The organism is Streptomyces sp. NPDC006368, assembly GCF_040612535.1.
Taxonomy (GTDB): Bacteria; Actinomycetota; Actinomycetes; order Streptomycetales; family Streptomycetaceae; genus Streptomyces.
This window is the reverse complement of the sequence record NZ_JBEXQK010000013.1, coordinates 1-57,671: the sequence shown is the minus strand read 5'-3', so window position 1 is coordinate 57,671 and position 57,671 is coordinate 1. Positions and strand designations below refer to the sequence as shown.

General features: G+C 72.8%; 45 protein-coding genes and 1 pseudogene (1 of these 46 running past the window's edge). 31 read left to right on the top strand and 15 right to left on the bottom strand.

The genetic code is table 11. The annotated features are described in order from the left end of the window. The 7 genes from ABZZ38_RS13020 to argF form a co-directional block, all read left to right on the top strand. A protein-coding gene (locus ABZZ38_RS13020) for a VWA domain-containing protein (RefSeq protein ID WP_356738798.1) crosses the window boundary here: on the top strand, positions 1–2,364 show its 3' portion. 174 nt of this gene lie to the left of the window's left edge; the window shows 2,364 of its 2,538 coding nt (coding positions 175–2,538); the start codon falls outside the window, past its left edge; the stop codon is at positions 2,362–2,364. A gap of 14 nt (positions 2,365–2,378) precedes the next feature. Then, positions 2,379–5,705, top strand: a complete 3,327-nt coding sequence (locus tag ABZZ38_RS13015; protein WP_356738796.1) for a tubulin-like doman-containing protein — start codon at positions 2,379–2,381, stop codon at positions 5,703–5,705. Continuing rightward, positions 5,702–8,428 (top strand): hypothetical protein, encoded by a 2,727-nt coding sequence (locus ABZZ38_RS13010; protein WP_356738794.1) that lies wholly within the window; start codon positions 5,702–5,704, stop codon positions 8,426–8,428. Before ABZZ38_RS13015 ends, ABZZ38_RS13010 begins: the two co-directional genes overlap by 4 nt. Beyond that, a complete protein-coding gene (locus tag ABZZ38_RS13005) occupies positions 8,425–10,488 on the top strand; it encodes a hypothetical protein (RefSeq protein ID WP_356738792.1) in 2,064 nt (687 codons plus the stop codon). The genes ABZZ38_RS13010 and ABZZ38_RS13005 overlap by 4 nt, the downstream gene beginning before the upstream one ends. Then, positions 10,488–12,458 (top strand): hypothetical protein, encoded by a 1,971-nt coding sequence (locus ABZZ38_RS13000; RefSeq protein WP_356738790.1) that lies wholly within the window; start codon positions 10,488–10,490, stop codon positions 12,456–12,458. Before ABZZ38_RS13005 ends, ABZZ38_RS13000 begins: the two co-directional genes overlap by 1 nt. A 49-nt stretch (positions 12,459–12,507) precedes the next feature. Next, a complete protein-coding gene (locus ABZZ38_RS12995) occupies positions 12,508–13,740 on the top strand; it encodes an arginine deiminase (protein WP_356738788.1) in 1,233 nt (410 codons plus the stop codon). Positions 13,741–13,855: 115 nt separating this feature from the next. Then, positions 13,856–14,854, top strand: coding sequence for an ornithine carbamoyltransferase (gene argF / locus ABZZ38_RS12990; protein ID WP_356738786.1), 999 nt, complete (start codon positions 13,856–13,858; stop codon positions 14,852–14,854). A gap of 36 nt (positions 14,855–14,890) precedes the next feature. Here the strand turns inward: argF and ABZZ38_RS12985 are convergent, their stop codons facing one another. After that, positions 14,891–15,325, bottom strand: a complete 435-nt coding sequence (locus tag ABZZ38_RS12985) for an ATP-binding protein (RefSeq protein ID WP_356738784.1) — start codon at positions 15,323–15,325, stop codon at positions 14,891–14,893. Positions 15,326–15,672: 347 nt separating this feature from the next. Between ABZZ38_RS12985 and ABZZ38_RS12980 the strand changes: the two genes are divergently transcribed. Both ABZZ38_RS12980 and ABZZ38_RS12975 read left to right on the top strand, forming a co-directional pair. Beyond that, the gene (locus tag ABZZ38_RS12980) at positions 15,673–16,500 is read left to right on the top strand and encodes an enoyl-CoA hydratase family protein (RefSeq protein WP_356738782.1); all 828 of its coding nucleotides are present in this window, start codon (positions 15,673–15,675) and stop codon (positions 16,498–16,500) included. A gap of 6 nt (positions 16,501–16,506) precedes the next feature. Next, on the top strand, positions 16,507–18,837 hold the full coding sequence (locus ABZZ38_RS12975; RefSeq protein WP_356738780.1) for a bifunctional salicylyl-CoA 5-hydroxylase/oxidoreductase: 2,331 nt from the start codon (positions 16,507–16,509) through the stop codon (positions 18,835–18,837). 8 nt (positions 18,838–18,845) lie between these two features. On the opposite strand, the gene ABZZ38_RS12970 is transcribed toward ABZZ38_RS12975, so the two are convergent. Together ABZZ38_RS12970 and ABZZ38_RS12965 are read right to left on the bottom strand one after the other, a co-directional pair. Next, on the bottom strand, positions 18,846–19,676 hold the full coding sequence (locus tag ABZZ38_RS12970) for a PaaX family transcriptional regulator C-terminal domain-containing protein (RefSeq protein WP_356738778.1): 831 nt from the start codon (positions 19,674–19,676) through the stop codon (positions 18,846–18,848). A 4-nt stretch (positions 19,677–19,680) separates the two neighbouring features. After that, positions 19,681–21,306 carry an AMP-binding protein gene (locus tag ABZZ38_RS12965; RefSeq protein WP_356738776.1) on the bottom strand — a complete coding sequence of 542 codons (1,626 nt, stop codon included), beginning with the start codon at positions 21,304–21,306 and terminating at the stop codon, positions 19,681–19,683. Between the two features lie 109 nt (positions 21,307–21,415). Between ABZZ38_RS12965 and ABZZ38_RS12960 the strand changes: the two genes are divergently transcribed. The 9 genes from ABZZ38_RS12960 (at position 21,416) to ABZZ38_RS12920 (ending at position 31,012) form a co-directional block, all read left to right on the top strand. Beyond that, on the top strand, positions 21,416–22,561 hold the full coding sequence (locus tag ABZZ38_RS12960) for an acyl-CoA dehydrogenase family protein (RefSeq protein ID WP_356738774.1): 1,146 nt from the start codon (positions 21,416–21,418) through the stop codon (positions 22,559–22,561). Continuing rightward, positions 22,558–22,956, top strand: coding sequence for a RidA family protein (locus tag ABZZ38_RS12955; RefSeq protein WP_356738771.1), 399 nt, complete (start codon positions 22,558–22,560; stop codon positions 22,954–22,956). Before ABZZ38_RS12960 ends, ABZZ38_RS12955 begins: the two co-directional genes overlap by 4 nt. Before the next feature lie 163 nt (positions 22,957–23,119). Then, the gene (locus ABZZ38_RS12950; protein WP_356738769.1) at positions 23,120–25,414 is read left to right on the top strand and encodes a collagenase; all 2,295 of its coding nucleotides are present in this window, start codon (positions 23,120–23,122) and stop codon (positions 25,412–25,414) included. Between the two features lie 80 nt (positions 25,415–25,494). After that, positions 25,495–26,700 carry an FAD-dependent oxidoreductase gene (locus ABZZ38_RS12945; RefSeq protein ID WP_356738767.1) on the top strand — a complete coding sequence of 402 codons (1,206 nt, stop codon included), beginning with the start codon at positions 25,495–25,497 and terminating at the stop codon, positions 26,698–26,700. Next, entirely contained in the window at positions 26,697–27,005 is a 309-nt protein-coding gene (locus tag ABZZ38_RS12940; RefSeq protein WP_356738765.1) for a (2Fe-2S)-binding protein, read from the top strand. Before ABZZ38_RS12945 ends, ABZZ38_RS12940 begins: the two co-directional genes overlap by 4 nt. Next, complete coding sequence (locus tag ABZZ38_RS12935; protein ID WP_356738763.1) at positions 26,995–28,326, top strand: NAD(P)/FAD-dependent oxidoreductase; 1,332 nt, start codon at positions 26,995–26,997, stop codon at positions 28,324–28,326. Before ABZZ38_RS12940 ends, ABZZ38_RS12935 begins: the two co-directional genes overlap by 11 nt. After that, a complete protein-coding gene (locus ABZZ38_RS12930; RefSeq protein WP_356738761.1) occupies positions 28,326–29,228 on the top strand; it encodes a dihydrodipicolinate synthase family protein in 903 nt (300 codons plus the stop codon). The genes ABZZ38_RS12935 and ABZZ38_RS12930 overlap by 1 nt, the downstream gene beginning before the upstream one ends. Positions 29,229–29,230: 2 nt before the next feature. Continuing rightward, entirely contained in the window at positions 29,231–30,232 is a 1,002-nt protein-coding gene (locus tag ABZZ38_RS12925) for a proline racemase family protein (protein ID WP_356738759.1), read from the top strand. A 45-nt stretch (positions 30,233–30,277) separates the two neighbouring features. Then, positions 30,278–31,012, top strand: coding sequence for a GntR family transcriptional regulator (locus ABZZ38_RS12920; RefSeq protein ID WP_356738757.1), 735 nt, complete (start codon positions 30,278–30,280; stop codon positions 31,010–31,012). Positions 31,013–31,036: 24 nt separating this feature from the next. Here ABZZ38_RS12920 and ABZZ38_RS12915 read toward each other — a convergent pair whose 3' ends face one another. Next, positions 31,037–32,248, bottom strand: a complete 1,212-nt coding sequence (locus tag ABZZ38_RS12915; protein ID WP_356738755.1) for a PP2C family protein-serine/threonine phosphatase — start codon at positions 32,246–32,248, stop codon at positions 31,037–31,039. A 348-nt stretch (positions 32,249–32,596) separates the two neighbouring features. Between ABZZ38_RS12915 and ABZZ38_RS12910 the strand changes: the two genes are divergently transcribed. The 3 genes from ABZZ38_RS12910 (at position 32,597) to ABZZ38_RS12900 (ending at position 36,477) form a co-directional block, all read left to right on the top strand. Next, positions 32,597–34,156, top strand: coding sequence for an MFS transporter (locus tag ABZZ38_RS12910; RefSeq protein ID WP_356738753.1), 1,560 nt, complete (start codon positions 32,597–32,599; stop codon positions 34,154–34,156). A 79-nt stretch (positions 34,157–34,235) separates the two neighbouring features. Further along, positions 34,236–35,570, top strand: coding sequence for an FAD-dependent monooxygenase (locus ABZZ38_RS12905; protein WP_356738751.1), 1,335 nt, complete (start codon positions 34,236–34,238; stop codon positions 35,568–35,570). Positions 35,571–35,637: 67 nt separating this feature from the next. Next, positions 35,638–36,477, top strand: coding sequence for an alpha/beta hydrolase (locus tag ABZZ38_RS12900; protein ID WP_356738749.1), 840 nt, complete (start codon positions 35,638–35,640; stop codon positions 36,475–36,477). Positions 36,478–36,520: 43 nt separating this feature from the next. On the opposite strand, the gene ABZZ38_RS12895 is transcribed toward ABZZ38_RS12900, so the two are convergent. Beyond that, the gene (locus ABZZ38_RS12895; RefSeq protein ID WP_356738747.1) at positions 36,521–39,850 is read right to left on the bottom strand and encodes a BTAD domain-containing putative transcriptional regulator; all 3,330 of its coding nucleotides are present in this window, start codon (positions 39,848–39,850) and stop codon (positions 36,521–36,523) included. A gap of 367 nt (positions 39,851–40,217) precedes the next feature. Between ABZZ38_RS12895 and ABZZ38_RS12890 the strand changes: the two genes are divergently transcribed. Further along, the gene (locus ABZZ38_RS12890; RefSeq protein ID WP_356738746.1) at positions 40,218–41,387 is read left to right on the top strand and encodes a glutamate--cysteine ligase; all 1,170 of its coding nucleotides are present in this window, start codon (positions 40,218–40,220) and stop codon (positions 41,385–41,387) included. A gap of 305 nt (positions 41,388–41,692) precedes the next feature. On the opposite strand, the gene ABZZ38_RS12885 is transcribed toward ABZZ38_RS12890, so the two are convergent. Next, positions 41,693–41,911, bottom strand: a complete 219-nt coding sequence (locus ABZZ38_RS12885; RefSeq protein ID WP_356738744.1) for a DUF3072 domain-containing protein — start codon at positions 41,909–41,911, stop codon at positions 41,693–41,695. A 366-nt stretch (positions 41,912–42,277) separates the two neighbouring features. Here ABZZ38_RS12885 and ABZZ38_RS12880 point away from each other — a divergent pair, with 366 nt between their 5' ends. The 3 genes from ABZZ38_RS12880 (at position 42,278) to ABZZ38_RS12870 (ending at position 43,631) form a co-directional block, all read left to right on the top strand. Beyond that, positions 42,278–42,505, top strand: a complete 228-nt coding sequence (locus ABZZ38_RS12880; RefSeq protein WP_356738742.1) for a DUF5133 domain-containing protein — start codon at positions 42,278–42,280, stop codon at positions 42,503–42,505. Positions 42,506–42,740: 235 nt separating this feature from the next. Beyond that, positions 42,741–43,010: a hypothetical protein gene (locus tag ABZZ38_RS12875; protein WP_356738740.1), complete on the top strand. Its 270-nt coding sequence runs from the start codon at positions 42,741–42,743 to the stop codon at positions 43,008–43,010. A 129-nt stretch (positions 43,011–43,139) separates the two neighbouring features. Continuing rightward, positions 43,140–43,631 carry a DUF5709 domain-containing protein gene (locus ABZZ38_RS12870; RefSeq protein ID WP_356738738.1) on the top strand — a complete coding sequence of 164 codons (492 nt, stop codon included), beginning with the start codon at positions 43,140–43,142 and terminating at the stop codon, positions 43,629–43,631. Positions 43,632–43,813: 182 nt separating this feature from the next. Here the strand turns inward: ABZZ38_RS12870 and ABZZ38_RS12865 are convergent, their stop codons facing one another. Next, the gene (locus ABZZ38_RS12865) at positions 43,814–44,491 is read right to left on the bottom strand and encodes a hemerythrin domain-containing protein (protein WP_356738735.1); all 678 of its coding nucleotides are present in this window, start codon (positions 44,489–44,491) and stop codon (positions 43,814–43,816) included. A 523-nt stretch (positions 44,492–45,014) separates the two neighbouring features. Continuing rightward, positions 45,015–45,341 carry a hypothetical protein gene (locus tag ABZZ38_RS12860; protein WP_356738732.1) on the bottom strand — a complete coding sequence of 109 codons (327 nt, stop codon included), beginning with the start codon at positions 45,339–45,341 and terminating at the stop codon, positions 45,015–45,017. 253 nt (positions 45,342–45,594) lie between these two features. Between ABZZ38_RS12860 and ABZZ38_RS12855 the strand changes: the two are divergent. The 5 genes and pseudogenes from ABZZ38_RS12855 to ABZZ38_RS12835 all read left to right on the top strand — a co-directional run. Beyond that, positions 45,595–45,711: pseudogene (locus ABZZ38_RS12855) on the top strand (oxidoreductase); the annotation flags it as partial. A 216-nt stretch (positions 45,712–45,927) separates the two neighbouring features. Continuing rightward, positions 45,928–46,488 carry a hypothetical protein gene (locus tag ABZZ38_RS12850; RefSeq protein WP_356738730.1) on the top strand — a complete coding sequence of 187 codons (561 nt, stop codon included), beginning with the start codon at positions 45,928–45,930 and terminating at the stop codon, positions 46,486–46,488. Positions 46,489–46,528: 40 nt separating this feature from the next. Continuing rightward, positions 46,529–46,828, top strand: a complete 300-nt coding sequence (locus tag ABZZ38_RS12845) for an RNase A-like domain-containing protein (protein ID WP_356738728.1) — start codon at positions 46,529–46,531, stop codon at positions 46,826–46,828. Between the two features lie 12 nt (positions 46,829–46,840). Then, a complete protein-coding gene (locus ABZZ38_RS12840; RefSeq protein WP_356738726.1) occupies positions 46,841–47,497 on the top strand; it encodes a contact-dependent growth inhibition system immunity protein in 657 nt (218 codons plus the stop codon). A gap of 156 nt (positions 47,498–47,653) precedes the next feature. After that, positions 47,654–48,301, top strand: coding sequence for a hypothetical protein (locus tag ABZZ38_RS12835; protein ID WP_356738724.1), 648 nt, complete (start codon positions 47,654–47,656; stop codon positions 48,299–48,301). A gap of 124 nt (positions 48,302–48,425) precedes the next feature. Here the strand turns inward: ABZZ38_RS12835 and ABZZ38_RS12830 are convergent, their stop codons facing one another. The 7 genes from ABZZ38_RS12830 to ABZZ38_RS12800 all read right to left on the bottom strand — a co-directional run bounded on the left by ABZZ38_RS12830 (position 48,426) and on the right by ABZZ38_RS12800 (position 56,710). After that, the gene (locus tag ABZZ38_RS12830; protein WP_356738723.1) at positions 48,426–49,955 is read right to left on the bottom strand and encodes a UDP-N-acetylglucosamine 1-carboxyvinyltransferase; all 1,530 of its coding nucleotides are present in this window, start codon (positions 49,953–49,955) and stop codon (positions 48,426–48,428) included. 51 nt (positions 49,956–50,006) lie between these two features. Next, positions 50,007–50,363: a VOC family protein gene (locus tag ABZZ38_RS12825; protein WP_356738721.1), complete on the bottom strand. Its 357-nt coding sequence runs from the start codon at positions 50,361–50,363 to the stop codon at positions 50,007–50,009. Positions 50,364–50,771: 408 nt separating this feature from the next. Beyond that, positions 50,772–52,271 (bottom strand): AAA family ATPase, encoded by a 1,500-nt coding sequence (locus ABZZ38_RS12820; protein ID WP_356738718.1) that lies wholly within the window; start codon positions 52,269–52,271, stop codon positions 50,772–50,774. 147 nt (positions 52,272–52,418) lie between these two features. Next, positions 52,419–53,057 carry a hypothetical protein gene (locus tag ABZZ38_RS12815; RefSeq protein ID WP_356738715.1) on the bottom strand — a complete coding sequence of 213 codons (639 nt, stop codon included), beginning with the start codon at positions 53,055–53,057 and terminating at the stop codon, positions 52,419–52,421. 1 nt (position 53,058) lies between these two features. Next, the gene (locus ABZZ38_RS12810; RefSeq protein WP_356738713.1) at positions 53,059–54,090 is read right to left on the bottom strand and encodes an ATP-binding protein; all 1,032 of its coding nucleotides are present in this window, start codon (positions 54,088–54,090) and stop codon (positions 53,059–53,061) included. Further along, a complete protein-coding gene (locus ABZZ38_RS12805) occupies positions 54,087–55,601 on the bottom strand; it encodes a Mu transposase C-terminal domain-containing protein (protein WP_356738938.1) in 1,515 nt (504 codons plus the stop codon). The genes ABZZ38_RS12810 and ABZZ38_RS12805 overlap by 4 nt, the downstream gene beginning before the upstream one ends. 356 nt (positions 55,602–55,957) lie before the next feature. Continuing rightward, complete coding sequence (locus tag ABZZ38_RS12800; protein ID WP_356738711.1) at positions 55,958–56,710, bottom strand: TnsA-like heteromeric transposase endonuclease subunit; 753 nt, start codon at positions 56,708–56,710, stop codon at positions 55,958–55,960. A 279-nt stretch (positions 56,711–56,989) separates the two neighbouring features. On the opposite strand from ABZZ38_RS12800, the gene ABZZ38_RS12795 reads away from it, so the two are divergent. Next, on the top strand, positions 56,990–57,671 hold a 682-nt coding region (locus ABZZ38_RS12795; RefSeq protein WP_356738709.1), incomplete at its 3' end, for an aconitase family protein.

Sequence of the window (57,671 nt, the reverse complement as noted above, 5' to 3'; positions counted from 1 at the left end):
GAGGTGGAGGCCGCCGCCCTGCTCAGCCAGGGTGAGATCTCCGAACGCTCCCGCGCCACCGTCATCGGCTTCGGCAGCTCGGAGAAGCCCGGCCAGTCCCCGGTGCGCGAGGTGTGCGCCCCGACGGTCGCCGACGCCGCCGGCCGCCAGCGCCTCAGCGACTGCGTCCAGCAGTTGTCCCGCCGCGACCCCGCCCGCACCGGACCCGGCACCGACTTCCCGGCCGCCATTCGCCAGGCCGTCGACCGGCTCACGGAGAAGGGCACCCCCGGGCAGTCCACCGGGACCGGGACGGACAGCGGGGCGGGGGCCGGGGCGGACACCGGCGCGGGAGCCGGGACGGGGACCCCGGGGACCACCCCCAAGGTCGTCTTCCTCCTCACCGACGGCAAGCTGGACGTCAGCGACAGCCCCGAATACGGCCCCGACGCCGCCAGCAGGCAGGCCAACGGCGCCAAGCGGCTGGCCGACGAACTGGCCCGCGCCCGCCGCGAGTCCGTACAGATCTGGCCGCTCGGCTTCGGCAGCGGCATCGACCGCAAGGCGCTCACCGCCATGGCCGAGGGCGGCTACCGCGGCGGCTGCGCCGACCTGCCCGCCGCCACACCGAAGATGCGGGTGGTGGAGAGCTCCGCCGAGATCGACACGGCCCTCCAGGAGACGTTCGCCGCCGCCCGCTGCGCCCAGTTCGTGCCGGGCACCTCCGGCAAGCCGCCCACCGACCTGACCGTGACCATCCCGCCCATCGCCACCGACGGCTCCATCACCGTCAGCAAGCACGACCCCAAGGTGACGGTCACCTACTACGACCCGCGCGGCCGCAAGGTCCCCACCCACGGCGACTTCGACGGCTCCAGTTTCGAAGTCAGCGGCCAGGACGGCCCCGTCGAGGCGCTGCGCGTCAAGAACCCGCTGCCCGGACTGTGGCGGGCCCGCGTCGAGGCCCCCGAGGGCCACCGCGACCGGGAGGTCGCCGTCCGTGCCATCTGGCAGGGCCGGCTGCGCTCCACCGTCACCCTCGACCCCGCCTCGCCGAGGGCCGGTGAGAAGGCGGTCGTGGAGGTACGGATGCAGACCCGCCGCGGCGTCGTCATCACCGACCCGCGCCTGCTCGCCGGCGTCAAGGTCTCGGCCCGGCTCGCCGGCGCCGGGTTCACCCCCGTCACCGTGCCCCTCGCCGACGACGGCCGCGCCCCGGACCGTACGGCGAGGGACGTCCGCTTCACCGGCACCGTCACCGTGCCCGCCACGGCCACCGGCGCCCTGGAGCTCACCACCATCATGTCCGCGCCCGGCGTCACCTCCGACCACCGCCCCCTGCACGCCGGCACCAGCCCCGCCGCCCCGCTGCTCACCGCCGGACTGACCGTTGAACGGGCCACCGTGCACCCCGGCGCCACCCTCCACGGCACCCTGTCCGTCACCAACAACGACAGCGGACCGCACACCCTGCGCCTCGCCCTCGACGACCAGGCGCCCGGCTCCGAACTGCGGATCAGCCCGGCGACCGTCCGGGTCGACCCGGGCAAGCGGGAGAGCGTCCCCTTCACCGTCACGCTCGGCGCGGGCACCCCGCTCGGCGAGGTCGGCGGCCGGATCACGGTCGTCGACACCGGCGACGGCGGCACCGGCGACGACGGGCTGACGCTGGACAGTTCGTTCCTGGAGGTACGGGTCGAGGCACCGCCCACCTGGTGGGACCGCTGGTGGGGCGCCGTGTACGGCGGGGCCGCCGCCGCGCTGCTCCTCGGTGCCTTCCTGGTGCTGCGGCTCGCGGCGCGCCGCAAGCGCCGCGACCTCGCCGGCGTACAGCTGGAGCTCGCCAAGGACGGGCAGCCGCTGGACGCCCTGAGCGTGCGCGCCGGCCAGAGCCCGGGCGGCGAGTACCACTTCACGGTGGAGGAGGTACGGGGCGCCGCGCCCGCCCTGCGGCGCGCCACGTCCGGGGCGTCCGGGGCACACCGGCTGCGCCGCACCGGCGGCGGGGCGCTGTACCTGCGGACGCACCGGGGCCGGGAGCACCCCGTGCGGCCCGGTGAACCGGTCGGCCTCGCCGACGGCCTCGAACTCGTCGTACGCGACCGCGGGACGGCGGGCGCGACGGCCCGGCCCCGTTCGGAGCGGGACACCACGCGGCGGGACACCACGAGCGGTGGCTGGCGGGAGCGCGTCCGCGGTGTGCGCCCCGGACAGCGCCGCACCGCGCGGTCCGACGGAGCCGGCCGGCCCGACCGCTCCGGCGCGGCCGATCGGCCCGGCCGGGGCGAGGAGGCGGAGCCGCGGCGGTCGTGGTCCAGGCCGTCCGACGACGGCGACCGCGGGGAGCGGACCGCGGGCGCCGGCCGGTGGGACCCCAACTTCTGACCCTGATCGTCCCCATGGGAGACGCAATGAAGATCTACCAGCCCATGCTCTTCGTCGGCCTGGGCGGCACCGGCGGACGGATCGGCACCGAGCTCGAACGCGGCCTGCGCCGGGAGCTGTGCGGCCCCGACGGCACCAAGCTGGTCGACGGAGGTCGCCGCGTACCCTTCCAGCTGCCCGACTGCCTGCAGTTCGTGTACGCGGACTTCAGCGAGTCCGAGCTGCTGCGCCAGCCGCAGTTCAGCGCGAAGGGCCCCGAGGCCGCCGCGTACGCCCGCACCTCCCGCATGGTGCGCGACCTGCTGCCCGGCGACTACGACAGCTCCCCGGAGGTGACCCGCATGCTGCGGGTCGCCCTGCACGAGGAGACCCACGACTGGCTGCCGCCCCAGACGCGCCAGCCCCGGGTCGCCCCCCTCCACAACGGCGCGGGCCAGCTCCCGACCGTCGGCCGCGCGGCCCTCTTCGCCACCCTGCGCAGCGGCGCGGACCCGGTGCTGCGCCAGCTGCGCGCCGCCATCGGCGCCATCGGCAACTCCGCGGGCGACCTGCAACGGGTGGGCGGCGGCCGGATCCGCGGCTGCGACGTCTTCGTCGCGTTCTCCGTGGCGGGCGGCACCGGCGCCGGCATCTTCTACGACTTCATCCACCTCATCGGGCACGAGTTCCGCAAATCCAAGGTGCCCGGGGTGAAGATCTACCCGTTGGTCGTCATGCCCTCCGCCTTCCCGCCCGAGGCGGGCGGCGGACGCGAGGCCGAACTGAACTCGGCGCGCGCCCTGGTGGACCTCTCCCGCCTGGTCGACGACCAGAACGTGCCGGACGCCCAGGACGACATGGGCGACGTCCAGCAGCGCGGCCGGATCAGCGTGCGCTACCCGGTCGACGGCGTCGTCGCGCTGCGCCCGTCCACCGTCCAGACCGCGTTCCTCTTCAGCAAGCCGTCCGTCATCCGCACCGAGGACCTGCGCCGCTCCATCACCGCCATGGTCATGTCCCTCATCGGTACGGAGCTGAGCGACGACGGCGGCCAGCACAGCGGGCGCAGCGAGGACGACTACCAGTCGTTCGCGGCCGGGTTCATCAACAAGAGCGTCGAACGCTCGACCCCGGCCCGCTCCGGCATCGGCTACCGCGGCATGTCCACGTCCCTCGCCGCCTCCCTCACCGTGCCCGTCGACGACCTCGCGGAGATCGTCGCCGCCCGGCTCCTCGCCCACGCCGTGCGCGGCATGGACGAGCGGGCCCGCCGCCCCGTGAAGGACGCCCCGGACCGGGTCCGGGAGCTCTTCGAACGCTCCGGCATCGGCCCCCTGTGGACCAGGGAGGCCCCTGACATCCCGCCGCCCGAGCAGCTGCCCAAGGGCTCCAAGGCCATCAGCCAGGCCCTCCGCGACCGCCTCGGCGACATGGACGACGGGCTGCGCCGCCTCGAACGGGAGCTGACCCGCGAGGTGCCGCGCCTCATCGACGACTTCAAACCCGGGGCGGCGGCCCGCCAACTCCTCGGCACCGTCGGCCCGTTCCAGCTCGAAGCGCTCCTCGCCGGACTGCCCGGCCACCCGCAGCGGATCGGCGAGGCCGGCTTCGCCGGCATGCTCGACAACCGCCGCAACGACCCCGAGCGCCCCGAGCACATCCAGCTCTCCCCACCCCAGGTGCCCCGCGTCAAGGGCGGCGCCGGGGGTCTCGTGCCCGCCCGCTGGACCGACCCGGACGTCCGGGACGCCCTGGCCGAACAGGACGAGTGGTACCACTGGCGTGCCAAGGCCCTGTGGCACCGCGCCTGGGCCGCCGGCGAGTCCCAGTGGCGCTCTCCCCTCAGCCGCGTCATGAAGGAGGTCGGCGAACTCGCCCGCGCCCTGCGCGCCCACGAGGAGGACGAGGGCAAGCTCTTCGCCGACCGCCGCCGCGAGCTGTACCGCGACGACCGCACCGGCGTCTCCTACCTCCTGCCCCCGCAGAACAGCCTGCGCGCCTTCTACGACGACGTCCTCGGCCGGCTCGTCCAGAGCGAGGGCCTCCCGGAGAACGCCGACCCCGCGCTCCTGCTCACCAAGCTGATCCGCGCGGAGGACTGGCGCAACGCGCTGGAAGCCGTACGCCGCTCCCCGGGCGCGGCGGTCAAGGAGATCAAGCAGGTCGTCGAGCGGCGCGTCAAGAGGCTGTTCGGCGAGGCGAACGACGTGCTCCACGAGCGGCCCCTGCTGCCGTCCATGGCGCTGCTGCTGCGGGCGGCGGCCGGCGACGAGACGGCCGCGAACAAGGTGGACGGCCGCTGGCTGGACCAGTTCCGCGCACAGCTCGCCGGACTCCTGCCGGTCGGGTTCGTCCCCGACGGCCACGGCCCGCTGAAGGTCCTCATCGCCCACCCGGAGAGCGAATCCGACGGCCGGGCCGCGAACTACCTCGCGCAGGAGCTCAACCTGCCGCCCAAGGCCGCCCAGGAGTTCCGGGCCGTCGACACCGAGTCCATCACCGTCGTCCTCTTCCGCAGCGGCATGAACCTCACCGACATCTCCGAGGTGCGCCAGGTCCTCCAGCTGTGGTCCGAGGCGCGCGACGCGGCGGGCGTGGACGACTTCCTGCACTGGCGCCAGCGGCTCGGCCACCGGGACGACTGGCTGGTCAGCACCGAGGACGACCGCCGGCGCATCCTGCACCGCATCCTGTGCGCCATGTGGAACGGCCGCGTCGACCACGAGGGCTCCGCCGCCTCGCCCGACCTGATCCGCATCCGCCTCCAGGAGGGCGAGTCGGCCACCATGACCCTGCGCCTGGAGCCCTTCGACGGCGCCCTGTCCAGCTGGGCCGGGCTGCTGCGCGCGTACGAACGCTGGGCGCTGCTCGACGAGGGCCAGATCATCGAGGACTTCTGCGAACGGCTCATGCAGACCCAGCCGACCGGGCTGTCCACCACCCCGGTCAGCCCCTCCCCGCTCTTCCTCACCTTCGTCGAGCAGGTCGCGCCCCGGCAGCTCCAGCGGCTCGACGAGCTCTCCGGCCGGTACGGGGAGGAGGACGAGGAGTGGCTGGAACCGCTGCGGCAGTTCTGGGACCGCACCCTCCCCGGCGCCCTCGACATGCGCTTCCCCGGCGCCACCCGCCCCACCCGGCCCACGCTGCGGGCCCTGCACCAGCGGTACGCGCGCGAGGCGGCCGAGCCCCGGCACGAGGCGGTACCGGAGCCGGGCCGCACCTCGGCACCCGGCCCCGTGCCGGAACCGCGCCGCGAGGCCCTCCGGGAGCCGTCCGGGTCATCCGGGTCATCCGCGTCATCTGCTTCGTCCCGGCCGTCCGGGTCCGCCTACCCGTGGGACATGGACGGTGAGGAGGCGTGAACCCCGGTGTGACCCCGCACTACCGCCTGCCCACCCACGCGGTCTGCCTCGACCTGCGCGCCGACGGCCCGCGCGGCACCGATCCGCCCGGGCGCCTGCCCGCCGCCGTGCGCGCCGCCCTGGACGAGCCGCAGGCCGGGGACGAGCGGCGGTTCCTCGTCATCGACCACGCCGACCGCCTGGTCGGCCACCAACTGCTGTACGAACAGCTATACTCCTACGGTCCGGCCCAGGTGATCTGCCTGGCGCTCGGCGGAACCGGGGCCGCTCAGGGCGACCGTACGCTGCGCCGGCCGCTCACGCTGCGCCCGCCGGCCGCCGGGGTGCTCTGGCTGCTCGACGTCCTCGGCGACCCGGACGTGGCGCTGCGCCCGCTGGTCGAACTGCTCGCCGCGCCCGATGTGTTCGACGCCGTCCTGGGCGCGCTCGCGGAGGTCGTGCACGGTGTCGCGGTACCGGCCGTACGGGTCCTGGAGCACGACCTCACCGACGAGGCCAGGACCAGGACGTGGAAGCAGGCGCTCGACAGCCTCGTCGGCCAGGAGGTCCTCGCCGCCGGCACCACGGGGCCGGGCGACGGACTGCCCGCCGAACTGGCCGTCCTGCTCGACGAGTCGGTACCGGGCGGCGTCGGCGGCCACCGCTGGCTCGTACCCGCCGGCCGGGCCGCCGCACGGCGCCGCGCGTGCGACGACGCGCTGCGCGACGCCGAAGCCGGGTACGGGGAGGTGCGCGGCGTGGCCGGGCTCCTGGGAGCCGCCGGGACCCGGCACACCGACCTGCCGGGCCGCCTCGAACACCTCGCCCGGGCGCTGGAGGGGTACCACGGCACGATCGCGGGGGCGCTCTCCGTCGTCACCGGTGTGCGGCTCACGCCCGAGCACCGTGGCCGGTTGCTGGAGCGTGGCATCGAGCTGCCGGAGCTGCCCGAGGTCTCCCGCGCCGGGGTCGTACCCGGCCTGCGGGACTTCACCGAGAGACTGATCGAGCAGCGGCTGCCGCTGCGTTCGGCGGCGGCGCGGCTCGCCGCCCTGTCCGACCGGTCCGCCCCGGCCGGCAGCGCCGCGCGGCTCGCCCGCCTCGACGAGGTCTGCGACAGCGCCTACCTGAACCATCTGGCGCGGCCGTTGTTCTTCCGCGCCGGTGGCCGGCGCGCGGTGGGCGCGGCGCTCGCGGGTGCGGCGGCGTTCGTCGCCGGGCTGTGGCCGGGGCCCGGCTGGGTGCTCGGCCCCGCGACGGGGCTCGTGGCCGCCGTGCTCGCCGCACTGATGCTGCGCCACCGCCCGAACCGGACGCCCGACGGGCGGCTCGACGGCGGTGGCGGCACGGGCGCGGCACCCCGGCTGTTCGGCGGCCTCCTGGGCGGTGTCGCGGGGGCGGCCACCGGGGCGGCGCTGTCCCTGCCCGCCTGGGCCGGGGCCGGCGCCGCGCTGCTCGCGCTCGTCGCGGTGGCCGCCGTGGCGGTACGGGACTGGCGGCGCGCCGTGGACGACTGGTGGCGGAAGACGGACGCCGCGTACGCGCTGCGGATCGTCACGGGGATGGACCGGGTCCTCGTCGAGACCGCCGTGCACGACTGGCTGTTCGCCGACGCGCGCCGCCACTGCTCGGACGGCGCACGGGCGGTGTCCCTGCTGCTGCGCGCCATGGCGTCGACCGCCGAGGCGTACGGCGACGGAGGCGGGGACAGGGAGGGTGACGGCGACGGCCGGACGACGACGGCACGGGAGACACCGGCCCCGCGGGGCCCGCGACACGACCCCCTGCGGGAGCCGTGGCCCGAGCCCTGGCAGGACCCCCGGCCGGAGCCCCGGCGGGAGGCCGAATCGCCGGCCTGGAGCTGGGACGGCTGGAGCGACAGCGCCTCCGACGACGGCTGGCTCGACGCCGTCCGGTCGACGGCCACGGACCCGGTGCCGACGGCCACCGACCCGGTGGCGCGGAGCACCGACCCGATGGCGCCGAGCACCGACCCGATGGCGACGGCCGCCGCGTCACCCACTGCCGCGTCACCCACCGCCGCGCCGTCCACAGCCTCGGAGTCCACCGCCCGGCCGCTGCCCGAGTCGTCGGCCGAAGAGCCCATCCCGGACGGCCCGCCCGGCCACGGGTACGACAAGGAGCCCGCCGACCCGCCGTGGCTGGAGCGACAGCGCGGCGACGGCGGCCCCGCCCTCGTCGACACCCTCGTCGCGGACCTGGCGGCGGGTGCCGGCCGGATCCTCGCGCGCTGCTGGGCGGGCGTCGAGCGCGACCCGGTGAGCGCGGGCCGCACCCCTCTGGACGGCCCCGTGCGCGACCTGCTCGACGAGGCCCGCACCCGCCTCCTGCGCGACGCCGCCGCATCCCCGCCGCCGTACGATCCGCGTCCGGAACTGCGGCCCGACGCGGCCCGGTTGATCGGCGTCACCCCCGACCGCGTGGTGGCGCTGCTCACCCGGGGAGGCGACACCGACCGGCCCCTACCCCTCTGCGGCCCGCAGCACCGGCGGCTGCTGTCCGGTGACCCGGCCGCCGTACGCCAGGTGCGCTTCGTCCCGGAGTCGGTCCGGCGTGGCGCCGAGCGCGACGAGCACCGCGACGGCAGGGCCGTCACCGGCGAGGACGTGGTGTGGACGCCCGTCGGACGGCACGCCGGGGTCCTGCGCCTGGTCCCGTTGCGCGCCGACATCGTCCGCACCGTCAGGGCAGAAGCAGAGGCAGAGGAGCACGGCGCCCCATGACAGCCACCAAGCCGTCCGACGTCCACGACGAGCTGGAGTTCTTCACCCACACCGAGGACCCGGTCCGCTTCGCCGCCCGCTTCGGCTCCGACCACCGGCCCCCGGGGCGGCCCGGGTTGCTGGCGCGCGGGGTCACCCTCGGCGCCGGCTGGCCCGTGCTCCAGTACCGGCTGCCCGCGTCGGGACAGCGCGACCCGCACGCGTACGCAGCGCTCGAACGGGAGGTCGCGGCGGCCGTCGCCCTGGAACGCCGGTACGGCGGCGAGCGCTTCGGCGAGGTGTTCACCCGCCTGATCGGTTTCGACCTGGAGGCGACGGAGCCGTTCATCCTCTACCGGGTGCCGGACGGCGAACCCATCGGCACCCTGAGCGGCGCGCTCGGCGTCGACGAGCAGCACCAGGTCATCGTCCAGCTCGCCCTCGCCGTACGGCTGCTGGAGGCCGCCGGGCTGGTGCACCGCGCCATCACCCCGGACACCGTCCGCTGGGACGGCACCCATGTGCGGCTGTCCGAGCCGTACGCCGCCCAGCGCCACGGCGAGCCGAGGGAGGCGTTCGGGACGGCCCCGTGGGCGTCGCCCGAGCAGCGCGAGGGCACCGGCACGGCCGATTCGCGCGACGATCTGTGGTCCGCCGCGCAACTGGTCTACTTCCTGCTCTCCGGGCGGCCGGACAAGGGCGTGGGCCCGCCCGCCGACCTGCGCGACTTCCGGCGGCTGGCCGCCCTGGACCACGGCGGCGCCTTCGCGCCCGAGGCCGGCCGGCGGCCGGCGCCGACGGAGCTGATGCGGCTGCTCAACGTGCCCGACCCGCTGGCCGGCGCCCCGACCGCCGCCGACCCACTGAGCCGGGCCCGCGCGGAGTTCGACGCCCACCTCGCGCGCAAGCGCGCCGGGTCGGCCCCGGACCGCACCCCGGTGGAGGACCCGCCGGCCCGCCCCCGGTGGCGCCGCCGCACCCCGGAGCCGGTTCCGGAGCCGCCGCCCGCGTCCGCCGTCGAACGCCTCTGCCCGCACTGCCTCCTGCCCGTCACCTTCGACGACACCCGGCTCGTCACCATCGACCCCAAGGGCGACCGCGTCCCGCTGGACCTCAGCGCCGAACACCGCCCGGCGCACCGGCAGGACGCGCTGCGCCAGGCGTTCCAGATCTGTCCGCACGCGGACGGCGAGCACACGCATGAGCTTCCCGTCCCGTACCTCACCAACGGCAGGCCGCTGTCCATCGCCCTCGTCGGCAGCTCCGCCGTCGGCAAGACGCACCTGCTCGCCGCGATGCTGGGCGAGGTGGAGCAGGGCGCCCTGGTGCCGTACGGGCTGAAGTGCCTGCCCCTCAACCCCGAGACCCACCGCACGTTCCTGCGCGAGCGGGTGCAGAGCCTGCAGCAGGGCAGGCAGCTCGGGCGCACCGGCCAGCAGACGTTCGCCCGCTTCGCCGACGGGCTGCTCGTCTCGTCCGGGTCCGGGCGCGGACAGACCCGGCCGGTGGTCTTCTTCGACCTGGCGGGCGAGGACCTGGCACAGGACGGCGAAGTGACCCGGTTCCTGATGGGCGTCGACGCCTTCATCTTCGTACTGGATCCGCTGCGCGCGCTGCGCATGCCGTCCCTCGACCCGGTGCGCGAGCGCAACCGGTTGCGCCGCCGCGACCTGGGGGACGAGGCGTTCACCACGGTGCTCAACCGGATTCCCCGCCAGGGCCCCTACATCACCGCGCCGGCGGCGGTCGCCGTCAACAAGAGCGACCTCGTGCGGTTCGAACCGGCCGTGGACCGCTGGCTGGGGAGCGCGCTGCCCCCGGTGTACGACCCGGAGGCGGTCCGCGCGGAGAGCCGTGACGTGTACGCGTTCGTGGCGCACTACGCCGGCCCGGCCTGGCTGAAGCCGTTCGACGAATGCGGGAACTGCACGCTGCACTTCGTCGCGGCGACCGGCGGCCAGGCGAAGGGCGATCACTTCCCGCACGGCGTCAGGCCGCGCCGGGTGCTGGCGCCGCTGCTGTCGATCTTCGCGATGTGCGGGCTCCTGCCGGGGGCGGAGCCGGGAGGAGTGGGAGCCTGATGAACCGGCACGAGAGCATGGACGGGCACGGCGACGCCGACCGGTACGAGGACCCGGGCCGGTACGGCAACGCCGATCCCCGCGGGCGTGACGACCGGCGCGGCGACGACGACCGGCACGGGAACACCGTGGACCAGATCGTCTTCCGCTGGGACGCCGACAACGCCTCGGGGGGCTTCGGCCCCGTGGCGTGGTCGCGCAGCGCGGAGATGGCCGACGCCGTCTTCCGCCACACGGGCGCGCTGCTGCGCCCCACCGGTCAGGACACCGAACCGGCGCTGCTGCGGCTCCAGTACGGAGACAGCGTCCTGCTGGTGCACCGGTCGCCGTGGCGTGACGCGGGCGGGCGGGCGAGCACCCTGTGCCACGCGCTCGTCGGCGCGGCGGAGCTGCTCGACCCGGTCACCTGTCTGGGGCTGCACGCCTGGTGCTGGAAGGGCAGCAAGCTGCCGCCGGACGTGCGCGGGACGCTTCCCACGGTCCCCGGGGGCGCGCTGTGGCCCACGGCGGTGGAGGGGCAACTGGTGCTGGCGCGCACCCTGCCACGGGCGCGGGACGAGCTGACCGGCGCGGTCGCCGAGTTCCTGCGCCACCCCGAGGCACGGTTCACCCTGCTCGACCCGTCGGGCGGCGAGAGGGCCCACCGGGTGCTGTGGGGCCTGCACGGCATCTTCGGCGGATACGTCGAGAAGGGCTGGACGTTCGCCACGCACGACACGGCCGAGACGGACGACGTCCGGTTCGTCTTCCTGAGCCGCTGGGCGGGCGCGCCGTACGGCAACGGCGCCCGCCGGCGCGTGAACCCGCTGGAGCGGCTCGGCGACCGGGCCGACGAGGTCGCGCACCGGCTGGTCCGGCGCCATCTGCGGGACGTCCAGGAGGACGGCGGGCAGGGGTACGAGGTGAGCACCATGCTCCAGGCGGTCGCGGCCGAGCGTCGCCCCGGAGCCCTGGTCGACGTCGCGGAGCGCGCCCTGGCCGCGCTGGAGGCCGACGCCCGCCCGGCCGTCCGGCAGGTCCGCGTCCCCGCGGAGACGGCCGATCCGCCGCCGCCCGCGAACCCCCCGGTGAGCCCGCCCCTGAGCCCACCGCTCACTCCGGCGTCCCCCGCCTCGTACGCACATCCCGCACCGGAGCACGAACCGTCCGATGCCCCGTCAGCCGCCCCCGAATGGCCCGTACCGCGCGGCCGATCGCGCGCTCTGCGGCGGCGCGTCCGGCGCCCCAGGGAGCGGCGCCCCGGCCGGCTGCTCGACGCCGTGTCCGACCCGTACGAGCCGGTGCCACGGGACGTGCTCGCGGCGGCCCCGGACGCCGACGTGCTGCGCGCGCTGCGCAAGCCGGTCCACTACGAGGTGCTCACCCAGCTGATCGAGGAGGCCGCCGAGCGGTGGCCGTCCTGGAACCGTGAGACGCGCACCCGGCTGTGCGTCGTCCTCCTCGACCGGGAACTGTTCCTCACCGACCGCTCGGTGGCCCTCGGCGACCCCGGCGGCGATGTCCGTGCCGCCAACGCGGCGTCCCTCTACCGGTGGGCGATCCGTCCGCTGCTGGGCGACCCTCGGATCGCCGACCGGCTGGCCGTGCTGCTGCCCCGGCTGAGCACCGGCCCGCTGCGGTCCGCCCGGGCGGCCGTCCGGCGCATCGTGGAGAGCGACGAGCCGCGCCTGCCCGAAGCGGCGTGGCAGGCGCTGTTGATGGCGGCGTACCGGGAGGGGCCGCCGGTGAAGGGCCGTGCGCAGCCCTCCGCCACGCCCGCACCGGCCGGATCCCCCTCCCCGGTCCGCGCCGAGCCCCGCACCGCACCTCACGCCGAGCCCCGCACCCCGGCCCGCCCCGCCGCCGGGCACGAGCCGCACCGGCCACACGAGCCGCACCAGCAGGCGCAGGACGGCCGCCTCATTCTCATCGCCCTCAGCGCCGCCTTCGTGATCCTCCTGCTGGCGCTGATCGCCCTGTTGGCGATGTGACGGCGACGGCGGGGGCGCGCGGAGCGTCCGGCTCGGCCAGGATGGGGGCATGGGATTCCATGTCGACTCCGAGACCGGGCGGCTTCGCCGCGTCATCCTGCACCGGCCCGACCTGGAGCTGAAGCGGCTGACGCCCAGCAACAAGGAAGGGCTCCTCTTCGACGACGTGCTGTGGGTGCGGCGGGCACGTCAGGAACACGACGGGTTCGCCGATGTGCTGCGGGACCGGGGCGTCCAGGTGCATCTCTTCGGCGATCTGCTGCGCGAGGCGATGGACATGCCGGCGGCCAGGAAGCTGGTCCTGGACCGGGTCTTCGACGAGAAGGAGTACGGTCCGCTCGCCACGGACCATCTGCGGGCCGTCTTCGACGCGATGGAGACGGGCCGGCTGGTCGAGGCACTGGTGGGCGGGATGACGAAGCGCGAGTTCCTGGCGGGCCACTCGGAGCCGACCTCCGTCCGCTTCCACGTGATGGACCTGGACGACTTCCTGCTCCCGCCGCTGCCCAATCACCTCTTCACCCGGGACACCTCCGCCTGGATCTACGACGGGGTGGCCATCAACGCCATGGCCTACCCCGCCCGGCAGCGCGAGACGGTCCATTTCGAGGCGATCTACAAGCACCACCCGCTGTTCACCGGCCCCGAGGCGGGGTCCTTCCACCTCTGGTCGGAGGGGCAGGACGACTATCCGTCCACCATCGAGGGCGGGGACGTGCTCGTCCTCGGCAATGGCGCGGTGCTGATCGGGATGAGCGAGCGGACCACCCCGCAGGCGGTCGAGATGCTGGCCCGGGGGATGTTCGCGGCGGGCTCGGCACGGACGATCGTGGCGCTCGACATGCCGAAGCGGCGCGCGTTCATGCACCTGGACACGGTCATGACGATGGTCGCCCCGGACACGTTCACGCAGTACGCGGGGCTCGGCATGCTGCGCTCGTACACCATCGACCCGGGGGACCGGGGCGGCACGCTGAAGGTGTCGGACCACCCGCCCGAGCAGATGCACAGCGCGATAGCGGCGGCGCTCGGCCTGACCGGTATCCGGGTCCTGACGGCGACGCAGGACGTGCACGCGGCGGAGCGTGAGCAGTGGGACGACGGCTGCAACGTCCTGGCGGTGGAGCCGGGCGTGGTCGTCGCGTACGAGCGCAACGTCACCACCAACACGCATCTGCGGCGGGAGGGCATCGAGGTGATCGAGATCCCGGGCAGCGAGCTGGGCCGGGGCCGGGGTGGCCCGCGCTGTATGAGCTGCCCGGTCGAGCGTGACGCCCTCTGAGCCGGGTGACCGTCCTCCGGGCCGGTGCGCCGCCCTCTCTGAATAGACATGCTGGCTCTCGTATAGACTTCCACGGTCCCCCGCACTCGGAACACTCGGATACCAGGAGCGACCCATGGCCACCGACCTCACCGGCCGCCACTTCCTCAAGGAGCTGGACTTCACCGCCGAGGAGTTCCGCGGCCTGATCGATCTGGCCGCGGAACTCAAGGCGGCCAAGAAGGCCGGCACCGAGGTCCAGCGGCTGCGCGGCCGGAACATCGCCCTGATCTTCGAGAAGACCTCCACCCGCACCCGCTGCGCCTTCGAGGTCGCCGCCGCCGACCAGGGCGCCTCGACGACCTACCTGGACCCGTCCGGTTCCCAGATCGGCCACAAGGAGTCCGTCAAGGACACCGCCAGGGTCCTCGGCCGCATGTTCGACGCCATCGAGTACCGGGGCGACGCCCAGGCCGCCGTCGAGGAGCTCGCCGCCCACGCCGGGGTCCCGGTCTACAACGGCCTCACCGACGACTGGCACCCCACCCAGATGCTCGCCGACGTGCTCACCATGACCGAGCACACCGACAAGCCGCTGGAGAGCGTCGCCTTCGCCTATTTGGGCGACGGCCGCTACAACATGGGCAACTCCTACCTCGTCACCGGCGCCCTGCTGGGCATGGACGTACGGATCGTGGCGCCCAGGGCGTACTGGCCGGCCGACGCCGTCGTGGCACGGGCGCGCGAGCTCGCGGAGCTGAGCGGGGCCCGTGTCACCCTCACCGAGGACGTCGCGGAGGGGGTCCGGGGCGCGGACTTCGTCGCCACCGACGTCTGGGTCTCCATGGGGGAGCCCAAGGAGGTCTGGGACGAGCGGATCGCGGCCCTCGCCCCGTACGCCGTGACCATGGACGTCCTGCGCGCCACCGGCAATCCGCGGGTCAAGTTCCTGCACTGCCTGCCCGCCTTCCACGACCTGGGCACCGTGGTCGGCCGCGAGATCCACGAGCGGCACGGGCTGACCGAGCTGGAGGTCACGGACGAGGTCTTCGAATCCGCGCACTCGGTCGTCTTCGACGAGGCCGAGAACCGGATGCACACCATCAAGGCCGTACTGGTCGCCACGCTGGGATAGTCCCGCGGCCCTGCCGCCGGGGCGCGCGGGCCGCGGTCACGCCGTCGTCCCCAGCGCCGGCAGCGTGAACCAGACCGCCTTGCCCCGCGCGGTGCGGCGGTGCCCGCACGCCGCGCTGAGCGTGCGGATCAGCAGCAGCCCGCGCCCGTGCTCCTGCCACGGGTCGGGCGGGTCGGTCCGGCCGGACGTCAGATCACCGGGCGGCGCCGGGTCGCGGTCGTGCACCTCGACCTGGCAGCCCGACTCCAGCAGCTCCACCACCAGCTCGATCGGCTGGTCCCCGGGGTCGGTGTGGTTCACGGCGTTCGCCACCAGCTCCGCCGTCAGCAGCTCGGCCGTGTCGCTGTCCGCCGACGCCGGCTCGTCCAGGTCGGCGAGCGCCGTCCGCACGAGCGCGCGGGCGATGGGCACGGCGGCCGTACTGTGCGGCAGCGCGATTCGCCAGTAGGAGGGCCCGGAGGCTTCGAGCACGGGTGCGATTCCTCTGTTCGTTGTCCGTTCAGCGGTTCGATGTCGTCCCTTCAACCTTACGGACCGCGACCGGCCGGGCGAGAGGCACCCGTCGTCCCGGGCGTGGACCTGTGCCCCACCTGCTACAGGACGATCGCCGGTTACGGACAGTGTGACGGCGGGAACCCCCCCAGGGGCTCCCTTTTATCGCGCATACGTGACGGGAGTCACGAGGCGGTGATAACTTCGAAGCGCCGGTACGCGGTGGGCCGCCGTCCCAGGGCGTCGGGCAAGGCGTGAGGCCACCGGCCACAGCGGCTCACCCGCCCACAGCTCACCCGCCCCGCCCGCCGAGGGAGGCCGCATCCATGAGCCCGTTCTCCAGCTCCGCGCCGCGCACCGAGGAGTGGCGGCATCTGCGGCTCGCCCTCGACGACGGCGTCGCCACCGTCACCCTCGCCCGCCCCGCCAAGCTCAACGCGCTCACCTTCGGCGCCTACGCCGACCTGCGCGACCTGCTCGCCGAACTCTCCCGGGAACGCGCCGCACGCGCCCTGGTCCTCGCCGGCGAGGGGCGCGGCTTCTGCTCCGGCGGCGACGTCGACGACATCATCGGCGCCACCCTCGCCATGGACACCGCCCAGCTCCTCGACTTCAACCGGATGACCGGCCAGGTCGTACGGGCGCTGCGCGAAGCGCCCTTCCCCGTGATCGCCGCCGTCCACGGGGTCGCCGCGGGGGCCGGCGCCGTGCTCGCGCTCGCGGCGGACTTCCGGATCGCCGACCCCTCCGCCCGGTTCGCGTTCCTCTTCACCAAGGTGGGCCTCTCCGGCGGCGACATGGGCGCGGCCTACCTGCTGCCGCGCGTCGTCGGCCTCGGCCACGCCACCCGGCTGCTGATGCTCGGCGAACCGGTCCGCGCCCCCGAGGCCGAGCGCATCGGCCTGATCAGCGAGCTCACCGAGGAGGGCGGCGCCGACGCCCGCGCCGCCGAACTCGCCCGCCGCCTCGCCGACGGTCCGGCCCTCGCGTACGCCCAAACCAAGGCGCTGCTCACCGCGGAACTGGACATGCCGCTCGCCGCCGCCGTCGAGCTCGACGCCGCCACCCAGGCCCTCCTGATGAACGGCGAGGACTACGCCGAGTTCCACGCCGCCTTCACCGGGAAGCGGCCCCCGAAGTGGCGGGGGAGGTGACCTGCCGTGCGCGTGGCTGTCATCGGCGGCGGGCCCGGCGGCCTGTACGCCGCCGCCCTGCTCAAGCGCCTCGGCCCCACCCGTGACATCACCGTCTGGGAGCGCAATGCCCCGGACGACACGTTCGGCTTCGGCGTCGTCCTGTCCGACGAGACCCTCGGCGGCATCGAGCACGCCGACCCCGCCGTTCACGCCGCCCTCCAGGCCGAGTTCGTCCGCTGGGACGACATCGACATCGTTCACCGCGGCCGGACCCTCACCTCCGGCGGCCACGGCTTCGCCGCACTCGGCCGCCGCAGGCTCCTGGAGATCCTCCACGCGCGCTGCGCCGACCTCGGCGTACGGCTCCGCTTTCGCACCGAGGCGCCGCCCGCCGCCGAACTGGCCGCCGCGTACGACCTGGTGATCGCCGCCGACGGCGTGCACAGCCGCACCCGCGCGGCGCACGCCGACGTCTTCCGCCCCCACGTCACCACCCACCGCTGCCGGTACATCTGGCTCGCCGCCGACTTCGCGTTCGACGCGTTCCGCTTCGAGACCGCCGAGACCGAACACGGCGTGATGCAGCTCCACGGCTATCCCTACGCCCGCCCGGCTCCCGACCACCACCCCTCGACGAACCCCTCCGGGCAGCGGAGTCCCTCCGGCGCCTCGACCGTCATCATCGAGATGCGCGAAGAGGTCTGGCGCGCGGCCGGGTTCGACGAGCTCGACGAGCAGGAGTCCATCGCCCGCTGCGCCAAGCTCTTCTCCGAAGCGCTCCGCGGCCGGCCCCTGACGTCCAACAAGAGCACCTGGACCGCCTTCCGGACCGTCGTCAACGACCGCTGGTCGCACGGCAACACGGTGTTGCTCGGCGACGCCGCCCACACCGCGCACTTCTCCATCGGCTCCGGCACCAAGCTGGCCGTCGAGGACGCCCTCGCCCTCGCCGCCTGTGTCGAGGAACAGCCCGGCCTCGCCGAGGCCCTGGCCGCCTACGAGGCCGAGCGCCGGCCCGTCGTCGAGTCCACGCAGCGCGCGGCGGCGGCCAGCCTGCGCTGGTTCGAGGAGCTGGCCGGGTACGTGGACCAGCCGCCGCGCCGGTTCGCCTTCAACCTCCTCACCCGCAGCCGCCGCGTCACCCACGACAACCTGCGGCTGCGCGACCCGCGCTTCACCGGGGCCGTGGAGCGGGAGTTCGGCTGCCCGCCCGGCACCCCGCCGATGTTCACCCCCTTCCGGCTGCGCGGCCTGACCCTGCGCAACCGTGTCGTCGTCTCGCCCATGGACATGTACTCGGCGGTGGACGGCGTCCCCGGCGACTTCCACCTCGTCCACCTCGGCGCCCGCGCCCTCGGCGGCGCCGGGCTCGTCATGACCGAGATGGTGTGCGTCAGCCCCGAGGGCAGGATCACCCCCGGCTGCGCGGGACTGTGGACGCCCGCGCAGGCCGCCGCCTGGGCCCGCGTCACCGACTTCGTGCACCGGCAGTCGCCCGGCACCGCGATCGGCGTCCAGCTGGGCCACTCCGGCCGCAAGGGCTCCACCAAGCGCATGTGGGAGGGCATCGACCAGCCCCTCGACTCCGGTAACTGGCCCCTCGTCGCCGCCTCACCGCTCCCGTACCGTCCCGGCGTCAACCAGGTGCCGCACGCGCTGCACCGGGCCGCGCTCACCGACATAAGGGAACAGTTCGCCGCAGCCGCGCGCCGCGCCGCCCGCGCCGGGTTCGACCTGCTCGAACTGCACTGCGCCCACGGCTATCTGCTCTCCGGGTTCCTCTCCCCGCTCACCAACCACCGCACCGACGCCTACGGCGGGTCCCTGGAGCGGCGGCTCCGCTTCCCGCTGGAGGTCTTCGACGCGGTACGGGCGGTCTGGCCCGGGGAGCGGCCCATGACCGTACGCGTCTCGGCCACCGACTGGGCCCCCGGCGGCACGACCGCCGACGAGGCCGTCGAGATCGCCCGCGCCTTCACCGAGCACGGCGCCGACGCGATCGACGTCTCGACCGGCCAGGTGGTGCCCGACGAGCGCCCCGAGTACGGCCGCTCCTACCAGACCCCGTACGCCGACCGGATCCGCAACGCGCTCGGCGTCCCGGTCATCGCCGTCGGAGCCATCTCCTCCTGGGACGACGTCAACTCACTGCTGCTCGCCGGCCGCGCCGACCTGTGCGCCCTCGCCCGCCCGCACCTCTACGACCCGCACTGGACCCTGCACGCCGCCGCCGAACAGGGCTACGCGGGCCCCGGCGCCCCGTGGCCCCTCCCGTACCGCGCGGGCAGCCGCACACCCCCGACGGGCCGCACGGACGCCCCCAAACCGCGCCTCACCCTCACGCGGAAGGGGTGACCGGCCCCTCATTCCGAAGGGGTGACCGGCTCCGAACCGGTGACGAGCACCTCGCCCGCGTCCCGCAGCAGCTTGTGCAGGCCGCCGAAGACGGCCGCCGCACGGCCGCCGGGCCAGCCCTCCGGGAGCAGCGCGGCGGGCAGGCCCGGGTCCGCGTAGGGGAGGCGCCGCCAGGAGTCCAGGGCGAGCAGGTAGTCCCGGTACGCCTCCTCGGGCGACGGCTCGCGGTCCGACCAGGTCCGCAGCACCGGCTCGTGCAGGTCCAGGAACTCCTCGTACAGCTTGCCGATCGCCGCCAGGTCCCACCAGCGGCCCACCGCCTCCGCCGTCGCCGCGAAGCCCAGGTGTTCACCGCGGAACAGGTCCACGTACGGGTCGAGGCGCAGCCGCCGCAGCGTGTGCCGGGTCTCCTCGTACAGCGCCGCCGGGGCGATCCACACCCCCGGCGCCGCCGTGCCGAAGCCGAGCCGCGCCAGGCGTGAGCGCAGCAGGTGCCGCTTGTGCCGCTCGGGCTCCGGGACCGAGAAGACGGCCAGCACCCAGCCCTCCTCCGCGGCCGGTGCCCCGGCCGCGTAGATGCGCCGGTCACCGTCGTCCAGCAGTTGCCGGGCGTCCGCCGACAGCGCGTACCCGGCCGCCCCGTCCGCCGTGCGGCGCGGCTCCAGCAGCCCGCGCCGCTTGAGCCGGGACACCGAGGACCGCACCGACGGGGCGTCCACGCCGAGGGCCGCCAGCAGCCGGATCAGCTCGGCCACCGGCAGCGGGGCGTTGTCGGGGGTCCGTCCGTACGCGCCGTACAGGGAGACGATCAGGGAACGCGGAGTGTGCTGCTCGGCCACGTGGTCACTGTACGGCCGTGTCCGGCCCACGCAGCCGGAAGCGCTGGAGCTTCCCGGTGGCGGTGCGGGGCAGGGCGTCCAGGAAGACGATCTCGCGCGGGCACTTGTAGGGGGCGAGGCGGGACTTCACGAAGGTGCGCAGCGCCTCCACCGTGCCGTCGTCGCGCGGGAGGCCGTCCCGGAGAACGGCGTACGCCACCACGGCGTGTCCGCGCAGGTCGTCGGGGCGGCCCACGACGGCCGCCTCCACCACGTCGGGGTGCGCCAGCAGCGCCTCCTCGACCTCCGGGCCCGCGATGTTGTACCCCGCCGAGATGATCATGTCGTCCGCCCGGGCGACGTAGCGCAGATAGCCGTCCGGCTCGCGCACATAGGTGTCGCCCGTGAGGTTCCAGCCGTCCTTCACGTACTCCCTCTGGCGCGGGTCGGACAGATAACGGCATCCCACCGGGCCCCGTACGGCCAGGAACCCCTCCTGTCCGTCCGGGACCGGTTTCCCGGAAGCGTCCACCACGCGCGCGTGCCATCCCGGTACCGGCGTCCCCGTCGTCCCGGGTCTGATGGCGCCGTCGGCCGCCGAGACGAAGATGTGCAGCAGCTCGGTCGCGCCGATGCCGTTGATGATGCGCAGCCCCGTCCGCTCCTGCCAGGCCCGCCAGGTGGCGGCGGGCAGGTTCTCGCCGGCCGACACGCAGCGGCGCAGCGAGGTGGTGTCGTACGCGTCGAGGCCCTCCAGCATCACCCGGTAGGCGGTCGGCGCGGTGAAGAGCACCGAGACGCGGTGGGCGGCGATCGCGGGGAGCAACTGCCTGGGCCCGGACTGCTCCAGCAGCAGCGCCGAGGCGCCCGCCCGCAGCGGGAAGATCACCAGGCCGCCCAGTCCGAAGGTGAAGCCGAGCGGGGGACTGCCCGCGAAGAGGTCGTCCGGCTCGGGCCGCAGCACCCGCGCCGAGAAGGTGTCGGCGACGGCCAGCACGTCGCGGTGGAAGTGCATGCAGCCCTTGGGCCGTCCGGTGGTCCCCGAGGTGAAGGCGATGAGCGCGACATCGTCGGCGGCGGTGTCGACGGCGTCGTACGCGCCGGGGTGACGGGCCGCCAGCCGCTCCAGGCGGTCGGGGGAGTCGCCGCCGTACGCCGTGACGCGCAGCCCCGGCACCTCGGCCTTCACCAGGTCGTCGACCACGCGGGCGTCGCACAGCGCGTGGCTGACCCGCGCCATCCCGCACATCACGGCCAGCTCCTTGGCGCGCGCCTGCGCCAGTACGGTGACGGCCACCGCGCCGGCCTTCATCACGGCCAGCCAGCAGGCCGCCAGCCACGGGGACGTGGGGCCGCGCAGCATCACCCGGTTGCCGGGCACCACCCCCAGGTCGCGGGTGAGGACATGCGCGATCCGGTCGACGCGGCGCAGCAGTTCGCCGTACGTCCACACGCCGCCGGTGGAGTCGCGGAAGGCCGGCCGGTCCCCGCCGAACCGTTCCACCGTGCGGTCCAGCAGCTCGGCGCCGCAGTTGAGCCGGTCCGGATAGCGCAGTTCGGGCAGTTCGAAGAGGAGCTCGGGCCACTGCTCGCGGGGCGGCAGATGGTCCCGGGCGAAGGTGTCGGCGTGGGCCGATCCGGTCAGCTCCATGTTCGCCCCCTATGGGTGGTGGGAACGCTCATCGAGCGTATCGTGAAGGTGACGACAGTCAACGGTGCGCGATAGACCTGGTGAGCCGGATTCCCAACAGGGGGCACGAATGCCCGTATTCTCGCTCGAACCGGAACAGACGGCATGGTGCGCGGAGCTGCGCGAACTGGCCGCCGGGCGGCTGCGCCCCCTCGCCGACAAGGGCGAACCCGGACGCGTCAACCGGCCGCTGCTCGCCGCGTTGGGTGAACTGGGGCTGATCGGACGCCTCTTCGAGGCGGGCGCGCTCGACCTGTGCCTGATGCGGGAGTCCCTCGCCCACGCCTGCACGGAGGCGGAGACCGCCCTCGCGCTCCAGGGGCTCGGCGCCCACCCGGTCGCCGCGTCCGGCACGCCCGAACAGCGGGCCCGCTGGCTGCCGGAGGTCATCGCGGGCCGCGCGGTGGCCGCCTTCGCGCTGAGCGAGCCCGACGCCGGGTCGGACGCCGCCGCGCTCGGCCTGCAGGCCGTACGGGACGGCGACGGCTGGCGGCTGTCCGGCGAGAAGCGCTGGATCTCCAACGCCCCCGAGGCCGACGTCCACACCGTCTTCGCCCGTACGACGCGGGGCGCCGGCGCCCGTGGCATCACCGCGTTCCTGATCCCGGCCGACCGCCCGGGCCTGACGGGCAGCCGACTGGAGATGCTCTCCCCGCACCCGATCGGCAGGCTCCGCTTCGACGGCGTACCGGTGACGCGGGCGGACCTGCTCGGCGAGGTCGACCGGGGTTTCCGCGTCGCCATGACGACCCTGAACCTCTTCCGCCCGAGCGTCGGCGCCTTCGCCGTCGGCATGGCGCAGGCGGCCCTCGACGCGACGGTGGCCCACACCGCCCGGCGGTCCGCGTTCGGCGGCCCGCTGAAGGACCTTCAGGCCGTCGCCCACCAGGTCGCCGAGATGGCCACCCGCACCGAGGCCGCGCGCCTGCTGGTGTACGCGGCGGCGGCGGCGTACGACGCGGGCGACGACGGCGTACCCAGACGCGCCGCCATGGCGAAGCTGCTGGCCACCGAGACCGCGCAGTACGTCGTCGACGCCGCCGTCCAGCTCCACGGCGCCCGCGCGCTGCAACGAGGCCATCTGCTGGAGCACCTCTACCGCGAGGTGCGGGCGCCGCGCATCTACGAGGGCGCGACCGAGGTCCAGCGCACCATCATCGCCAAGGAGCTGTACCGAGCGGACAACCCGAACCGGGCCGAGGAGCACGCGTCATGAGCCTGGAGCGGGTCAACCCGTCCGAACTCTCCCCGCCCACCGGCTTCTCGCACGCCGTCACGGCCACCGGGTCCCGGCTGGTCTTCCTGGCCGGGCAGACGGCGCTCGACGGGGACGGCAGGGTGGTGGGGGAGACCCTCCCGGAGCAGTTCGAGGCGGCGCTCGCCAACCTGCTGGCCGCCCTCAAGGCCGCCGGCGGCACCCCCGCCTCCCTCGCGCGCGTCACCGTGTACGCGACGGACGTGGCCGCCTACCGGGCGTGCGCCGCCGAACTGGGCCGTGTCTGGCGCCGGTTGGCGGGGCGCGACTACCCGGCGATGGCGGTGGTCGGCGCGGTCCGGCTCTGGGACGAGCAGGCGATGGTCGAGCTGGACGGGATCGCCGTGCTGGACTGACGGATCGCCTTCGCGGGACCGGTGCAACCACTCGGTCCTGACGGGTTGTCAGTGCAATATCACATTACTATGTTACGCATCGCACAGCAGTGACATGCACTCGACGAACCGGTCATCTTCCACCCAGGAGTCGCAAGTGCCCCAGCCGTCATTACCGCGACGCGTGCGCAGAACCCTCCTCGCCGCAGCACTCACCACCGTGACCCTGCTCGGCGGCGCGGCGGGTCTCGGCGCCCCCACCGCCCGAGCCCACCAGGCCACCACGGCCGAGCCCTCCCACCCCCAGCCGCCCCACCCGCACGACGAGGTCCTGCGCCTCGCCACCGCACCACCCCCCACCCGGCCACCCGCCCCCGCCCCCGGGGGCCGCCCCGACGCCCGCGTACCGGGACCGCGGACACCCGCGCCACCCACCCCCACCGCCACCACCGCGCCCGGCTGCACACTGGACGGCGTCACGCGCCTGCGCCCCGAGGAGCTCGCCGACTTCCTCACCGACCCCGCCGTCACCGCCGACGGCTGCCTGCGCGGCCTCATCTGGACCTGGGACGCCCGCCTCGCGCCCGTCATGTCCGACGCCCACGTCCAGGCCGTCTCCCGGCGGGCCGGCGCCCTGGCCCCCGGCCACGACGGCGCCAACACCACCCACCTGCTGGAGCTGTTCACCTACCTCCACGCGGTGGCCTACCACGACTTCTCGCGCGGCGAGATCGACGTGACCGACCCGCCCACCACCGAGACCATGCGCCGCGCCGTCCACGCCTTCGGCTCCGCCGCCCGGTCCTTCCGCGCCACTCGCGCCAACGCCCACACCCTGCGCGAAGCCCTCTACACCGGCAGCGCCCCCGGCCTGCGCCACTCCCAACTCGGCCTGATCACCAAGGTGCTGGCCACCATGGACCGGTACCACACCACCACGTACCCCGACCCGGCGTGGGGCGGTGCCGCCCTAGCCGCCCTGTCCGTCAACCACCTCGGCGTGTACCCCGGCAACCGGGACACCGCCTTCCACACGCTGGTCGCCAGGAACACCGCGTACCGCGCCGCCTTCCGCGCGTTCGCGCACCACGCCCACCTCAAGGACACACCCAACGCGTGGGTCGTGCGGGACGCGCTCGCCGAGTACGGCCGCTTCGGGCAGATCGACGCCATCCGCGCGCGCATCGTCCCCGACCTGGGGGCCCTCCTCGATCCCGTCGCCCACACCTTCGGCGAGGGCAGCGCGCCCTGGGCCCGGCTCGCCGGCTGGCTGAACTTCTACGGGGCGTGCGCGCCGTACGGCGTCTGCAAGGGCGACATCGAGCGGCGGATCCTCCCGCGCGTGTACCGCTACGACACCGGCGCCATCACGGTCCGCACCGGCCTCGACGCCGCCACCGTCGACCAGCTGTACTACGCGGGCAAGCAGGTCAAGGCGCAGTTCCACCGCGTCCTGGGCACCGGGGCGCCGCTGGCCGGGGACACCAACACCGCCCTGACGATCGTGCTGTACGCCTCGCGCGCCGACTACGAGAACTACCACCCGCTCCTCACCGGCATGGACACCGACAACGGCGGCGTCTACATCGAGCGCGGCGCCACCTTCTACACCTACCAGCGGCGCGTCCCGCAGGACTCCTCGCTCACGCTGGAGGAGCTCTTCCGCCACGAGTACGTCCACTACCTCAACGGCCGGTTCGCCGTGCCCGGCTACTTCGGCGAGGGACCCTGGTACGAAGGCGACCGCACCACCGCCATGGACGAGGGAACCGCCGAGTTCTTCGCCGGCGCCACCCGCGACGACGGCGTCGCCGTCCGCAGGTCCCTGGTCCGCGGCGTCATCGCCGACACCGCGAACGGAGGCCCCCGCATGAGCGTCGGCCGGCTGCTGCACGCCACCTACGCCGGTGACGGCTTCCGCTTCTACAACTACGCGGGCACCTTCTTCGCGTACCTGTGGACCGAACGCCCCGCCCTGCTGCGGGAGATGTACCGGCACCTGCGCGCCGACGACCCGGCCGCCTTCGACGCCTGGCGCGACCGGGTGGGCCGGGACACGGCGCTCCAGCGGGGATACGACGCCTTCCTCGACGTGCGGATCGCGAAGGTCGACGAGCTGTTCGTGCCGCACACCCGCCATGTCCCCGACGACCGCCTCGACCACACCACCGCCGAGGCCGTCCAAGGCTCCTTCGCCGCGGCCACCGCTGCGGACCCCCGCTGCGCCGACACCGGGGACACCGCCAAGCGCCGCTTCGTCTGCGCCGGGCGGATCACCGCCCGCCTGACGGACGCGGACAGCGAGGACCGGGTCTTCCGCGACATGGCGGAGACCGTCGACCACTTCCTGCTGGACCGGGCGCGTCCGGCAGCCACCAACCTCGCCGACATGAACTGCTCCTTCGACGAGGTGGAGATCTGGTCCGACCGGACCGGCGGGACCTCGGCCTACACCTGCGAGGGCCCTCTGCGCCCCTGACCCCAACCGGGGTCACCCGGGCGGGAATTCCTCGTACCGGCCCCTGTACGGGCAGCAGTAGTGCGTGAAATATTACTGCCGTGCCCACGCGACACGTGAGTCATGGGCCGACCACCCTGGACGCCGTGATCATCGGCGCCGGAGTCGTCGGCGCGGCCTGCGCCTACTACGCCGGCCGCTCAGGCCTCGCCGTCGCCGTCGTCGACCGCGGCCCCGTCGCGGGCGGCACCACCGGCGCCGGCGAGGGCAACCTGCTCGTCTCCGACAAGGAGGCGGGCCCCGAGCTCGACCTCGCGCTGCTGTCCACCCGACTGTGGCGCGAACTCGCCGAAACCCTCCCACCGGAGGCCGAGTACGAGCCCAAGGGCGGTCTCGTCATCGCATCCGACGAGACCGCCCTCACCTCCCTGCGCGCCTTCGCCCGCCGACAGCGCGCCGCCGGGGCCGAGGCGCACGAGATCCCGGCCGACGGGCTGCGCGACCTCGAACCGCACCTCGCGCCCGGCCTCGCCGGCGGCTTCCACTACCCACAGGACGCCCAGCTCCAGCCCGCCCGCGCCGCCGCCCAGCTCCTGCGGGCATCCGGGGCGGACGTCAGGCTCGGCGCGGAGGTCACGGCCGTCCTGACCGACCCGCGCGGCGCCGTCCGCGGCGTACGCACCACGCACGGCGACCTCCACGCCCCGGCCGTCGTCAACGCCACCGGCACCTGGGGCGGCCGGCTCGCCGAACTGGCCGGCACCCACCTGCCCGTACGGCCCCGCCGCGGCTTCGTCCTCGTCACCGAACCCCTGCCGCCCCGCCTGGTGCGCCACAAGGTGTACGCCGCCGACTACGTCACCGACGTCGCCAGCGACTCGGCGGCCCTCCAGTCCTCCGCCGTCGTCGAGGGAACCCCCGCCGGCCCCGTCCTCATCGGCGCCACCCGCGAACGCGTCGGCTTCGACCGGACCCTGTCCACCGAGGCGCTGCGGCGGCTCGCCACCCAGGCCAGCGCGCTGTTCCCGGTCCTCGGCGGCGTACGGGCCATCCGCGCCTACCACGGCTTCCGCCCCTACCTGCCCGACCACCTCCCGGCCATCGGCCCCGACCCCCGCGTCCCCGGCCTCCACCACGCCTGCGGCCACGAAGGCGCCGGCATCGGCCTCGCCCCGGCGACCGGGATGCTCATCGCGTCCGCCCTGCGCGGCGACCGGCCGGCCCTGGATCTGAGGCCCTTCCGCCCCGACCGCTTCGACCCTCGTGCAACGCCCCGCCCGACCGACGAGCCCGGAGCCGCCCGATGACACGCACCCCCGCCGTGGAGCCCGAACACGCTCACCCGGGCCCGCCGTTCACCCTCACCTTCGACGGGCGCCCCCTCTCCGCGCGGCCCGGCCAGACCATCGCCGCCGCCCTGTGGGGCGCCGGCATCCTCACCTGGCGCACCACCCGGGGCGGCGGTGCCCCGCGCGGCGCGTTCTGCGGGATCGGCACCTGTTACGACTGCCTGGCCACCGTCAACGGCCGCCCCAACCGGCGCGCCTGCCTCGTCCCGGCCCGCCCCGGCGACGCCGTCACCACGCAGGAGGGCACCGGCCATGACCGCTGACCTCGCCGTCGTGGGCGCCGGGCCCGCCGGGCTCGCCGCCGCCGGCACCGCCGCCGCGCTCGGGCTGAGCGTCACGCTGCTCGACGCGGGCGAACGCGTCGGCGGCCAGATCCACCGGCACCCCGCCCACGGCACCGTCCCCCGGGCGGCACGCGACCTGGTGCGGCGCCTCGGAGGCGTCCGCCACCTGCCCGGCCACCACGTGTGGACCGTCGTACGCGACGCCGACGGCTGGCTCCTGCACGCCGTCGTGGGCGCCGACGAGACCCCGGCCACGGTCCGCGCCCGCAACGTCCTCCTCGCCACCGGCGCCCACGAACGCCAACTCCCCTTCCCCGGCTGGACACTGCCCGGGGTCGTCGGCGCGGGCGGCGCCCAGGCCATGCTGAAGTCCGGCGGCGTCCTCCCCGGCCGTCGCGTCGTCGTCGCGGGCAGCGGCCCCCTGCTGCTCGCCGTCGCCCGCACCCTGGCCGCCGCCGGCGCCCGCGTCCCCGCCCTCGTCGAGGCCGCCGACCCCACCGCGTACGCCCGCCACCTGCCCGCCCTCGCCCGCAACCCCGGCAAGCTCACCGAGGGCGCCGGTCACGGCGCGGCCCTGCTGCGCCGCACCACCCGCCTCCTCACCCGCCACGCCGTCACCGCCGCCCACGGCACCACCCGGCTGGAAGCCGTCACCGTCACCCGCCTGGACCGCGCGTGGCGCCCCGTCCCCGGCACCGGGCGCCGCATCCCCTGCGACGCGCTCGCGGTCGGCCACGGCCTCGTCCCGCAACTGGAGCTCGCCACCGGACTGGGCTGCGCCACCCGCCGCACCCCCGACTCCACCCCCGCCCTGCACGTCGACACCGAACAGCGCACCTCCGTACCCGGCGTCTGGGCCGCCGGGGAGACCTGCGGCGTCGGCGGCGCCGACCTGGCCCGTACCGAGGGCGAGATCGCCGCCCTCTCCCTCGCCGGCGGGGACCCCCGCCGCGCCGCCGTACTCGTCCGCCGCCGCGCCCGCCTGCGGGCCTTCGCCGACGCGATGGCCGCCGTCCACCGGCCCGGCCCCGGCTGGACCGACTGGCTGGACGGCGCCACCGAGGTGTGCCGCTGCGAGGAGGTCACCGCCGGCCGGATCCGCGAAGCCGTCACCGAGCTGGGCGCCCGCGACGCCCGCACCGTCAAACTCCTCACCCGCGCCGGAATGGGCTGGTGCCAGGGCCGCGTCTGCGGCCAGGCCGTCGCCCGCCTCGCGGGGGAGGACCCGGCGCCCGACCGGCGCCCGCTGTCCTGTCCCGTACCGCTGAGTCATCTGGCACAACCACCAGGAGCCGCATGATGAACGAGCGCCCTCACCCCTGGCGCGGCCTCATGGTCGCCACCGCCGTCCCCCTGCGGGACGACGCCACTCTCTCCGTCGACTACGACGCCTACGCGGAACACGTCGCCCACCTCGTCGCACAGGGCTGCGACGGCGTCGTCCCCAACGGCTCGCTCGGCGAGTACCAGACCCTCGACCACGAGGAACGGGCCCGTCTCGTCCGCGTCGCCGTCGAGGCCGCCGGTGACGGGGCCCGCGTCATGCCCGGGGTCGCCGCCTACGGCAGCGCCGACGCCCGCCGTTGGGCCGACCATGCCGCCGAGGCGGGCGCCGGGTCCGTCCTGCTGCTGCCGCCCACCGCCTACCGCGCCGACGCCCGGTCCGTGCGCGCCCACTACGCCGAAGTGGCCAAGGCGGGCCTGCCGGTCGTCGCGTACAACAACCCCTACGACACCAAGGTCGACCTCACCCCACGGCTCCTCGCCCAACTCCACGGCGACGGCAGCATCGTCGCCGTCAAGGAGTTCAGCGGCGATGTGCGCCGCGCCTACGAGATCGCCGAACTCGCCCCCGGCCTCGACCTGCTGGCCGGCGCCGACGACGTCCTGCTGGAACTGGCCCTGGCCGGCGCCGTCGGCTGGATCGCCGGCTACCCCAACGCCCTGCCCGGCGCCTGCGTCGCCCTCCACCGGGCCGCCGCCGCCCGCGACCTGGACACCGCCCTGCCGCTCTACCGCGCCCTGCACCCGCTCCTGCGCTGGGACTCCAGGCCGGAGTTCGTGCAGGCCATCAAGGTGTCCATGGACCTCGCCGGCCGCCACGGCGGCCCCGTCCGACCGCCCCGCACCCCGCTGACCGAAGAGCAGTACGCCACCGTCCGGGCCGCCACCGAGAAGGCACTCGCGGAAGGACTCGCGTAGCGATGCGCACCCGGCACGTCTACCACGCCGTCGACTCGCACACCGAGGGCATGCCGACCCGCGTCATCACCGGCGGCGTCGGCACCCTCCCCGGCTCCACCATGGCCGAACGGCGCCTGCACGTCATGGAACACCTCGACCACGTACGCACCCTGCTCATGTACGAGCCGCGCGGCCACGCCGCCATGAGCGGCGCGATCCTCCAGCCCCCGACCCGGCCCGACGCGGATTACGGCGTCCTCTTCATCGAGGTCTCCGGGCTGCTGCCGATGTGCGGCCACGGCACCATCGGCGTCGCGACCGTGCTCGTCGAGACCGGCATGGTCCCCGTCACCGAACCCGTCACCACCGTCCGCCTCGACACCCCCGCCGGGCTCGTCTCCGTGGACGTCCGCGTCGAGGACGGCGCCGCCGCGTCCGTCACCCTCACCAACGTCCCCGCCTTCTGCGCCGCCCTCGACCGCACGGTCTACGTCCCCGGCCACGGCACGGTCACCTACGACCTCGCCTACGGCGGCAACTTCTACGCCTTCGTCGAACTCGACGCCCTCGGCCTGCCCTTCGACCGGGCCCGCAAGGACGACCTGCTCACCGCCGGGCTCGCCCTCATGGACGCCATCAACGCCGCCGAACGCCCCGTCCACCCCGAGAACCCGCGGATCGGCGGCGTCAAGCACGTCTACCTCGCCGCCCCCGGCTCGGACGCCGTCCGCTCCCGGCACGCCATGGCCATCCACCCCGGCTGGTTCGACCGCTCCCCGTGCGGCACCGGCACCTCCGCCCGCATGGCCCAGCTCCACGCGCGCGGGCACCTGCCACTGGGCCGCGACTTCGTCAACGAGTCCTTCATCGGTACGGAGTTCACCGGCCGCCTCATCGAGGAGACCACCGTCGCCGGCCTGCCCGCCGTCGTCCCCACCGTCACCGGCCGCGCCTGGATCACCGGCACCGCCCAGTACTTCCTGGACCCCTCGGACCCGTTCCCCGCGGGCTTTCTGCTGTGAGAGCCGATACGCTGACCCGTCACACAGGGGGAGAGAGGTGACACCATGGGCGACCGGCTGAAACTTCGCACCCGGATCACCACGCTCCCCACCCAGGAGCGCCTGAGCGACCGGGTCGCGCACGCCCTGCGCGCCGCGCTCATCTCCGGCGAGCTGCGCCCCGGCGAGGTGCACTCGGCGCCCGGCCTCGCCACCCGCTTCGGCGTCTCCGCGACACCCGTGCGGGAGGCGATGCTGGAACTGGCCCGCGAGGGCCTGGTCGAGCCCGTACGCAACAAGGGCTTCCGGATCACCGAGGTCAGTGAGCGCGACCTCGACCAGTACACGCAGCTGCGGGCGCTGATCGAGGTGCCCACCGTCGGCGCCGTCACCGGCTCCTCCGTCACCGACGCCGCCACCCGACGGCAGCTGGAGGCGCTGCGGCCGGTCGCCGAGGAGATCGTCACCAGCGCCCGCGACCACGACCTGATCGGCTACCTCGACGCCGACCGGCGCTTCCACCTGTCCCTGCTGTCCCTCTCCGGCAACGACCGCCTCGTCGAGACCGTGGGCGACCTGCGCAAACGCTCACGCCTGTACGGCCTGACGGCCCTCGACGAGCGCGGTCTGCTCGTCGCCTCCGCGCGGGAGCACCACGAGCTGCTCGACCTGATGGTGGCCGGTGACGCGGCGGGCGCGGAGGCGTGCATGGCCCGCCACCTGGGCCACGTCCGGTCGCTGTGGGCCCGCTCCCGAAACGGCGCCGACGTGTCCGTCCCCGCGGACGCCGGCGACAGGTGACAGCCGGGAGCCGAAGGCGTCCCGCTATGCCCAGACGTCGACGGCGTCGGCTTCCATGCCGATGCGTCTGTTCGTGTGACGGGTGCCGTGCCAGTCCAGGCACAGGACGGTGGCGTCGTCCTGAAGGCGGCCCTGGCAGTTCTCGTACACGGCGTTGACGAGCACCCGGGTGGCCTCACACGGGTGCAGGGACCGGGTCTCCCGGACGAGGGCCGGCAGGTCGACCTCCGCCGCGGCCCGCTCCTGCATACCGTCGGTGAGCATGATCAGCCGGTCACCGGGGTGCAGGTCCAGACGCTGCACCCGGTAGGGGGTGGGGGAGGGAACACCGAAGGGCAGGTTGACGGCGACGTCGAGCCGCACGATGTTCCCGTCGCGCAGGAGCAGCGGCCACGGGTGCCCGGCGTTGATCCATTCGACCCTGCCGTCCTCCAGGCCGATGCGCATGAGCTGGCCGGTCGCCATGCCGCGGCCGTGCTCGAACAGCGCCCGGTGCGCCCGGCGGGCCTGTTCCTCGAGGTCGCACCCGGCGCGCCGGGCCCCCCGCAGGGCGCCCAGGAGCAGGGTCGCGAGGAGGGCGGAGTCGGTGTCGTGGCCCATGGCGTCGGTGATGGACAGGTGGAGGGTGTCGCGGTCGAGGGCGTAGTCGTAGGTGTCGCCGCCGATGTCGTCGGCCGGCACCAGATCGCCCGCGACGGTGAACTGGGCCGCTTCGCAGCAGGGCGCCGACGGCAGCAACTGGTGCTGGATCTCCGCCGCCAGGCTGGTCGGGGAGGTGCGACGGCCCAGGTGGTACAGGTCGGTGAAGCGGCGGTCGGTGACGATGATGTACGCCAGGGCGTGCGCGGCCTCCCCCACCTGCTGGAGCACCGCGTCATCGGTGTGGGGGAGCGTCATCTCCAGCAGACCGACGCGGTCCCCACGGTTCGTGACCGGTGCGATCACCCGGCGACTGCCCTCGCCGTCCGTCTCCTGGTGCAGCTTCTGGGTCCGCAGCACCCTCTCGTACACGCTGCCCCGCAGCCCGATGCGCTCCCCTATCCGGCCGCTCGCGGGCCCGTCCGCGGTGGTGAGGCGGATCAGCTCGTGCCCGACGAGGTCGGCGAACAGGAACGACACGCAGGCCGCGCCGAACCGCTTCTGCAGGCTCAGCGCGACGACGTCCACCGACTCCACCGGTGAGGCGTTCTCGGCCTCGGCCAGAACTTCCCCCAGATCCAGCGTCTCCTTGCCCACGACAGCCTCCTTCGCTTGCCGCATCTTGTGCCCCGGAGCGTTCCGCCAATTACCGCGATCACTCTTCGCGGTCGTGACCGCGCGGCGCCGCCCCGCGTCGACGAGGCGGTGGTGACGGCATCGGCCGCGGCTTCCCGGAGTCCGCGCGCATCCGCTCCGAAGCGCTCCCGAACGTTCCCCGAAGCGGTCGTCCGCACGATGGGGCCCGGGGCGCCCGGCACCGGTCGGGCCAGGGCGACGGCACCCCGGACAGTGTGTTGCGGAGCGGATTGGTGATCTTCCATGCCTTCTGATGTCGTTCGAGTTTCTCCCCGGCGGGCCGGGCCGCGACAGTGGTTCGGGCTGGCGATGCTGCTCCTGCCCACGATGCTGATGACGGTGGACCTGGGCGTGCTGTGGCTGGCGACGCCCGATCTGACCGCGGACCTGCGGCCGTCCAGCAGTGAACTGCTGTGGATCATTGACATCTACGGGTTTCTCACCGCGGGCACCATGGTCGTGATGGGCACCCTGGGTGACCGGATCGGCCGACGCAAGCTGCTGATGTTCGGTGCCGTCGGGTTCATCGTGGCGTCGCTGGCGGCGGCGTACGCGACCGGCCCGGGGATGCTCATCGGGGCGCGCGCCCTGCTCGGCGTGGCCGGGGCCGCTGTGCTGCCGTCGACGCTGGCCCTGATCAACCACATGTTCGCCGACCCCCGACAGCGGGCCACGGCGATCGCGATGTGGGTGACCTCGCTGTCGGTGGGCCTCGCGACCGGACCGGTGGTCGGCGGCGTGCTGCTCGAACAGTGGTGGTGGGGCTCGGTCTTCCTGATCGGCGTGCCCGTGATGCTGCTCGCCCTGGTCACGGCCCCGGCGCTGCTGCCCGAGTACCGGGCGCCAAAGGCGGGGCGGCTGGACGTGGTGAGCATGGTGCTGTTCCTGCTGGGTGTGCTGCCGCTGGTGTACGCGGTCAAGCGGGCCGCGGAGCACGGCATGGGCGGACAGGTGGTGCTGGCGCTGGTGGCCGGAGCCCTGTTCGGCGGCCTGTTCCTGCGGCGGCAGCTCAGGCTGGCCGATCCGCTGCTGGATCTGGGCCTGTTCCGGCACCGCGCGTTCCTCGGCGCCCTGGTGACCCTGCTGTTCGGGATGACCGCGCTCAACGGCGTCGAGGTGCTCGTCCCGCAGTACCTGCAGATGGTGGCGGGCAAGTCGCCGCTGGAGGCGGGGCTGTGGCTGCTGCCGGGGGCGGCGGGGCTGGTGGCGGGCTCGCAGCTGACACCGGTCTTCGCGCGCCGGACGCGCCCCGCCCACGTCCTCGTGGCCGGCCTGCTGGTCTCGCTGATCGGTTTCGCCATGGCCGCACGGGTGCCGGGCGACGGCTCGGGGACCGTGCAGGCGTCCGCCGCGCTCGCGGTCATCATGTTCGGCGTCGCGCCGATCAGCGTCCTGGGCACGGCGCTCGCGGTCGGTTCGGCACCGGCGGAGAAGGCCGGCTCGGCGGCCGCGACCGGTCAGACGTTCTACGAGATCGGCCTCGCCATGGGGATCGCCGTCCCCGGCAGCGTCGCCACCGCGGTCTACCGCGACGAGGTCGCACGGCTGACACCCGCGGACGCACCAGGGGCCGCCGTGGAGGCCGCTCGGGACACCATCGGCGGGGCGGTGTCCGCGGCCGGGCAGCTGCCCGGCGCCGTCGGTGAGGGGCTGCTCGGCGCCGCGCGCGCCGCGTTCACCAGCGGCTTCCACACGGCCTCCCTGGTCAGCGGCGGCTTCGCCCTGCTCACCATCGCCGGAGTCCTGGTGCTGCTGCGGAACGTCCCGGCGATCTCCGGCGGAGACGACAGCGAGCCGGCCGACCCGTCCGGGCAAGGGGCCGCGGCCCCCGGGGACGCCGTACCACCGGCGGCCGCGAGCGCGCACTGAACCGGCGACTACGCCACACCAGGCCGACCCCGGCACCAGCGGTGCCGGGACACACCACCACACGTATGAGGTGATCAACATGAGTCGGACCCGGAAGCACGCGATTGTTCTCGGAGCGGGCATGGCGGGGCTGTTCGCCGCCAGGGTCCTCAGTGAGTCGTACGAGACCGTCACCCTCGTCGACCGCGACGACGTGAGAGCGTCGGCCGGTCCGCGGCGGGGCGTGCCACAGGGCCACCACGTGCACGGCCTGCTCGCCCGCGGGCAGCAGATCATAGAGGAGCTCTTCCCCGGGATCACCGCCGAACTCGCCGCGCACGGGGCGGCCAAGGGCGACGTGGTCGGCGACGTCCGCTGGTACATGCGGGGCGAGCGGCTGAAACCCGCCCGGTCCGGACTGGTCGCCCTGACCTCCAGCCGCCCGTTCCTCGAACGGCATGTCCGCGGCCGTGTCGCGGCCCTGCGCAACGTGTCCTTCCTCGAACGGCACCACATCGAGGGACTCATCCATGACGAACACCGGCCCCGGGTGCACGGCGTGCGCCTGCGGCCCGAGAACGAGGAGGGGAGCCACCGCGACCTCGAAGGCGATCTGGTCGTCGACGCGACAGGGCGCGGATCGCGGACGCCCGCCTGGCTGGAGCAACTGGGATATCCCCGGGTGGACGAGGCACGGCACCCCATAGGCCTCGGCTACACCACCGCGCACTTCCGTCTGCGCAGCGACCCCTATCAGGGCGGCATGGCACTCAACGCGGTCGCTTCACCCGAACTGCCACGTGGCGTCATCCTCAGCGAGGTGGACGGAGGGCGCACCGTCGTCACCGCCTACGGCATCCTCGGAGACCATCCGCCCACCGACCGTGAAGGCCTCCTGACCTTCGTCAAGTCCCTCGGTGTCGCCGGGGTCCACGAGGCCCTCACCGAAGCCGAGCTGCTGCACGAGCCCGTCGGGTACCGCTTCCCGGCCAACCTGCGCCGCTTCTACGAGCACACGTCCGCCCTGCCGGACGGGCTGCTGGTGATCGGTGACGCCGTGTGCAGCTTCAACCCCTCCTACGCCCAGGGCATGACGGTCGCCGCGCTGTCCGCGCTCACCCTCCGCAGTCACCTGGACAACGGGGGAGACGGGACGGCGGAGGACCCGCTGACGTTCTTCCGGACACTCGCCGCGGACGTACTGGACGGCGCCTGGGCGATGTCCATCGGCGGTGATCTCGCCTTCCCCGGCGTACGGGGCGAGCGCACCGCCGAGACCCTGGCGACCCACCAACACCTGGCCCGCGTCCAGCGCGCCGCGGTGCACGACGGCGACATCGCCACCGCGCTGATCCGGGTGTTCGGCCTCGTCGACGCGCCCACGGCGCTCACCCACCCTGATTTCCTGCGGGCTCTGGAACGTGCCGAGGCCTGAACCCCGCACCGGCGGCGCCCTTTCCCCTCCCCCTTTGTCCACCCCCTCGACCCCAGAGGTGATACCCATGCGGATTTCTGTAGGCGACCTGGTCTTCGACGCCGATGTGAGCGGCCCGGAGGACGGAACGCCCGTACTGCTCCTGCACGGTTTCCCGCAGAGCCGCGCCTCCTGGCTCGACGTCGTCCCCCACCTCGACGAGGCCGGACTGCGCAGCATCGCCTTCGACCAGCGGGGCTACTCGCCCGGCGCCCGCCCGGCCAAGACCGAGGAGTACGGGCTGCCCCACCTGGCCGGCGACGCCCTCGGTGTCCTCGACGCCCTCGGGATAGAGAAGGCCCATGTGGCCGGGCACGACTGGGGCGCCATCGTCGCCTGGTACCTGGCGGCACGGCACCCCGACCGCATCAGCAGCCTCACCGCGGTGGCCTTCCCGCACCTGGACGCCTACCGCTTCGCGTTCCGCAACGACCCCGAGCAGCGGGCGAGTTCGGAGTACGTCGACTTCCTCACCGCGCCGGGCCGGGCGGAGGCGATGCTGTCCGACGGCGCCGACGGGCTGAGGCGGTGGTACCACGTGGCCGACACCGTCCTCACCGGTGAACAGATCGACCGCTACATGGCGGTGCACACCCAGCCCGGAGCGCTCGACGCGGCCCTGAACTGGTACCGGACCGGGACGCTCTTCGACGACACCGCGCCGATCGGGGAGGTCACCGTGCCGACCACCTTCATCTGGAGCCGCGCCGACCCGTCGGTGAGCAACCTCGCCGCGGACCGGACCGCCACGCACGTCACCGCCCCGTACCGCCTGGTGACGCTCGAGGACGCCTCGCACTGGCAGCCGGAGGAGGTTCCCGAACTCGTGGCTCAGGAGATCATCCGCCGCACCTCCGGCGGTGCCTGACACTGACCACCCGGGCGGCGGTTCGCCGGGTGCGCGGCGGGGCTCAACCCGCCGCGCACCCGACCGGGGCGGCGTCCTGAGCAACGGCCTGCTCATCACCGGCGACCTCGTCCAGCGGGCGGCGGCGCCCCTCGGCGTACGCTTCCGACAGGCCTGCGGGGTCGGCAGCGGTGTCCAGAAGGGCACGGACACGGCTGACGTCACCCTGCTCCGCGGGCGGCAGCGGAGCGCCGGCGGCGGAGCGGGCCTGCCCCGCGGCGCCCAGCAGCACCGCCGCCCTGCGATGCCGGCCGCACCGGGCATGGGCGGCGGCCAGGCCTTCCAGCGCCAGCGCCACGGCACGCACGTCACCGGTCCGGCGGGCGGCCGCGAGCCCCTCACGGTGCAGCTCCAGAGCCCGGGCGGCATCGCCGCGCTGTTCGGCGGCGAAGCCCAGTTCGGCCAGGACCAGGGCGAGGCCGGGTTCGTCGCCGTCGCGCCGGTTCGCGGCGAGCCAGGGCCCCAGCGTCTCCTCCACCTCGATCAGCCGCCCCTGTCGGCGGGCGGACATCGCCAGCCCCAGCGCGGCGAACTGCTGGGCCGGTCGATGACCCTGGTCGACGGCCAACCGCAGCGCCTGCGCGTGCAGTTCGTCGGCCTGGTCGAAGTGGCCCTCCAGCAGGGCGATGCGGCCCAGTCCGGACAGTGCCTGGGAGATCTCGGTGCCCATGCCCAGTGACTGGGCGTCGCGAAGCCGCTGCTGGTGGAGGCGGCCGGCTCGTTCGTAGTCCCCACCGATCTCGGCCAGCGTGCCGAGAAGAGCACCGGTGCGCAGCGCGCCCCAGTCGTCGCCGAGTTCACCGAACCGTGCCCTCGCCTCCTCGGCGTCGGCGCGGGCGCCGGCCAGCTCCCCCCGGGTCAGGGCGATGCCCGCGCGCATGGTGAGCGCGGCGGCCACACCCCAGGTGTCCCGCAGGAAGCGGAACGCCGGCAGCACCGCGTGCAGCTGCTCGGTGGCCGCCGCGGTGTCGCCCGTGCTCCACAGCGCCATACCGAGGAACCAGCCGGCGCGGGCGACCCCCGGGGCGGCGTGTCCCGCGGCGTCCGCGGGCGGCCGGGGCAGCGGCGCGTACGGGGCTCGCGTGGTGGCCGCCGCCACGTCCACGCCGTCCTCGCCGGACGCCGCTCCACCCAGCAGCAGGCCGAACCCCCGCTGCCACAGGCGCGCTTCCGCGCGCAGCGGCTCCGGCGCATCGCCCTGGACGGCCAGCGCCTCGGTCAGCGTGCGGTGCGCCTCGCTCAGCCGGCCCCGCAGGTACCGGTACCAGGCCAGGGCGCAGGCCAGGCGCAGAGCCCGGCCCGCAGCACCGGTGGTCCGCGCGTGTTCCAGGGCCCGCTGGAAGTTGCCCGCCTCTTCGTCCAGCAGGTCCAGTCGGTGGCGCCGGCCGCGGGAGTGCAGCCGGCCCTGGGCCTCCTCGGCCAGCGCGGTGCAGTGCTCCAGGTGCCGCGCGGCGCACGCCGCGCTCTCACCGGCCTCCTCCAGCCGCTGCTGGGCGTAGGCGGCGACGGACTGCGGGAGCCGGTAGCGGGATCCCGCCGGACCCGGTGTGTGCACCACCAGTGAGCGATCCACCAGCTCCGTGAGCGCCTCCAGCACCTCTTCGGGGGCGAGACCCTCACCGGCCGTGACCGCCTCCGCGGCGTCCAGGCGGCAGCCCTCGCGGAAGACCGTGAGCCGGCGGAGCACCGCTCGCTGCTGTTCCTCCAGCAGGCTCCAGCTCCAGTCGATGGCGGCGCGCAGGGTGCGCTGGCGGCCGGGTGCGTCGCGGTACCCGCGGTTGAGGAGCTGGAACCGGTCGTCGAGCCGGGCTTCCAGCTCCTCAAGACCCAGCACGGGCAGCTGTCCGGCGGCCAGCTCCACGGCCAGCGGAATACCGTCGACCCGTCGGCATATCGAAGCGGCGAGCGGCGCGGTGACGGCGTCGAGCACGAAACCCGGGTCGTGGGCCGCGGCCCGCTCGGAGAACAGCCGCACCGCGCTGAACTCCCGCAGCGCGGCGGGGTCGGTCAGCCGCCGCGGGGGGAGCTCCAGCGGAGGCACCGGCCACACCTGCTCGGCGCAGATCCGCAACGGGACCTGGCCGGTGGTCAGCACGCGCAGCTCGGGCGCCGCGTCCAGCAGCCGCACGGTCAGGTCCGCGGCCGCGTCCACCAGGTGCTCGGAGTTGTCGAGCACGAGGAGCATCCGGCGCGCGGCGACCGCGTCGGCCAGCTGCCGCACCGCGTCGCACACGCGCTCCTCGGTGCACGACCGGTCCTGCCGTACGCCGAGCGCGCCGAGGATCCGTTCGGCCAGCGGCCCCGGCCCCGCGGAGGCGTCCGGGACCGGGGTTCCGGCCAGTTCCACCAGCCACACCCCGTCGGGGAACTCCGCGTCCAGCTCCGCGGCGGCCGCGATGGCCAACCGCGTCTTGCCGACCCCGCCGGGACCGGTGAGCGTGACGAGCCGGTGCGCGCGCACCAGCGCGCACACCTCCCGCGTCGCGGCCTCCCGGCCCACGAAGGAGTTGACCTGGAGGGGTACGTTTCCGCTCCGGCGCGTGATTCCGGCGGACGCCCGCCCGGGCTGCCCGGGCGCGGCGAGCGCGGGGTCGTGGTGCAGGATCGCCCGGTGGAGCTCCCGCAGTTCCGGGCCGGGCTCCAGCCCGAGTCCCTCCTTGAGCCGCGCCCGCAGTTCCGCGTAGCTCTCCAGCGCCTCCACACCGCGCCCCGCCCGGTACAGCGCCGTCATCTGCACGGCGCGCAACCGCTCCCGCAGCGGGTGCTCGGCGACCATCCGGGCCAGCTCCCCCACCAGTACCTGGTGTTCACCGAGCTCCAGGCGCGCTGCCGCGAGCTCCTCGGCGCATCCCTGCCGTTCCTGCTCCAGCCCCTCCGCCACGGCCCGCACCAGGGGATGGCCGGCGAATCCGGCGAACGCGGGCCCTCGCCACAACCCCAGCGCGTCCGACAGCGCGGCGGCCCGCCGGCCCGGCTCCACGGCGGCCATGCCCCGCGCCACCAGATCGCGGAAGGCGTCCACGTCCAGCGCCCCGTGCTCCACGTCCAGCAGATAGCCCTCGCCCCGGCGCGCAACGCTGCGGCGTCCCCCTTCGCGCGCCTGTTCCAGTACGCGGCGCAGCTGGGACACCTTGGCTTGCAGCGACGCGGTCGGCCGGGTGGTGAGCTCGGCACCGTCCCACAGCGCCTCCACGAGCCGGGGGGAGGAAACCGGGTTCCCCCGGTGAGCCAGCAGCACGGCGAGCAGCACGCGCACTTTCGACTCGGGGACCCGTACCGTGTGCGTGGGGTCCCCTCCCCAAACCTCCACCGGCCCCAGCACCCCTAATCGCATACGGTCAGCGTAACGTGGGCCACTGCCCGCCTGACCTGCCCGATGTCCGGATTCCATGGAGTGACCCCGTGGGGTTCGTCGGAAGTTCAAGGTCATTCCCCTTGGCGCCATCGGGGAGGCGGGGCGGTCCGCGGGAGTGCGGATATGGCTGAAACAGGGAGCCTGCGCGGGGCGTTGGGCCTGCGGAGAACCACCGGACGGCTCCGCACCGGAAGCCGGGTTACCGGCGCCGTCGCGTGGGCGAGCAGGTGGCCGAGACCGGGGCGGCTTACTCGTGGGTCGGCGGGGAACCAGTAGCCCGCAGCGCACAGCCGGTGCCACCGTCCGGAGCGGTGGCGGGGCGTGCCGATGATCCACGAGGAGTGCCATGAGAGCCCGTATCGGGGTCGAGGAGGAGTTCCACGTCGTGGACGTGGAGAGCGGGTTGCTGGTGCCGCGGGCGAACGCGGTCCTGGACCGGCTCCCGGGCGAGAGGTTCACGACGGAGCTGAAGCAGTCCGCCGTCGAATCCAACAGTGAGGTACACGCGTCGCTGGACACCCTGTACGCGGACCTGGTCCGGTCCCGCAGCCGCCTGGACGGGGCCGCGTCCTCCCAGGGGCTGGCCGTCGTGGCGGCCGGCACCGTGCCGCTGGCCCGAGTGGAGTCCGTGGACACCACCGAGAACGCCCGCTACGGACACATGGTCGACGAGTACCGCCTGATCGCCGATGAGCAGCTCATCTGCGGCGCCCAGGTCCACGTGGACGTGCCCGACCGTGACACCGCCGTACGGGCCATGTGCGGCGTCGCCCCCTGGCTGCCCACGCTGCTGGCGCTGTCCGCGAGCTCACCCTTCTGGCTCGGCGCGGACACCGGGTACGCGAGCTGGCGCACGATGCTGTGGCAGCGCTGGCCCACCGCGGGCCCGGCCGGCTGCTTCGCCACCGCCGCCGAATACGACGCGGCGGTCGGGGAGCTCGTGCGCTCGGGAGTGATCAGCGATCCGGGGATGGTCTATTACGACGTACGGCCCTCCAGCCACCAGCAGACCCTGGAGCTGCGCATCTGCGACGCCTGCCCGCGCGCCGAGACCGTCGTGCTCGTCGCCGGACTGTTCCGCGCCCTGGTGCTGGACGCCTGCGACCGGCCCGCGGAGCCCGGCGCCTGCGCCTGCCAGGGCAGGAACGAATGGCTCCGCGCGGCCACCTGGCGCGCCGCCCGGTCCGGGCTGGAGGGCGACCTGATCCACCCGGCCACCCGCCTGGCCGCGCCCGCCTCCCAGGTGGTCCACGCCCTCCTGCGGCGGCTGCGCCCGAGGCTGGAGGAGAACGGCGACTGGGAGACGGTCAGCTCCCTGGCCGAAGAGGCCCTGGCCGCCGGCAGCGCCGCCCACCGGCTGCGCCGCGCCGCCCGGGAGGAGGACCTGCTGGCCTGTGTGGACCTGCTCGCCCGTGAGACCCGCGGCGAGCACGGGCCCCGCCGGTACGCGGCTCCCCCCGGTCGTCGCGGCGCGACCGCCGGGGTCACGGCTCGCGTGTCACCGGCGCAGGTGTGACGGAGCGCTCCGGTTGGCACCACAGGCCGACCGGAGCGCCTCGATGGGGGAGCGGCGGCCGGGAGCCGTGGCGTCCGGTGGTGGGACGGGCTCCCGCGCCCGACCGCCGCCACAGGTGAAGGACATCGGTGATCCCGCGCCGCTGCGGGGTGAGCGCAGGGGAACGGCCGCCCCGTCGACGAACCTCGCGGGGACGGCCCGCCCTGTCCGCCCACTGCGGCGGCCCCGGCGCCTCGGGCGCGCGGCGCGGCCCCGTACGCGACGAGGCCGCGCGCTGCCGCTTCGCCCGGCACCCGGCCTGCCGGTCACGCGCCCTGGTCGCGTGCTTCCGTCCCTCCCGTCCGGGGTGACGCCTGCTGCAGGCGGTCGATCATCTTCGACGCCTCCGCCTTCGTGAGGTCCTGCGGGACGTCCTCGCCCGCTTCGCGGGCCAGGGTGCGCAGATAACTCAGCTGGGGACCGGTGGCCGGTTCATCCCCTGTTGCCCAGTCTTCTACGTCCTTGCTTGGATTTGGTTCACTCATGAGGTCCGACTACCCCGTTTTCCCGTCTGTCTCCACCCGGCGGGCACGCCGGTCCCCACGGTGGACGCCCGACTGCCGAGACGCCGGTAAAGGGTGGTGGTGGCGTGAGGCGGGACCGCGCGGGCACTCGCCGAGCGGCGAACCGGACTGTCCGGCGGTTGAGTGATCACCGGACGTGGCGCGCAGACACGGTGGTGGGCGCGGCGGTGGGCCGCGCACGGCGGGGCCGGACACGTCGAGCGACACCCCGCCCCCGAGGCGGGGCGGACGCCGCAGGGCGTACCAGCCGCGCGAGTGTGCGGAAGCGATGGCCGGGTATCCGGATGCCGCTGATGAGCGGTGGGCGAGGTGAAGGGAGACACGGTCGTGTTGATGCCCCATCCGGCGGTACTGGCGGACCTGGTCGAAAGGTACGAGACGTTGAGAGCGCTGCACGCCGAGAAGGCAACCGACCCGGAGACGCGTCAGCGGCTGGACGACGTCGCCTACACCCTGTGCGTCGCCACCGGCACCCGTGACGTGCGCAGTGCCCTGGCCGCCGCCCGGCGGCAGCTCGACCGTACGAAGCCGAGCGATGTCACGCTGATGGCGTGAGAACCGGGACCACCCGCAAGGGTGCGCGCCCTGACGAGGGGTCACGGCCCGTGGCGTCGCGCGCCCGCCACTGATCCACCCGCACGGGAAAGCAACGCCTCAGCCCCTCGCGCCGCCGGGGCGCTGCGACGCCGCAGCGCCCCGCCCCGGTCTCCACCCGAGGCCGGCGCCGCCTTGTGGTGGGGAGCCCCCGTGGATGGGTCCGGTCGGCGCCCGGGGTGATCGAGGAGGAGCCGTGCGGCACTCTGATGAGGAACTGCTGAACTTCGACACCAGCGCGCTCGAGGACTGGGACCAGGACCGCGCGCGATCCGCACTCGACGGCGAGGACGGCGCGCTGTACCGCAACCACCTGGAAATGGCCCTGCAGCTGGACCGGTGGGCGGACGCCGAAAGCCGACGCACGGACACGGACGCGCGCTACAGGGCCGGCTACACCCAGGCACTCGAAGACATGGCCGCGTTCCTGAGGCAGACCTACTACCTGCCCGGCGGCCGGGATTGAGTGGTCCCCCACGCTTTCCGATCTTCCACGGCGGAACACGGCTCGGAGGCTTTACATCACCTTTCCCGGGAAACCCGGCTCACGTGCGTCGACGGCCGCGGGAAGCGGTCGGTTACCCGAGGAGGCACCATGAGTGACGAGCAGATGGCTGACGACGTGTACCAGCCCACCGGGGGCAACGAGGAGCAGGAGGACGGGGCGCCGCTCGACCTTCAGGACGCCCTGGACGAGCGCACGTACGACGACATGCTGGACGAGGGCTACTCGCCCCCGGAGAAGCCGTTGGGCGTCACCAAGCACGGCACGACAGCCGCTGAACAGCATGAGGGTGAAACCCTGGACGAGCGCCTGTCGCAAGAGGTCCCCGATGTGACGCCGCCGGTGGGTGATGGTCTGGGCGACCTGCCCGGCGGCGAGGGCGAACCGGTGGATCCCGAATCCGGCGGCGAACGCGCGGGCCGCCTCACCGCCCCCGACGAGGGCGCGCGCCCGGACACCACCAAGGAGCTCGTGGCGGACGACCAGGGCATCGACGGGGGCGCCGCGAGCGCGGAAGAGGCCGCGGTGCACATCGTGCGGGACGACCTGCCCACGGACCTGGATGAGGACGGCGCCGGCTGACCACCCGCCTATCCGCTCGGCGCATCCCGACGCACGCGGTCGGGCAGCGGGACCGACACCGCAGCCGTGAGCCGTGTCCCCAGTGGTTCCGTCCGTACCGCCGCTCGAATCCGGCGGAGCGACGGCCGGACCCGCCGGGGACACGGCTTTCGGCTGTCCCCGGAGGTCCTCCTGGGAGAACCTCAGCGGGCTCGTCGCAGGGTCTTCGCGACGAGCCAGGCGACACCGACGCAGGCCCCCGCCACGGCAAGCGTCCGGGCGCGCACCACCCGCGTGCCGGCGGGGAGGAGATCCCTGGCCCGGTCGAAGACGCTCAGAGGTACGCCGAGGACGGCGTTGCCCGGCGGCCTGCGCGGCACCCCGGGATGGGGGCGCGTGGGTGCGGTACGGCGCACGGCTTCCCACGCCGCGCCCAGCTGACGCAGGCGTGCGGTGTCGAGGAGATCCCGCAGGCGGGGCAGCAGCAGGTCCTCCTCGTCGCGGATGTCCTGCCGGATCAGGGCGAACGCCTCGGCGGCGAGCTCATCGTGGCGCGGATCGTCCGGCCCGATCCTCTCCATCTCGGTGACGAGGTCGTTGATCCGCTGGTGCTCGTCCTCGACCCTCGCGGTCAGCTCGTCACCGTCGGACGCCAGACGACGCAGCGCGGGCCACAGGACGGTCTCCTCGGCGAAGGCATGACTGAAGGTGAGGTGCACGATGTCCTTCAGAGTGCCTTGCCGCTCCTCCCGGGTTCCGTGACCCGACTCGTACAGCGCCATCAGGCGGTCGAGCTCGGCGTGGTCCCGGCGCTGTCTGGTCAGGATGCTTCCCGTGCCGCCGAGTTCCTCGACGCTCTGTTCCGCGATCGACTGGGTCATGACGCTTCTCCCTCGGTCACCGTGTGGCGGGGCGGCACGGCGCGTGAGCATTACTTCCGGGGGATCATGCCGAGCCCGAGTACCGGTGCGGCAAGCCCGCGCGCCGCACAGCCGGCGGATCACTGCGGCGATTACCCCCCGCAGTCGCCTTTAGGCACTGCTCATCCGAACGAGCGAGCCCGGCCGGACGTAGCCGCTGCCGGACCTACCCGGATGCGCACGCCACCTCGATGACGAGGAATGACAGGACACCATGGACCACCCGCACGCCCATTTCCGCGACGGCTTCGGGGGCGCGTCCCGAATGACGGTTGAGCAGCAGGCAGAACAACGGCTCAGGGACGCTCAGCCACCTGCCCGCCACCAGCCGTCCTCGCCCTCGCACGCCGCCGCGTCAACGTCCTCTGGGCCATGATCCGCGACCACACCCCCTTCCAGACCGCCCCAGCCCTTACTGGGATCCAGCCAGGGCGAGTGCCTGTGCCTGAACCCGTATGCGCAGGTCGGAGAACGTCAGCCGCCATCAGTTTCCGCTCAGGGTGCCCACACCGGGCAGAGCGGCCGCGCCCAGAACGCTACCGAGCCCAGGGAGCCCAACCAGTTCCGCGCCGCCGCAGTGCTGGTAGCTGTCGTCCTGGGGAACCTGAGCGATGTTGCCGCCTACGGTGCCGGCGCTGCCCGTCGCTGCTGCGCCGGCAGCGGCTTGGGATGTGTTGTGGCAGGTGTTGCCGAATGCGGGGGCGGCGATGGGCAGGATGCCTCCGGCTGACGCGGGCTGGGCGCTGACGAGTGCGCCGAGAACGACCGTGCAGCCGATACCGACACTTCTGGTGAAGATCCGTGTGTGCATGCCGCGATCACGTGTCTGTGACCAGGGAGGTTACGGACATGCCCGACGGCTGGCACGCGGTCCTGTGGGTCATCCTGAACTCATGGTTCCAGTGGCTCCGGTCGCGTCTTTCCTGACCTTCCCTGGCCGCTTGACAACCGGCATTGGGAAGTTGCCTGGCAGGCGGGCCGTTGTGCCGGGGGTGGGCACCCATGTCACGCCGATGTGGTGGTCGACCAGGTCCTCGCCGTGGCCCAAAGCCCGGCCGTTCAGGCTCGGCCGCAAGGAGGCCGTGATCCAGTTCGTCACCGCCGACGACCGCGCGAACTCCCGGGCCCTGACGGGCCGTCCGGCCGCCCTCTACAAGGAGCTCATCTGCAAGGGCGCGGCCTGCAACGGCGAGACCAGCGGCGGAAGCGTGTTCAAGCAGCCGGTCGACCCGAACGACCCGAAGTCCGGGTACAAAGAGGGCGGGATGGATGCCAAGGCGTACCACGTGACGGGCATCGACACGCGCATCCGGTACGACAGCAGCCGCAACCCGCCCTTCACGGTCATGACGTCGATGCCCTACAAGCCCTAGCCCTCTGAGGAAAGCTCGCACCTCATGTTCACCGACCGGACCTCCTGGGAAGCCGCGGTACGCCACCTGTACAGGGACGCGTACGCGTACATCGCCACCGGACCGCGCCGCCACCAGGACTGGACTGTCGACGTCCTCGCGCTGATGGCCCGGGCGGTGCCGGACCCTCGGGGGTGGGCCCGTGTCGATGACGCGGAGAAGGACCCCGAGCGGGAGGCAAACCCGATGTGGCCCTTCGCCGGTCACCCCCCGGAGTACGTCGCGCCGCGCCTCAAGAACATCGACAGGGACAGTGCCGAGAATCTGCTCCTGGCCCTCACCGAGGCCGGCTGCACCCTGGACAACCTCCGGTACTTCGACGAGTCCGAGGACGAGCTGAGGGCGATGGCGCGCACGATCCTGGTCCGTTACGGCGACAACGCCACCTATCACACCAACGTCAGCAAGACCGGCAGCGCTCCCGGCACCCTCGACTTCACGCTGCAGAGCCTGGGGTACAGCCCGCTGAGCGTCCTGATGGAGGACTGCGGCCTCGTCGTCGTGTCGGACACCGAGGTCGGGCTGTTCTGGACGTTCTCCGACTGACGACCCAGCCGCCGACCAGGTGATTTGAGAGGATGCCCCCGTGCTGACCCGTTCCGCTTCCTACTCCGACCGGGAGACCGCCCAGTGGGCGACCCAGCAGGTGGTGACCGTCAACGAGCAGGTCATCCACCGCTGGCTGGCCCAGGGCACCCGGCCCCGGCTCACCATCGAGACGGCCTGGCCGTCGCGGGAGGAGCCCGTGGGGCGGGTGCAGCTGGAGGGGGATCTGCTGGCCGGGCTCGGGCCGGTCGACGTCCGGGCGGCGCGCGTGGTGCTGCGCCGGGAGCCGTCGAGCCCGTACGGCTTCGTCGTCCACACGACCTTTCCGTTCTACCTGTAGGGGCGTACGCCGATGTCCATGAAGCCCCTCGAGCACGACCGCCGGTACGGCGAGCTGGACCAGGTGATGCGCGCGTACCTGGGGCAGCCGGCCGACGACACCCCGGAGCGGCGCAGCCGCGCGCTGGACGCGTTCCTCCGGCACACCTGGCACACCCGCCCCGCCGCCATCGCGGAGGCGGAGCGGCAGCTGCGCGAGTACAGCCGTAACCCTCCGGGCCGCATCCGGCAGGGGCTGGGCGAGTTCTACGCGATCCCGGACGTGGGGCTGCCCCAGTCGGAGATCGGCGACTGGCTCATGGTGCTGGCCGACCATCTGAAGCGGAGCATCGAGGAGGGCGACGTTCCCGAGCCGTCGGCGCCGCGGACGCACTGGGAGTGGCACGCGCGGTTCCCGGAGACGGCGCAGCTGCTCGGCGGCTGGTTCTCGCAGGACATCGTGGACGAGTTCCCCGACCACGACGCCGCCGTCGCCGACTACGCCGCCACGACCGACCCGCAGCTGGTCGCCCGACTCGTGGGCGAGCTGCACGAACTGCTCGCCCTGCCCCTGGACGACGGCGACTACGCGCTGGCCGCCGCCGAACTCGGCATGGAGGTCGCCCCGCCGGAGCCGTTCTCCCACGGCGCCTGGTTCCAGCCGCTGGCGACGAGGCTGTCCGGCGGCTGATCCGCCCGGCGGGCGCCGCCCGCGTCCGCGGCGAAGCCCCGGCTCGGTCGAGCCGGGGCTTCGCCGCGGGCGGACTCATGCCAGTGTCAGGCCGGTAGCAGGCCCGGGGCGACCTTCAGGAGGGCACCCTCGCGGTCCAGGGTGAGGACGTGGTGGGTGTCCCGGCTGAGGGTGGTGGGGTCCGGGGTGGGCGAGGACGACGCGGCCGTAGGAGGTGATCTTGCCGAGGGCGGCGAGGGCCCGTTCGACGTAGGCGGTGATCTTGGGGTGGTCGCCGACCTCCACCGCCGTCATGGCGCGGTAGACCGGGGTCCCGTCGACCGTCTCCTTGGTGTACCGGAACATGTTCACCACGAACGGCGTGCCGTCGAGCGAGACGGAGTCGACGACGAACTCCGGGCCGACGAGCCGTTCCTGGACGAGGAGTCCGGTGATGACCTCGCCGGCGAGGTCGGTCCCCCGAAGAGCCGGTCGCAGGCGGCCCGTACCTCGTCCAGGGTGGAGCAGAAGTACACGCCGTCGGTGGCGAAGGACTTCACCGGCTTCACGACGAACTCGGCGAGCCCGCTCCGCGTACAACCCGCTTGTGACCGGCCGAGGGTCTGGGAACCCTCCAGAGAGCACGGGTTCCACGCCCTTCGACACTTCTACGCCTCCGAGCAGTTGGAGGCTGGCGAATCGGTGATCTCCCTTGCTCAGTGGCTCGGCCACACGGACCCAGGATTTACCCCAAGGAAGTACGGTCACTTCCTGCCCAGGGCTGGGTCTCGGGGGAGCGGCGCCATCGACGCCGTGTTCGGGTAGACCCGGCCGGGACCGCCGGGGCCCGGGAGCTTGCGAAAGTCCCAGAGAAATCCCACAGCCACCGCCGCACCGCCATCTGCCCAGCATATTCGCAGTTCAGACGGGGTGCGGCGGCATGCTCACATCAGATGTCGCGGAAGATCTCGATCTGCGCGCCCACCGAGTTCAGCCGCTCCGCCAGGTCCTCGTAACCGCGGTTGATGACATAGACGTTGCGCAGCACCGACGTGCCCTCCGCCGCCATCATCGCGAGCAGCACCACCACGGCGGGCCGCAGTGCGGGCGGGCACATCATCTCGGCCGCGCGCCAGCGGGTGGGGCCCTCGACGAGGACGCGGTGGGGGTCGAGGAGTTGCAGCCGGCCGCCGAGGCGGTTGAGGTCGGTCAGGTAGATGGCGCGGTTGTCGTAGACCCAGTCGTGGATGAGGGTCTGGCCCTGGGCCGATGCCGCGATCGCCGCGAAGAACGGCACGTTGTCGATGTTCAGGCCGGGGAACGGCATCGGGTGGATCTTGTCGATCGGCGCCTCCAGCTTGGAGGGCCGTGCGGTCAGGTCCACCAGCCGCGTGCGGCCGTTGTCCGCGGTGTACTCCTCCGAGCGGTCGTGGTCGAGGCCCATCTCCTCCAGGACCGCGAGCTCGATCTCCAGGAACTCGATCGGTACGCGACGAATCGTCAGCTCGGACTCGGTGACGACCGCCGCGGCCAGCAGGCTCATCGCCTCGACCGGGTCCTCGGAGGGGCAGTAGTCGACGTCCACGTCGATGGCCGGTACGCCGTGCACGGTGAGCGTGGTCGTGCCGATGCCCTCCACCCGTACGCCCAGGGCCTCCAGGAAGAAGCACAGGTCCTGGACCATGTAGTTGGATGAGGCGTTGCGGATGACGGTGACGCCGTCGTGGCGGGCGGCGGCCAGCAGGGCGTTCTCGGTCACCGTGTCACCGCGCTCGGTCAGCACGATCGGGCGGTCCGGCGCGACGTCGCGGTCGACCTGTGCGTGGTACAGGCCCTCGGTCGCGGTGATGTCCAGGCCGAAGCGGCGCAGCGCGATCATGTGCGGTTCGATCGTGCGCGTTCCGAGGTCGCAGCCGCCGGCGTAGGGGAGCTTGAACTGCCGCAGCCGGTGCAGCAGCGGGCCCAGGAACATGATGATGGAGCGGGTGCGGCGGGCGGCGTCCGCGTCGATGGCCTCCATGTCGAGGTGCGCGGGCGGGGCGATCTCCAGGTCCATCCCGTCGTTGATCCAACGGGTGCGCACCCCGATGGAGTTGAGCACCTCCAGGAGGCGGTACACCTCCTCGATACGGGCGACCCGGCGCAGCGTCGTGCGGCCCTTGTTGAGGAGTGACGCGCACAACAGCGCCACACAGGCGTTCTTGCTGGTCTTGACGTCGATGGAGCCGGACAGCCGGCGTCCGCCGACCACCCGCAGATGCATGGGTCCGGCGTAACCGAGCGACACGATCTCACTGTCGAGCGCCTCGCCGATCCGGGCGATCATCTCAAGGCTGATGTTCTGGTTGCCGCGCTCGATGCGATTGACTGCGCTCTGGCTTGTGGCCAGCGCTTCGGCGAGCTGCGTCTGCGTCCAGCCGCGGTGCTGGCGCGCGTCACGGATGAGCTTCCCGATGCGTACGAGGTAGTCGTCTGCCATGCCACGCAGGCTATCTCAGATATGAGATGGTGCTCTCGGTGGGGTAGGCCATCAGGGTGACAGGCTGTGCGCAGTGGGGTGACGTGGTTCATACAGCGGCAGTTCGGCCCCGCTCGGCAGCCGCACCGTCGCGAGCAGACCCCACCCCTGGTCGCTGACCGGCCGCGCGAGCTCCGCCCCGCGCTCGGTCAACTTCCGCAGGACGTCCCGGACGTCGTCGCACATCAGGTAGAACTCGTGCCTCGGCTCGCCCGACGAGGGGTGCACGGCGACCTCGGCGGGCGGCAGCCTGAAGATGAGCCACCCGCGTCCCGCGTCGACGTGGGGGAACCCGAGCACGTCCCGGACGAACGCCCGGTCCGCGTCGGCGTCCCGGGTGTACAGGATGACGTGCGCACCGCTGAACATGTCTCGATGCTCGGCGCTGCCCCGAATCGCCACAAGCGGGGCGCAGCCGTACGAGTGCCGGGCCGTGTGTCGTTTCGCGAGTCCGTCAGGGTGGCCGCACCCACCCCGCCCGGACGGCGGGCGCGAGTGGAGCAGTGGCGCACGCCATGCCGTGGCGCGGTGGTGTCCTGTCTCACCGAAGTTTGGCGATGCCGAGTCGCTGACGTGGGCGGACTATCTTCGCTGAGACAGGACGCGGACCCGGTAGATAGTGAGACGGGCCGCAGCGGACTGGTCAGCCGTGTTTCGTCTCAGCGAAGTAGTCGTCGCGCCTAGGCTGACCTGCCTCAAGGGCAGCAGTAGCGTCCTTCGTGTGTTGCCTGGCGGGAGGGGCGGCCCAAGCGCTGTCCGCGTGAGCTTCGGAGCAGGTCATGGCTGGGTGCTGTCTCGGCGGGGAAGCTTGTCGCCGATCGCCTCCACCAGAGCCTTGACTTCCTCGGGGAACTTGTGGGCCCAGGTGGTCAGGAAAGCGCTCTTGACGATGTGGCCGGAGGTGAAGTCCAGGTCGCCGCCGATCTGCTCCCAGACCATGTGCCTGTCCCAGTTGGTCAGTGCGCGCTCCTTCACGACCTTCTTCACTCGCTCCTGGTCGTGCAGGCCGAGGTGGAGGGCCACCGCAAGCCGACCTGCTTCCTCGTCCAGACAACCCAGCACCCGATTCAGTACGTGGGCCTCGGGCGAGCTGGCCCCGGGCAGGGCGAAGATGCCCTCGTCGGGATTGGCGCGCTCGAACTGGTCACCGTCGAGAATGCAAATCGACGGATAAGTACGGGTTGGGTCGATGTTGTGGTGAGCGTTGACCTTGATGGCGGGGTCGGCGCCGCCCATCGCGTGGACCTTGACCTCATCCAACTCGATGCCGCCGTGGCTGCGAAGGGCGGTGGTGACCATGAGTTCGGCGAAGGCGTCCTCGACGAAGATCGCGAGCTTGGCCTCAATCTGACCAGTGATGGTCCGCAGGGCTTTGACGTCGAGCTTTCCCTGGATCACGTTGCCGAGGAGGGCCGCCCAGATGGCCTTGGAGGGCAGTGGGGCGAGCGCGTCATTTGAGTGCGTGGTGAAAATGACCTGGCAAGACTTGCGGTGGGCGACACCGATCAAGTATTCGACCATGCGCTGAGTGGCCACCGGGTGCAGGCCGTTCTCGATCTCCTCGATAAGAATCATGGCCCCGGGGGAGGCAGCTTCGACGTCGGCGACGATACGGATGACGCTCGCTTCGCCGGCTCCGAAGTGGAACTCGGAGTACCCCTCACCCTGAGGGGTGAGCCCGGAGAAGAGCTTGACCTTGCCAGCAGCGTCCACGTAGAGCTGCTGGAACCCCTTTATGGGCTTGGCCAGGATTTTCGCGGCATGCTCTGTGACCTCGGGAGCAAGGGTCACCTCGCGCACTGCTGCGAAGGACCCGCCAATCGCGGCCTTGAAGTTAGACCGCTCTGTGGCGGGCAGGGTCCGCTCGACTCCGAACACCAGAACCTCCCGCTCTGGGGCGGTTCGGTTCCATTTGAGCTGTTTGAAGCTTGCGGTGCGCGAGACCGACAGGCGGGGGTTAAGCTCCTTGTCGATGATTTCGTACTCGATTGACCAGTTCTGCATGCTGGCGTCGTATTTGCCGCTTTTGGCAAAGAATCGCCCTGGAGCGACGCTCTTGTAGGCCAGCGCCGCCGCCCCCAGGACGGTGGTCTTGCCCCCGCCGTTCGGCCCGACCAGTGCTGTAACCGGGAACTCGAAAGTGACTTCACGGTCGGTGAAGCCTCGGAGCTTCCGCAAGGTCAGCCGCTTGAGATACTTGCCGTAGTTCTCCTTGGAGACCTTGGTCTCCAAGTCGGTGATCACGCTCTGCCGGACTTCGCTCCTGTAGTCAGCCACCACTACCCCGTCTGAGTCTGGAAGATTTATCGGGTCATCTTCGCAGATCCGACGAACTGGGAGGCGGTGTTCCTGAGTGGGGAGTCGCCAGAGCGCGTGATCTGGATTGAAGGTTATGCACATAATTATGTGCAATTACCAGGTTGGTCAGGGTTGCCACTGCGCCGCGTGGCGCTGAGGGAATCGATAGCGGACGTAGTGGCGGAGCAGGGTGTAGGACACCGAGACGTCGTAATTGTCCATGAGGTTCAGCCAGATCTGTTTCGGTCCGAGACCCTGATCCAGCATGGCCTGTATGGGCTCCATGAGGTCGCTGTCCAGATGCGAATGGCTCCGTTCGACCCCTCGGGGAGGAGGCTGCATCGTGTCGAGGGCGAGGCGGACGAGACGGCGAGGGACGTGGTGCCGCAGGGCCAGGTCCTGAATGGTGTGGCCTCTGCGGGCGTCGATGTAGATGAGCAAGGCGAGATGGGGCTGGCCGGGGAACAGCTCGGTTCGCGCAGTGCGCGGGTTGGGCTTCATGCGGCCGCGCGGGGAACTGGCGTCAGCGAGAGCCCGGTCCAAAGACTCCTCGGAGCGGCCGGAAACCGCGGCCAGGCGGCCCAATTGGGGCTTGCCGAACCAGAAGGGCGGTCCGTTGAGGAAGCAGTGGAGATAGCTCGGCTTGAGATGGTTCGCGCGGGCGAGGCGGCGAACGTAGGAGTCCGTGATCTCGCCGACGCAGGGGCGTAGTCGGACAGGTAGCGGAGCCAGCGGGCGAGGCAGCTCTGGCAGCGGGCGGGACACCTCAGCGGCCCTTCTTCGCAGCTTCCGCGGCATGGTCCAGGGGGATTGCGTCGAGAGCTGACTTGGTCACGCGTTCTGTGCCGCTGAGGATCGCGTCGATCGCGGCGCCCCGGATCGCGTGGGAGAGTGCGCCGATCATGCCGTCGGCCCGCTTGTGGAGGTAGCGGTCCAGCTTGACCAGGCTGCCCGGCGGGTGGTCGTGGAGCAACAGGGTCCTCTCCATCGTTGCGACCAGTCCCTTCCATTCGTCGCCGTAGGGGAACGGGCGGGTGGGAACGAGGGTGAAGCGGCCTGCGATCTGGGCGCCCCGAGTGCCGGCCAGGAGCTCGCTGGTGTCGAGGTTGATGCCTGCGTAGACGAACGTTGCGGGGATGCGCTCGGAGAAGTATTTCAGGGTGTCGGAGACCTCGGCACCGGCTCGTGTGACCTGCGAGACGTTATGGATTTCGTCGACGAGGACCAGACCGGTGCGGGTGTCCGTGCAGATGCCGACCACCGCTTCGATGATGTCGGTCATGTTTGATCTGGCCCGGACCGGCAGCCCCAGGAAGCGAGCGAACTCGGCCGCGACCATGCGGGCGGACGCCGCGGGCGGGACGGTGATGTAGAGCACCGGGATGCGGTCGTTGACGTTCGGGTGACGGGCCCGGTCGAGCAGTTCGTGGGCGAGCCCGAGCTGGGTGATCGCGCTGGTCTTGCCCGTTCCGGGCAGCCCGGAGACCATCAGGCCACGGCGGGCGCTGATCGCGTGCCGGTTCAGCAGGACCAGGCGCCGGCCGCAGACCACTGTCTTCTCGACGAACGAAGTGGCGACCACGAGCATCCGTGCGTGGTGGTCGAGCCGGTCGTCGTCATAGAGGGCCCGCTCGGTAGGGGACAGTTTGGCCAGTTCGGCGGAAGTCAGCAGGACCGGTGGTCTGGGGGGCCCGGTGGCGAACTTCCGCCATCCGTCCAGGGTGGTCAACTGTCGGTTGGCCTCGGCATCGGCGTCCTGGAGCGTGGTGTGCCGGGTTGCTGGTTCGGAGATGGTCACGGACGCCTCCAGGGGTTCGCGAGCGGGTCGAATAGGCCCAGCGGGATGACTTCGGCCAGCTCCGTGTCTGCCTGGTCTTCCTGAGCGGCTTCGTCGGCGGGCGGATCGGGGGTCGGCCGGTCGGGGGTGGTGGCCCGGGTCCGTGCGGCGACGCGCCGGGACCGTTTGGCCGCGGGCCCCTGCTTGGGGGTGGGACCGTCGTGGGCCCGCCGCAGCAGCGCGGCGGCCGCGTCCGCGATCTGTTCCTCCGTGCCGCCGGAAACCTGCTCGCAGGCGTGGTCCCAGGCCAGTTCCCCGAACGGGACACCGACGCGGTTGAGGTGTTTCCAGAACACGGTGATCCACCGACTGCGCCGACGGTCGCGTACCCAGATTCGGGAGATGTCGTAGGGGTCGTGGTGGATCTCCCACAAGCCCTTCTTCTCCATCACCCCGGAGTGCTGGCGGCGCAACGGCCCCAGTTCGCCGTTGTCGTAGGTGCGGTGCTTGATCCGGATGCCGTAGCTGTTGATCGCCTGCCAGCGTTCAGGCAGCAACTCGACGTAGTCCTCGCCGTCCAGCGGAACCGGGACGTAGCCGCAGGACTGAAGCAGCGTCGTGTACTTCTCGTTCGGCGAGAACGCGCGCCCCGGCGCCTGCGGATCACGCAGCCCGTCGTGCGGCCTGGTCTGCCAGACGGCGATGACCCACTCATCGAGCAGGCTCTGGAGTTCAGGAAGAGACCACAGCGGCCCGTCCTCCAGCTTCCGGCCGCGGCGGTCCGTGGTCGATCCGGTGTAGCCCGCGACGAACTGGGCGAACAGCGTGGCCACCGAGCCCAGAGTCTTCTCGATCATGCCTTTGTCGGTCGGCGTCGCCTTGTGGGCCGGTTGCAGGTTGATGCCCAAATACCGGCAGGAGGCCCGGAAGTTCCGCGAGACGAACACCTTCCCGTGGTCGCAGACGATCGTCTCCGGCACGATCACCGGCCGTGCCGCCGCGTGCTCCAGGCGCTCGTCCAACGTCAGCAACCGCCGGTGCGGCAGCACCGAACGGGACATCCGCAGGGCCTCTGACCATCCGGGCCGCATCGCCTCCGGGGTGACGCTACGGGCCAGCAGCGCGGAAGCGTCCGCGGCCTTCGTGGTCGGCCGCAGCACCGCCGCAGTGATCGACCTCGTCGCGATGTCGACCATCGCCGTCAGCTCGACCTTCTCCGCGATCCCGTCGTCCAGGCGCACCAGCACATCCAGCGGGGTCGAGTCGATCTGCATCAGCTCGCCCGGCGCGCTGGCCGGAACCTCCCCGAACGGGTCGGGAGGCCGGGCCTTGACCGACCGTCGCGTGCGGGCCGAACCCGTCGCGTGCGTGCCCGTCGCCAGCTTGCTGTAGAGCCGGTAGAGAGTGGCCCGGGAAGGAACCTCGACACCGGCGCCGTCCTCGCGGTCGGCCAGGATCTCCTTGGTCCGCCAGACGAGGAATCCGATCGTCTTCGACGAGTCCTCGGCCGTCTCGTTGATCGCCTGCTGCATCGCCTCCACCACCGCCGCATCGACCTTGCCGAAGACCGGCATCTGCTTGGCCGACCGGCCATCGGCCAGCCCGACCACCCCGTCACGCTGATAGCGCTGGCGCCGCTGTTTGATCCCGCTGGCAGTCACCTTGTGCCCGGCCGCCGTCAACTCGGCCGCCTTGGCCCGCTCGCGCTCAGCCAACGAGTGCTGTCTCGGGTCGAACTCCGGCCGAGCCCCTGCCTCACCGGACGCCCCCGGCGGCAGCCCGTGCAGCACCTCCAGAATGTGGCCCTCCCACCAAAGTGCCTGTTCAGCGGCTGTTTCGGGAAACTCTGCGAGTCGGGCTGTGGGCGGGACCTTCCGCCCCTGCTTGTTCACTGGGCGCCCCTTCCGATCACGCCCACGACCGTGCGCGGGCTCAGCAGCTCGACCGTCAGGTCCTCGGCGACCATTTCCTGACGCCAGAGCAGATGGAACAGCGCGGGCAGCATCGCGAGCCGGTCACCCGCCGCATCAGCCCCCGGCAGCAGCGGCCCCGGCGCCGCGAAGACCTCCCGCAGGCGGTCCGCAGCCGTTGGGCGCAGGCACCGCGGGTGCCGGTAGCGGGACAGCCACCGGACATTCGCCAGCAACACCGGCTCCGGCATCCCGACCCGCTCGAAGTGCCAACCCGCCTGAGCGCAGGCGATCCGCGTCACCTCGAATGCTTCCGCGTCCTTTGGCTCGATCCGCTCGTCCGCGCGGACATCGACGACCACGGCTGAGCCGTCCACCCGGCGCACGAAGTAGTCCGGAGCGTGCCGACGCTCCTGTGCCCCGTCCTGCCAGTGCAGCCAGAAGGGCTGCGAGGCGATCCCCGTCACCTGCGGATCGAAGTCCATGAGCACGAGCCGGTCCCGCTCCAGCCAGGACTCGAAGCCCACGTGCTGCCCAGTCGTCGCCGCCCAGTACCAGCCGGCGAAGTGACGCTCACCACGGGACCACCGGAACGGCCGTACCGGTGCCACGTCCTCGAATCGAGCCGTCACACAGTCCAGCAGAGGCCGGCGCTGCCGCTGACGTACGGCGTCCACATACGACAGCTCGACGTACGGCCCTACGAGATCCACCCCAGCCCGTACGGCCACCAGCACCCCCAGCGCGTTTAGCCCGTACGGCTAGGTTCACTGAGACGGAAGGCCGAACGACTGGGTTCGCTGAGTAAACGCCTCGATTGGATGAGAGCGGTCAGGTGGCCCGGGGCATGACCGGGCAGCGGTCATGTACTAGAGTTATCTCGACATCGAGATATCTGCCGAAAGACGCACCGCAGCCGCGCCAGCCGGTAAGGGTTACCTAACTAAGTCTTACCTTAGCGGATCGGCGCGGAGCCATCGCGGCAGGATGCGGTAAGAACGCGCACATTGATGAAGGAGACTGTCGTGTCGGCGAACAGCTTCGACGCCCGCAGCACGCTGCGCGTGGGCGACGAGTCGTACGAGATCTTCAGGCTGGACAAGGTCGAGGGCTCCGCGCGCCTCCCCTACAGCCTCAAGGTGCTCCTGGAGAACCTCCTCCGCACCGAGGACGGCGCGAACATCACCGCCGACCACATCCGGGCCCTCGGCAACTGGGACTCCCAGGCCCAGCCGAGCCAGGAGATCCAGTTCACCCCGGCCCGCGTGATCATGCAGGACTTCACCGGTGTGCCGTGCGTCGTGGACCTCGCCACCATGCGTGAGGCCGTCAAGGAGCTCGGCGGTGACCCGGCGAAGATCAACCCGCTGGCCCCGGCCGAGCTGGTCATCGACCACTCCGTCATCGCCGACAAGTTCGGCACGGCGGAGGCCTTCGGCCAGAACGTCGAGCTGGAGTACGGCCGCAACAAGGAGCGCTACCAGTTCCTGCGCTGGGGCCAGACCGCCTTCGACGAGTTCAAGGTCGTCCCGCCCGGCACCGGCATCGTCCACCAGGTGAACATCGAGCACCTGGCCCGTACCGTCATGGTCCGGGGCGGCCAGGCGTACCCCGACACCCTCGTCGGCACCGACTCGCACACCACCATGGTCAACGGCCTCGGCGTCCTCGGCTGGGGCGTCGGCGGCATCG

Excerpts from the sequence above, each read along its gene's own strand:
- ABZZ38_RS13015 (WP_356738796.1), top strand. The coding sequence starts at position 2,379 with ATGGGAGACGCAATGAAGATCTACCAGCCCATGCTCTTCGTCGGCCTG.
- ABZZ38_RS13005 (WP_356738792.1), top strand. The coding sequence starts at position 8,425 with ATGACAGCCACCAAGCCGTCCGACGTCCACGACGAGCTGGAGTTCTTC.
- ABZZ38_RS13000 (WP_356738790.1), top strand. The coding sequence starts at position 10,488 with ATGAACCGGCACGAGAGCATGGACGGGCACGGCGACGCCGACCGGTAC.
- ABZZ38_RS12995 (WP_356738788.1), top strand. The coding sequence starts at position 12,508 with ATGGGATTCCATGTCGACTCCGAGACCGGGCGGCTTCGCCGCGTCATC.
- argF (WP_356738786.1), top strand. The coding sequence starts at position 13,856 with ATGGCCACCGACCTCACCGGCCGCCACTTCCTCAAGGAGCTGGACTTC.
- ABZZ38_RS12980 (WP_356738782.1), top strand. The coding sequence starts at position 15,673 with ATGAGCCCGTTCTCCAGCTCCGCGCCGCGCACCGAGGAGTGGCGGCAT.
- ABZZ38_RS12965 (WP_356738776.1), bottom strand. The coding sequence starts at position 21,306 with ATGGAGCTGACCGGATCGGCCCACGCCGACACCTTCGCCCGGGACCAT.
- ABZZ38_RS12960 (WP_356738774.1), top strand. The coding sequence starts at position 21,416 with ATGCCCGTATTCTCGCTCGAACCGGAACAGACGGCATGGTGCGCGGAG.
- ABZZ38_RS12955 (WP_356738771.1), top strand. The coding sequence starts at position 22,558 with ATGAGCCTGGAGCGGGTCAACCCGTCCGAACTCTCCCCGCCCACCGGC.
- ABZZ38_RS12940 (WP_356738765.1), top strand. The coding sequence starts at position 26,697 with ATGACACGCACCCCCGCCGTGGAGCCCGAACACGCTCACCCGGGCCCG.
- ABZZ38_RS12935 (WP_356738763.1), top strand. The coding sequence starts at position 26,995 with ATGACCGCTGACCTCGCCGTCGTGGGCGCCGGGCCCGCCGGGCTCGCC.
- ABZZ38_RS12930 (WP_356738761.1), top strand. The coding sequence starts at position 28,326 with ATGAACGAGCGCCCTCACCCCTGGCGCGGCCTCATGGTCGCCACCGCC.
- ABZZ38_RS12925 (WP_356738759.1), top strand. The coding sequence starts at position 29,231 with ATGCGCACCCGGCACGTCTACCACGCCGTCGACTCGCACACCGAGGGC.
- ABZZ38_RS12920 (WP_356738757.1), top strand. The coding sequence starts at position 30,278 with ATGGGCGACCGGCTGAAACTTCGCACCCGGATCACCACGCTCCCCACC.
- ABZZ38_RS12910 (WP_356738753.1), top strand. The coding sequence starts at position 32,597 with ATGCTGCTCCTGCCCACGATGCTGATGACGGTGGACCTGGGCGTGCTG.
- ABZZ38_RS12905 (WP_356738751.1), top strand. The coding sequence starts at position 34,236 with ATGAGTCGGACCCGGAAGCACGCGATTGTTCTCGGAGCGGGCATGGCG.
- ABZZ38_RS12900 (WP_356738749.1), top strand. The coding sequence starts at position 35,638 with ATGCGGATTTCTGTAGGCGACCTGGTCTTCGACGCCGATGTGAGCGGC.
- ABZZ38_RS12895 (WP_356738747.1), bottom strand. The coding sequence starts at position 39,850 with ATGCGATTAGGGGTGCTGGGGCCGGTGGAGGTTTGGGGAGGGGACCCC.
- ABZZ38_RS12890 (WP_356738746.1), top strand. The coding sequence starts at position 40,218 with ATGAGAGCCCGTATCGGGGTCGAGGAGGAGTTCCACGTCGTGGACGTG.
- ABZZ38_RS12885 (WP_356738744.1), bottom strand. The coding sequence starts at position 41,911 with ATGAGTGAACCAAATCCAAGCAAGGACGTAGAAGACTGGGCAACAGGG.
- ABZZ38_RS12870 (WP_356738738.1), top strand. The coding sequence starts at position 43,140 with ATGAGTGACGAGCAGATGGCTGACGACGTGTACCAGCCCACCGGGGGC.
- ABZZ38_RS12865 (WP_356738735.1), bottom strand. The coding sequence starts at position 44,491 with ATGACCCAGTCGATCGCGGAACAGAGCGTCGAGGAACTCGGCGGCACG.
- ABZZ38_RS12860 (WP_356738732.1), bottom strand. The coding sequence starts at position 45,341 with ATGCACACACGGATCTTCACCAGAAGTGTCGGTATCGGCTGCACGGTC.
- ABZZ38_RS12850 (WP_356738730.1), top strand. The coding sequence starts at position 45,928 with ATGTTCACCGACCGGACCTCCTGGGAAGCCGCGGTACGCCACCTGTAC.
- ABZZ38_RS12840 (WP_356738726.1), top strand. The coding sequence starts at position 46,841 with ATGTCCATGAAGCCCCTCGAGCACGACCGCCGGTACGGCGAGCTGGAC.
- ABZZ38_RS12830 (WP_356738723.1), bottom strand. The coding sequence starts at position 49,955 with ATGGCAGACGACTACCTCGTACGCATCGGGAAGCTCATCCGTGACGCG.
- ABZZ38_RS12825 (WP_356738721.1), bottom strand. The coding sequence starts at position 50,363 with ATGTTCAGCGGTGCGCACGTCATCCTGTACACCCGGGACGCCGACGCG.
- ABZZ38_RS12805 (WP_356738938.1), bottom strand. The coding sequence starts at position 55,601 with ATGCAGCAGGCGATCAACGAGACGGCCGAGGACTCGTCGAAGACGATC.